Genomic DNA, 57671 nt, shown 5'->3' with positions numbered 1-57671 from the left:
CATGAGTTTGATCAATACCAGCCTCAAGTCCTGCAAACATCACACGAAATTTGTCTGCCATCTTTTAGTTATCCTAATCCTTAATGTAGATAACAAAAGTATAAACCTAAATAGATCAATGGATAAACAAAAGCCCGTACAAAACGGGCTTTTTCTTTATAAATGAACAAAATATTTATTTAGTATTTTGCTGCTTTGCCTTCAGCTGGCAACGAGTTAAGGATAAACTCGCGTAGATCATTATTTGAAGACTCAAGATCTGCATGACGTAAATACATCATGTGTCCGCTGCGATAACCCTTAAAGCTTAGGCGATCTTTCATTTTACCACTTGGGTCTAATTGCCACATTGTGTACTTAGCATCAAAGTAGTTAGTTGCACCATCATAGTAACCTGATTGAATCATTACATTTAAGTAAGGGTTTTGCGCCATTGCTAAACGTAAGTTTTCGCCGGTATTGTTGCCGCTGCGATCCCACGGGTGAACATTACCAAATAGGTTATATTTGATATCTGTTTTGTAGTTAAGCTCTTCACGTAGGTAATAGTTAATTGCTGGCGTGAATGAGTGTAACCATGAGGTAAGCTCAGCCCAGTAATCTGGTGACTCACCAGCATCACGTTTATCAATACCTAGATAACGAGAGTCTAAACGACCAACAGTTTGACCGCGGTCACGTAATAATTCTTTCCAAAAGAAATTAGTTGGAATATCAAGGTTGTTTTGTTCAACAAACTTCTCAGATAAGCCTGCGTATTTTGCTGCTTGTTTGATAATTGCACGCTTTTCATCTGCAGGTAAAAAGCCACCTTTAGCGATTGCTGGTAAGAACTTATTTACGGTGAACTGTTCTACTTCAGGAAGTAACTCGTCTAAGTCTTTTGCTTGTAAATCTGCGCTGAGGGCTTTGTGGTACCAAGCTGTTGCTGCAAAGTAAGGTAGGCGGTTAGCTGCTTCTACCGGGCCTTCACGTTTAATACCAATCTCAGTTGGTGAGACTAAAATAACGCCGTTGATATACATCCATTGGCGGTTTTGTAATTCGTGCGCAAGACCTGATACACGTGTTGTACCATAGCTCTCACCAATTAAAAACTTAGGTGAGCGCCAGCGCTCGTTGCGAGAAACAAAGGTATTTAGCCACTCTGCTAAGTATTTGATGTCAGCGTTAACACCAAAAAACATTTTTTGTTGATCTGATTTACTAGGCAGCTCACCCTTTTCGTTTTCAAGTACACGTGAATAGCCGGTATTAACCGGGTTGATATAAACAATATCTGCTACGTCTAAAATTGAATAAGGGTTATCTTTTACGCCATAAGGTTGAACAGGGTAGCCTTCGTCATCAATTTTTAATACACGTGGTCCAGTATAAGCAAGGTGCATCCACACTGATGCAGAACCTGGGCCACCGTTGAATGAAAATACCAGAGGGCGTTTTGTTCTATCGTCTACTTTGTCACGGGTATAATAAGTATATTGCAACGTTGCAACGGCATTGCCTTGCTCATCCCAAACGGGTTGCGTACCAGTGGCGGCGGTATATGAAAAGCGCTCGCCGTTAATGCGTGCTTTATGCTCTGTGACTACTTTGCTGTCGACATCAATGCGACGTGCGTTATCTGCAAAGCTAGGAGTGCTAAAGGTCAGTGTCAGTGCTGTTACCGATAAGCCAATAAAACTAACTAGTTTCATGTTGATTCCTTATTATTCGATTTATAGCTATTAAAAATTAAAGCTAACTCGATGACAAACTAATGAGACTAGTGACCAATATTCGCTGTTGAAGTGGAAATTAACCGAAAATCATGAGCAAATAACAAAAAAATCCTTTTTTTTACTAAAGATAATTTGCTTAATTATTTAGCTAGATTGAAAAATGGCGTATATTTAGCGTGTTTATAATCTGTGCACGTGCGCTTAGAAAAGAGAAGTTATAATGCAAAGAGTGTTAGTTGTTGAAGACAGTAAGGTGGTGCAGCAAGTGTTACGTCACTTGGCTGCTCACTATCTCGATGTCGCTGTCGACTTTACGTGGTCCCTAAAAGAAGGGATAAATTTAATTGCTGAACACGATTATACTTTAGCATTGGTCGATTTAACCTTGCCAGATGCAATGAATGGTGAAGTGGCTAAGTACACGCTTTCAAAGAATATTCCGACCGTTGTTCTGACTTCTAAAATTGATGAGTACATCCGCCAACAAATGTTAGAGCTTGGTGTGGTTGATTATGTCGTTAAAGATAATCGTGATTCGTACCATTACGCAATAAAGTTAGTTGCACAATTACTCAGAAACGATGGTAGCAAAGCGCTGGTGGCTGATGACTCAGTATTGAGCCGCACTTTAATGAAGCAAATGCTCGAAAAGCAATTATTTGCAGTGAGTGATGCCCAAGACGGTGAGCAAGCGTTGCAAATGCTCAAAGACGACCCAGAAATTAAATTGTTACTTACTGACTATGCAATGCCAACAATGGATGGTTTTGAGTTGGTTAAAGCGGTGCGTAATTTCCGCGGCCGCGATGACTTAGCCATTATTGGTTTGTCGGGGGCTGGTAAGCATGGTTTATCGGCGCGCTTTATTAAATACGGCGCTAATGACTTTTTAACAAAGCCATTTATGAATGAAGAGTTTCATTGCCGTGTTATGCAAACCATGGAACAACTCGCTCTAATAGCCGATATTAAAGAAAGTGCATATCGCGACCATTTAACAGGCTTACACAATAGACGCTATTTTTATCAATACGCCGAAAAAATATTAAAGAATGTTGAACAAGAGAATGTTTTAGCCTTGCTTGATATTGATTACTTCAAGAATGTTAATGATCAATTTGGTCACGAAGCGGGTGATCAGGCGCTTAAGCAAGTCGCATCATTCTTAAAAGCAAAGTTTGATGATTTTACCGTGGCACGTATTGGTGGTGAAGAGTTTGCAGTTGTGCTCAATAATATGAATCTAAAAAAGGCAGAGCAGCGATTAAATACATTTAGAGAGCAGTTAGCCAGCCATGCCTTTTCTATTAATGGTGAGCCTTATTCATTGACCATGAGTATTGGTATGACTCCATTTCAAAAAGTGTCGTTAACAGCTGCTATGCGTATTGCAGATAAAGCGCTATATCAAGCCAAGCAACAACAGCGAAATTGCTTAGTTATTCAATAATTGAGTAAATTGCACCAGCTCAGGTTAATTGTTAATAAAATGCACCATATGGGTGCATTTTTTTTGTTCAAAAACCAATATTAAAATATAAATCATTGAATATTAATAATAAAAAATAGTGGCACAAAGGTTGGATTACATACACCAACAGGATAACAATAAGCGTCCGAAGGGGGCCACTATGAAAATGATTAGTGCAATAATAAAGCCATTCAAACTTGATGATGTGCGTGAAGCACTGGCTGATTTAGGCATTGAGGGGATGACAGTTGTCGACGTTAAAGGCTTTGGCCGTCAACGTGGTCACACTGAACTATATCGTGGAGCTGAATACCAAGTCGATTTTATTCCAAAAATCAAACTTGAAATTGCAACTCGTAGCGAAAATTGTCAACGCGTTGTTGAAACCATCACAAAAATTGCTTCAACAGGCAAAATTGGTGACGGCAAAATTTTTGTTTACGACCTAGACCAAATCGTCCGTATTCGTACAGGCGAACTTGATGAAGAAGCAATTTAAGGGGGAATTATGGAAAACACGATTGTAGAGTTGAAGTTCTCGCTCGACACATTTTACTTTTTGATGTCGGGTGTTTTAGTAATGTGGATGGCGGCTGGTTTCGCTATGCTAGAAGCAGGTTTAGTGCGTGCAAAAAATACAACAGAAATACTAACCAAAAACGTAGCACTATTCTCTATTGCCTGCACTATGTTTTTATTAGTGGGTTACAACATCATGTATGTTGATAACGCAGAAGGTGGTTTTATCCCTTCATTTGGTGCATTAATTGGCACTCAAGCTGCTGATGCAGATCACTCTTTAGAGTCTGATTTCTTCTTCCAAGTTGTGTTCGTAGCAACGGCTATGTCAATCGTATCTGGTGCGGTTGCTGAGCGTATGAAGTTATGGGCATTCTTAATTTTCACTGTTGTTTTAACTGGTTTCATTTACCCAATCGAAGGTTACTGGACTTGGGGCGCAGGCTTCTTATCTGAAATGGGCTTTGTTGACTTTGCTGGTTCTGCAATTGTTCATGGCGCAGGTGCAGCAGCCGCTCTTGCAGGTGTGCTTTTCCTAGGTGCTCGTAAAGGTAAATATGGCAAAAACGGTGAAATCTACCCAATTCCTGGTTCTAACCTACCGTTAGCAACACTAGGTACATTAATTCTTTGGATGGGTTGGTTTGGCTTCAACGGTGGTTCACAGCTGCTTATATCTGACGCTGAAAATGCAACAGCAGTAGGTAAAATCTTCGTTAATACTAACGCTGCCGCTGCGTGTGGTGCAATTGCTGCACTTATGGTGTGTAAAGTACTTTGGGGCAAAGCTGATCTAACTATGGTGCTTAATGGTGCATTAGCTGGTCTGGTAACTATTACAGCTGAGCCTGCATCACCAACACCGTTACTTGCTTGTTTACTGGGTCTTCTTGGTGGTTCTTTGGTTGTATTTAGCATCGTTGCACTTGATAAAGCTAAAATCGATGACCCTGTAGGTGCTATCTCTGTACACGGTGTATGTGGTGCTTTAGGTATTATGTTAGTACCACTTTCAAACTCAGATGCAACCTTCGTTAATCAGTTGATTGGCTTAGTATGTATCTTAGGATTTGTGTTCATCGCGTCATCAATCGTATGGGCAATTCTAAAAAATACTATGGGTATCCGCGTTACCGAAGAAGAAGAACTAAACGGTATGGATCAACATGACTGTGGTATTGATGCGTACCCTGAGTTTGTATCAGTTCGCAGTAACTAATCTTTGTGCGTGTTTTTACACGCACAAAAACAAATCATTGTGTGTTCAAATCAAAGCTCTACTTAGGTAGGGCTTTTTTGCAATTAAATAAGTCTTTTCTGATAGGCGATTTAGTCAATTATTAGCTATGCTTTAGGTTCCAATCTAACAAGGAAAAATTATGGATAACAAACTGTTGCTTATTATTATCTCGCTATTTTTACCGCCTGTTGCGGTATTTTTAAAAGCGGGAGCAGGTAAAGATTTAATCATTAACATTATTTTATGTTTTATCTTTTTTATTCCTGCCGTAATTCACTCGCTATGGTTGTGCACACGCTAACCGAGTTTAAGTGACTGTTAATTTTACAGGTGTTAATATTGCCTAGCTTGTCCTGTAAAATTAACTGATCAATAGCGAACTCAATGGCTGATAAAAAAACACCTGCAAAAAAGTCGTCATCAAAAACTAAAGCGGCATCTTCACGCTCTTCTTCTAAGCGTAAAAATTCACCTAAAAATGCTACTAAAGCGAGGATACTAAGAAAGCTTTGGTCAATATTTTGGAAGCTTTCTTTAGCAGTTGTCATTGCTATGACACTGTACCTTATTTACCTTGATGCCAAAATTACCCGCCAATTTGAGGGGAATAAGTGGCAATTACCAGCCCAAGTCTATGCGCGTGCAATGAGTTTTTATCCTGGACAATATTTATCCCAGCAAGAAGTTATTTGGGAGTTAAACCGCTTAAATTACTCTTCAGTAAATAAACTCAGCCGTACAGGTCAGTATGTTAAATCTGCTAACAGCATTAAAGTGTATCGCCGTGAATTTGAATTTTATGACGGCCTTGAAGATGCACACGTTATTGAGCTGCGTTTTTCGGGACAAAAGTTAGCAACCATTAAAGATAAATTTGGTCGCCGTTTGAATAGCGCACGGTTAGAGCCAGTACAAATTGCACGTATCGGCAATGACTCAAAGCAAGATCGTGAGTTTGTACCGCTTGATAAATTTCCGCCAATGCTAAAAGACACCTTGCTGGTGGTTGAAGACCGTAATTTCTATGACCATCACGGCGTATCGGTGTGGTCAATTATGCGTGCTTTGTATAGCAATATCAAAGCAGGGCGTACCGTACAGGGCGGCAGTACTTTAACTCAGCAGTTAGCAAAAAATATCTACTTAACTCGTGAGCGCTCTTTGGTACGTAAATTTAATGAGGCGCTAATTGCCTTAATTCTAGATTACCGCTACAGCAAAGATGAAATTTTAGAGGCCTACCTCAATGAAGTGTATTTAGGTCAGTCTTACAATCAAGGTGTTCATGGTATGGGCCTAGCCGCTGAGTTTTATTTCTCAAAACCTGTGGATGAACTTGAATACGACCAAATTGCGTTGTTAGTTGCTATGGTAAAAGGGCCATCGTATTACAATCCGCGCCGTTATAGTGAGCGCGCAATGGAGCGCCGTGATTTAGTGCTGCGATTAATGGTTGAAAACAAGCTTATTGATACACGTGAATATCGCGCGGCATTAAAGCGTCCTATTGATATTGCACCAATGAAAGACAGCCTGCAAAAGTCGTATCCGGGTTACTTAGAATTAGTTAACCGAGAATTAAAGCGCCTACTACCAGATCAGCAAGTGTTAGATGCCGGAGTACGTGTCTTTACCTATTTTGACTTACAAAAGCAAACGGCTATGGAAGAGTCGATTGAAGCAAGCTTGCCGTATCTTGAAAGACGCCCTAAAACAGAAGAGCTTGAGGCAGCGATGATCTCTGTTAATGTTGAAAAAGGTGGAGTGTCGGCGCTAGTTGCAGGCCGTGACGTACGTTATTTTGGCTTTAACCGTGTACTAGATACCAAACGTAATATTGGCTCATTAGTTAAGCCAGCAGTTTATTTAACGGCATTTGAAAGTGGTCAGTTTAATGTTGCCACTTTAGTAGATGACTCACCGCTGCAAGTAACTAACGAACAGGGCAAAGTATGGCAACCAGAGAACTTCGATAAGCAGTTCCGCGGACCAATGCCACTATACAAAGCATTTAGTAACAGTATAAATATTCCTGCGGTTAACACGGGTCTTGATGTTGGTGTAGATAAAGTGGCTGATACCTTGAAGCGTTTAGGTGTAGAAGGGCGTATTGATCAATATCCATCATTACTTTTAGGTGCACTTGAGCTTTCTAGCTTTGAAGTCGCGCAGCTTTATACAACGCTTGCTGCAGATGGTCAGTACCGCGAGTTAACGTCTATTTCAGCACTGACAGACTCAGTAGGTAAAGTGCTTTATAAACATGATGTAACCTCACAAAAACGCTTTGACGATGCATCAATTTACATGACCAAATACGCAATGAAACGAGTGACCAAAGACGGTACAGCAAAGCGTTTAAATGCCCACTTTCCATCAATTCAGCTTGCTGGTAAAACAGGCACCAGTAATGACTTGCGCGATAGTTGGTTTGCAGGTTTTGACCAAAACACAGTTACTGTTGCATGGATTGGTCGCGACGATAACAAGAGCACTGGTTTAACAGGCAGTGTTGGTGCACTAGAAGCCTATATTCGCTACCTTAAACCACTCAATCCTGAAGCTATAGCAGATACACGCCCAGCTTCTATTCGTTGGGCCTTTATTAACGAAGAAACCGGCCTGCAAGCGCCTCCTGGATGCGGCAAGGTTGTACAGCTCCCCATTCGTGCCAGCGAGTTTGAGCCAAGGCCGACTTGCGTTAGAGATTAATAACACCTTAAATAAACGAATTGGCAAAGAAAAAAAAGCCCCAGCATTGAAAAATGCTGGGGCTTTTTTTTAACTTGCTTAAAGTTTATTAAAGCTTCGCGAATGCGCGCTCTGCGGCTGCAATAGTATCGTTGATTTCTTTTTCTGAGTGTTCAGCACACACAAAGCCAGCTTCAAACGCTGAAGGAGCTAGGTAAACGCCTTCTTCAAGCATTAAGTGGAAGAACTTTTTAAAACGCTCTAAATCACACTCAGTCGCTTGTTGATAGCTAGTTACTTTTTCTTTATCAGTAAAGAAGAAGCCGTACATTCCACCTGCGTAGTTTGTTGTAAGTGCAATGCCTGCTTTTTTCGCAGCGGCTTCAAAGCCTTCACAAATTGCTTTACTTTTAGCTTCTAGTTCATCGTGTAGACCTTCAGCGCATAATAACTCAAGCGATTTTAAGCCTGCTGCCATGGCAATTGGGTTACCTGATAATGTACCCGCTTGATAAACAGGGCCGACAGGTGCGATGAAATCCATGATTTCTTTCTTACCGCCAAATGCACCCACTGGCATACCGCCACCTATTACTTTACCTAAGCAAGTAAGGTCTGGTTTGATATTGTAGTAAGCTTGTGCGCCACCTAAAGCAACACGGAAACCTGTCATTACTTCATCAAAAATAAGCACAGATTTGTATTCATCACACACCTCACGTAAACCTTCTAAGAAGCCTGGTACAGGTGGAATACAGTTCATGTTGCCAGCAACTGGCTCAACGATGATACAAGCGATTTCGTCAGCGTATTTTGCGAAAATGGCTTTTACTTCATCAAGGTTGTTAAACGACACCGTTAATGTGTGCTTAGCGAAGTCTTCAGGAATACCTGGTGAGTTTGGTACACCCATAGTCAGCGCGCCTGAGCCTGCTTTTACTAGTAGTGAGTCTGCATGACCGTGGTAACAGCCTTCAAACTTTAAGATTTTGTCACGACCAGTGAAACCACGTGCTAAGCGAATCGCACTCATGGTTGCTTCAGTACCTGAGCTTACCATACGTACTTTTTCGATTGATGGTACCAGCTCTTTTACTTTCTCGGCCATTAAGATTTCAGTTTCGGTTGGTGCACCATAGCTTAAGCCATTTTCAACGGCTTCTAATACCGCTTGTTTAATAGCAGGGTGGTTATGACCCATGATCATTGGTCCCCATGAACCAACGTAATCGATATAACGGTTACCATCAGCATCAAAGGTAAAAGGACCTTCTGCTTTAGTGATGAATAAAGGAGTACCGCCAACGCCATTGAAGGCACGAACTGGTGAGTTTACACCGCCTGGGATTGATTCTTGCGCGCGATTAAAAAGATCTTGGCTAATTGTCATGAATAGTCCTATTGGGTTGTCACGTTAAATGAGTTGGTTTGTAAGGGCTCAAAGAGCCCAAAACGAAGCGAGTTAACTATTACGTTTACGGCTAAACCAAGGCACGTCGACTTCATATTGCTCAACTTTGTCGGCAACATCTAAGGTTAGAGCAAACAACGCCATGCGGATTAACACGCCATTTTGAACTTGGCGGAAAATTGCTAGGTTGTCGTTGCTATTTAAATCGTTATCAAGCTCGTTTGCTTCTAAACGGCTATCACGAGGCAGTGGGTGCATCAGTACTGAGTTTGGTTTACAGTGTGCATTGTAAATTGCTTGGCTGATACGAAAACCACCACGGTATTTGTTCGCTTCTTCTTGTGAAGGGAAGCGCTCTTCTTGAATGCGGGTTTGATATACAATATCAGCCGCTAAGTTGCCTTCCATTTTATCTACTAGTTGAATTTTATGACCGGCGTTATCAACAGCATCTAAAATGTAGTCTGGCATTTGTAAGCCATCAGGTGCCACCATAGAGAATTTTACGTCTTTATAATGACACAGTAACTTAGATAAAGAGTGCACAGTACGGCCGTATTTTAAATCACCCACTAGGGCAATGTGCATACCGTCGATACTTTGGTTGAAACGGCCAAGTTCACGTTCAATCGTTAGTAAGTCAAGTAGGGCTTGAGTTGGGTGCTCATTCGGGCCGTCACCGCCATTGATTACTGGTACATCACACCCAGTGGCAAACTCAGCAACGGAGCCTGCATCAGGGTGGCGCATTGCGACTGCATCTGCATACGCAGAGATAACACGAGCGGTGTCATATAACGATTCACCTTTTGCTAGCGCAGAGCTTTGCATGCCTGTTGTTTCGCGGACTAAGCCACCTAGTAAGTTAAATGCGGTACCAAAGCTTACGCGAGTACGCGTGCTTGGTTCAAAGAACAAGTTCGCTAAAATTGCGCCCTCTAAAACATTGGTGCGCTTTTGCTTTTTAGCATAAGGCTCCATTTTCTTAGCAACTGCAAAAATACGTTCAATACAATCTCGATCAAGCTGATTGACCGACAGGATATTTTCACCTTGGAAACTTAGCATGGGGTTTGTTCCTAATCACATTTATAGGGCGCTGGCACTCGGTATGGGAGGCCGCATAAATTTGCGCAGTACTATAGCAAATTTTTAGCGTACACAGCAGCAAATTATAAGTTAGGTTTAATAATTGCCAGTGCCACTATAGCTAAAAGGATGAGTACCGGAACTTCATTAAAAATACGGTAAAAGCGATCGCTACGTTTATTGCGATCATGCTTAAAATCAGCCAGTAATTTAAAGCAGTAGCCATGATAGATATAAAGAATAATCACTAATACCAGTTTGTAGTGCAGCCACATGCTGTATCTAAACCAATCACGACCATATTCAAAAATCGTTAATACGCCAAACACGAGTGTTAATACGGCAAAGGGCGTAACGAAATAAAGTAAACGTCGCTCCATTACTCTTAGCATTGAGTTACAGGCTTTTTCTTCACTCATTGCGTGGTAAACGAATAGCCGAGGCAGGTAAAAAATACCGGCAAACCAAGCGATCATAAAGAACACATGAAACGTTTTATAAACTAATAGCGCAGTCATTTAAGTATCCATTTTAATTGTTATAACAAACTGTTGCGTATGGTAAGGATATGCCTGATTTGATCCCAACGCAAAAGACCCATAATTTGTTGGTTATCAAGTAGGTTGTATATATACACCGCACCGCTGCGTTTATCTTTCAGTAAATCAAAGGCATCGGCCAACGTTGCTTGGCTACTTAGCCCTGTAAGGTTGACGTATTTGATATTACTATTTTGATCAGACATTAGACTTAAATCATATTCAGCAAGACGATAGCCGTTTTCTTCATCATGCACAATAAGCGGCGTTTGGCTATCAAGGGCATCAAGCGATTCTTTGATTTGCTGTTTGTCATCACTGTAAAGTAACTTGAATTGTTCATCCATTTCAGCCATTACTCCGACTTTTTGTAACGCTTCGGTGGCTGGCGATATTTGATACTCAAGCCCTTGGAAATCAAGTTGCTGCATAAAAATAGAGCGGTTACCAAAAAACTGCAGTGCAGTGACATAAGCCGTTGAGATCACCAGCATGGCTGGCACAATAATCTCAGGACTTGAGGTTAACTCCATAACCGTAGTGAGTGCAGCAAGTGGTGCGTGCAATGTAGCTGCCAATAATCCTGCCATGCCAAGCATGCTGTAGGTACCAGTAATATCAACTCCCGGGCTAATAAACTGAGCAAAAAAAGCCATTAATGTGCCCATTAATACCCCAAGCCCAATTACAGGACCGATGATCCCGCCAGGAATACCCAAGCCAATAGCAAATAAGGTGGCGAGTAATTTGGCAATCAAGATGGTAGTTAAAAACTGCACATCATCTGGTGACTCAATGGCAATAGTGATTGCACTCATACCTGAGCCCATTGCATGGGGAACCATATAAGCAATTAAGCCTGCGATTAAACCTGCCAGTAATAGGCGAGGGAACATGCTTAGCGGTTTAAAGGTGCGGATTATAAGCATCAAGTTTTGGTTAAATGCATAAGCAACAGCACCAAGTGCCATACCAAAGATGATTAAAAATGGGTAATGCCAACCACTCAATGGATTCATAGTAATAAGTGCAAGCTCAGAAGCGTCACCAAAAACAAATTGAGTCGCTAATGCGCCAGTTACCGCAGCGAGCATGATGGGCACGAAAATATGCACTTTATATTCTCTAAGCACCACCTCCATTACGAAAATAACGGCTGCAAGCGGGGTGTTAAATGATGCGGCGATACCGGCTGCAACACCACACCCTGTTAGGGTACGCATTGCATTGTGTGGAAGGTGTAATTTATCGGCCAGTAAACTGGCGCCCGTTGCACCCATATGTACCGAAGGGCCTTCTCGACCTACCGAAAAACCACTTATCAGGGCTAATGCTCCACCGACAAATTGGTTCACCGTGTTGTAAAGCGGCATATGACCATAGTGTTTTTTAATGCGGTGTATTACAAATGGAATGCCAAGGCGATAATGCTTAAAGCCAGTTAGAGCTGCGAATAGAGCAATTAATAAGGCGGCACTGACCGGAAGAAGAACTCGTTCAAGAGTGGGTAGTGTTGAGAAGTCATCAGGTTTCTCAAGAAATAAACTCTGGAAAAACATGATAGTGAGGCGAAAAAGAATGATTAAAACTGCCGCAATTAACCCTGCACTTACACCAAGTAAGCACAACTGCACAGATGTTTTAGGCTTTGCTAAACGACGTCTTAGTCTTTCAAGCCACATGCATATTTCCTCACAGCACTTTTGAGCCGCAGTTTAGCAAATCAAATTCACTAAGTCCTTGTGATTTTGAAATTAATAAGTAATTTACTCAATGAAGGTTATCGGCACGGTTACTATTCAGCTGATCCGTTAGAGAAGGTAAATGTGCTTTAATTGCATGAGATAGTTCGGGGACGAGCCCAGCATGTTTTTTATGTACAACAGTATTGACTGTCATTTGTCTTAGTACAACAACTTCAAATTCTTTTCGCAAGTTATGAATATCAATTTCAAGTGCAGGGTAGAACACATTGTCAACTCGGCCTTTCTTTAGCATTCTTAATATATGGTTTAAATCTTCATTTAGAATTACACGCGCTTGAATATTAAACTCCTTGAGCAATTCAAGGTCTCCCATCGAGCTCATAATACTAATGTTTTTATCGTCTAAGTTAGTACGGTTACATGTTTCAGATTTACGACATATTAAGACAATATTTACGGTACCTAAGCTTGGTTCAACGACGATAATATCATCGAACTTACTTAGGTTGCTTTTTGAACGAACTATATCCCCATCGACTATCCCAGCATTAAGTAATAGCACGCCTCTGCGTGAGGGCACGGCTTGAAGTTGAGTTTTGATATTTAATTCATCATAAACAGTTTCCATAAACTGTTTGAATGGCGCTATATGAGGGATATCTATATAGGTAAATAATAACTTTTTGGGTTTTATATAGTGTGTTGTCGATTGTGAATTGTCATCAAATAAGCTCTTTAGTTGAGCTAGTTTGCTTTGATTCTCTGGTGTGATTTTAATACCAATAACGAGTGGGAAATCTGTAAATTGTCTGACTATTTTCGGTTCAGGTAACCCCTTTTTAATAGCAAAATAACCTAAAATCTCAGGAGCAGAAATGACAAACTTAACCTGATTAGTCGTTAATAAGATGAATAACTGCTCATCGGTGGCGACTCGAATGATGCTATCATTATAAGCTTGAATTATGTTCTCAATATATCCAGGATAGACATAAGAGTCGACTACAGCCACTTTATTATCACTAAAGAGCTTTTCTAAATTATCAAATGCTTGTTCATTCTGTTGATTTGTTAACACAGCAAGTTGTGAGTTAAAAATAGTAGGCGAAGCGATAAAGCCTGGTTTTATTTCCGAGAGCCAAGCAGGGTAGTAACCTAGATACCCCGGTTGTTCGGCCTTTTCGATTGCATCTTGCCATGGTAAGTATTCAACATTAAGCTCAATTCCTTGTTTTGCAAGTGTGTTTCTCAATGAAGCAATCGCATTACCGCCATTTGCCATTTTACTGCTGGCATAGGGAGGAACTTCTAAAGATGTAATTTTCCATGTTTCATTATCAGCAGCAGTGACACTACCCGACATACCCAGCATTAATAGGATGAGTGGCAACAAATAGGTTCGCATAAAACAATATCATCATTTATCGTTCAGTAATTATACGCCTAAATTATAACCTTTTTGTATTTTTATTGGTCTTTTTAGCTAAAACGCGGGCAATCCTATTATCTAAGATGATGAGTTTAAAGTGTATAGCCTAGCCGTGCTGTTATTAAGTACGGATATTGCTCCCTTGAGATACTTGATTAAAACACTCGGGTATTAGATAATCGCCACATTATAGGTTTTGAGGGTCTCGGTATGTCTGATGAGTTGCCAATTAAGTTCAGCGATGCAGCAGCTGTTCGTGTTAAACAGTTAATCGAAGAAGAAGAGAATCCGGATTTAAAGCTACGTGTTTATGTAACAGGTGGTGGTTGTTCTGGGTTTCAGTACGGTTTTACTTTTGATGAAAAAGCCAACCCTGGCGATTTAGAGATTGAAAAAAACGGTGTTACCTTAGTGGTCGACCCGATGAGTATTCAATACTTAGTCGATGGTACGGTAGATTATACTGAAGGGTTAGAGGGCGCACGTTTCTTCGTTAACAACCCTAACGCAACAACAACTTGTGGTTGCGGAGCTAGCTTTAGCGTTTAAAAATTTTTTGAAAAAGCCACTTGATGTGGCTTTTTTATTGTTCATACTCTCTTAATCCCTTCATTAATGCACTCACGCATCAGCAGAAGTAAGTTTTAGCTTCTGAGTTTAAGAATAACAAAAGAATAGAAACCTTAGTTGTTAGCAGTTTTATCGTAACGGTAATTTAGTTGCTTTCGGGTAATACCAAGTAATCAGCAGCTAGCTGAAAATACACATCAATCAACCTGTTCAGATCGCATTGCCAAAGTTAAGGGCTGAGTTTGAAAGCTTGGTTGTTGAGTAAGAACTTATAAAAGGAATAGGTTCATTTTGAGGTTCTAGGCATGCATCTATATAAGGGGATTGTGTTGTGGTTCAGTCAGTAAACGTCGTTGCTGCAATAGGTTATTGCAGTAATTGGCAGATTGGTATTCGAGACCATACGACACAGTTCTCCTTGCTTATTAGTGCTAAGAAAACGAAATCGTTAGCTCGTTTAGGTAACTTCGTTGCGCCTTGATTAATAATAAGTGACTCTAGTGTTGAGTCACTTTAATCATCAGTAAAAAGAAGCCCAAAACAAATACAGAGGCGATTAATATATATACAAATCCTTTTTTCCCCTGCTTAATTGGTACACGATTGTGTCTAAGAAACAGGTACCACGCTACACAGAGTACAATTGGCAACAAAAATAATATACGAAACATTTCTTAACCTTTTTCAGTATTTACATACACTTTAAGCATAAATTTACAGTTTATAAAGCGATAATTTAAGTGTGATAAGGTTTCAATTGATTAATTTTTTGGTACAGTTAACAACTGGCAATAGAGCACATGCTTTAATTTTAGCTACAATTAAGTTTGTTTAACTATGCGGTCCATTCCTAAAAGAAGGACATTTGTATAATTATTCATCCAAAGCATAAGTTATTAGTATATAATGTGTTCAGGAGTGAGACGGGCAAAATTTCACTCTAAATTTTTAATTTAAATCATCTAGTAGGAGATGTATTTTATGATGGGTAAAACAGTTTCTTCTGAAGAAAACTCAAAATTAACGAAATGGCTTAAGACGAAGCGCCATGAGAAAGGTCACACAATGCGCAGTCTTGCACAAGTGTTAGGTACGCCTCACTCTTTTATTGGTAAAATTGAAAACCAAGAGCGTCGTTTAGATGTTATTGAGTTTATGCGTTATTGTGATGCGCTAGAAGTTGACCCATACGAAGGTCTTAACTTATTAAAAGACGCATAATTGTTGACTACCCAGAAGTTTTTAACTTCTAGCATATAGTATGAATAGTGCATGGATGCACTATTTAAGCCCCGCTATTGTAATCCCTACACTTTATTTACATACGTTTTTATTTTGTTAATTGTTTTTGTGGTAGTTGTTTTCTAACGCATAAAGTTTATGGCGAATTAAGAACAAAAATACCAATGATGGAATAACCATAAGTGCTGTTAGCACAAAAAACATGGCCCAGTTACCATCTAACCAATCATCAATTACAACGCCGCTGTAACTTGAAAGCAAAGTTCTACCTAAATTACCTAATGAGGCAAGAAGCGCGTAGTGCGTTGCACTAAATGCTCTGTCGCAGAGCATAGATATAAATGCCACCATAGCAACGAGAGACCATGCTTGGGTAAAGCCATCAACGATAATGGCAAATGCATACAGACTCAATTTAGGGCCCGCAATAGCAATCCAAGCAAAAGCTAAGTTTGAAGCAGCCATCGCAATACCACTAATAAACAAGCCCTTTACAATGCCATAGCGTTGATTAAATAGACTCCCTAAGAATGTGAAAGCGATGGTAAGCACTGCAGTGCCCACTTTCGAGAAGGTGGCAATGTCACTATTCGTAAAGCCTACTTCTTTATAGAACACAATAGACATTCGTCCTAAAAAGGCTTCACCAATTTTAAATAAGAAGATAAAGGCTAATAATGCGAGTGCTGTTTTAACACCATTACGCGCAAAGAAGGTTTTGAATGGATCAATAACAGTTACAGCAAGCCATGCGATTATTTTTGTCAGTTTGCTTTGTTTGGCACCAGCTAACTTTTGTTGGTAAGTGCGTTCAAGTTCAGCTTGCACAAGTTCGCGGTTAGAATCAGGCTCTTTTGCCCAAAAAACACTGCTCATCAGTAATAACATGACAACAGATAAGAAAAAATAAACTTCAGGCCAGTCAATTGATGGAATGTCAGCTAAATAAAAAGGCAAGGCACCAAGTAAAGCATAGCCACTCCACCAACCTGATGTTGCCATCGCTGCTGCAGCGGTAGCTTTATGACTTTCATTCTCGGCTAAGGTATCAATACGAAATGCATCAATAGCAATATCTTGGGTCGCAGATGCAATAGCAATGACTAAACAAATTGCCGCTGCAAACCAGAGGTTAGCTTTAATATCTAAACCTGCAAGTGCAAAGGTGCCAATAAAAATGACTGACTGACACAATAAAATCCAACTGCGGCGCTGACCAAGCCAATTGAATAAGAATGGTAACTTGACGCGGTCAACTAATGGAGACCATAAAAAGTTAATACTGTAAGCACCGAAAACTATACCAAATAAGCCGATCATACTTCGGCTTAGGCCCTCATCTTTTAACCATGCAGACAAAACAGAGCCAATCAACACCCATGGAAAGCCACTGCTGATACCAAAGATAAAAATGTTGATTAAACGTTTGTCTTTGAAATACGAAAAGTACTCTGAAATTGAAAGAGGGTTTGTCATAGTATTGCCAATTGATGGGGCTAAGAAGCCCCTAATTATTATTGATTAGCGTCAAGCACTTTAACGTTTAAAATAACGATAGGTGTTTTTGGTACAAAGCTGTAACCAATTTTTTCGTTGTATGCGGTTTCTGTACGCATAATTTTATCAAGAGTTTCATAGCCATCCATAACCATACCAAATACGGCAAAGCCCCAATCGCGGCCCGGGTTTAAATGGTCATTGTCGTCCATGTTAAAAAAGAATTGGCGAGTGCCTGAGTGCGGCTTACGGTCTTGGTACGCCATAGCGATACTGTACATATCATTTTTTAAGCCATTACCACTTTCGTTAAAAATAGGGTCGTATTCGTGCAAGCCATCGTAGTCTTTGTCATAACCCCCGCCTTGGATCACAAAATCGCGTTCGTTATCGTCGTCGCGTTCTACACGGTGAAAAACACTGCCTTGGTAACTGCCATCAGCAACGTAGGTTAAAAAGTTATTCACAGTAATCGGCGCACGAGAGCGGTCCATTTCAACCACGATGCTGCCAAGTGTCGTGACAATTTCAACACGTGGAAACATATTGTCTTTTTGAATAAACTTACCTTCAGTTGCTGCAAATGAACTGTGAGCAAATAATAAAATAAAACTGAGTAAGAGAATGCGCTTCATAGTTACCCCTCTAAATAAGCGATTAATTCTGGGTCAGATACAATGCGGGTAATTAATTGTTCAGTCAACTTATTAAGCTGACTTTCAATTTTCGCACGGTCATGACTTAAAGGCCCTTCTAAATTAGCACCACCTCGATACACCTTACTAAAGTTGCTGTTATTTCTAATCACACGGACACCTAACTCAATACTGGCAACACTTGTGTGTGTCATCAGTTTTTCAGTTACTACGGCTTGTAGTTTATGAATGTCAACTTCAAAGCGAGTTGTAGCAAGGTTAGAAATATTGGCTCCATTTCTACTCAATGCGCTATCGAGGGTACTCTTGAGCGAATCTGCTATTCCTGGGCTGGCTAAAGTCTTCACTTTACCGGATTCAATGATTTTTAGAGTGACATTATCACCTCTTAAATCAATAACACTGGTACTTACGTTGCTATCTATATGGGTGATTTTACCACTTTGATAAACAGGGTTTAAAATTAGTTGATTAGGCTGATTACTACACCCAGCAAGCGCTAATAATGCACATAAAGAAAGTAACTTTCTCATTTAGATTGCTCCATCAATGATTTTTAGTTGCACTAAGTACGACAAACTTTTTGTTAGAACCTAATAGTTTGCAATTGCCGAACATGCGCTTTAGTTTTTCATGGTAGTCGAGGTGGCGATTACCGATAATCCTTAATTCACCACCTTGTTTAAGAGTATGTTTGGCTTGTTTAAACATTTGCCAAGCGATGTGATCAGTCACAGCTTGTGCTTGGTGAAACGGTGGGTTACATAAAACAAGATCAGCACTGTCAGGTTCAAAATCGGTTAAGCAATCGTTTTGTATAAACTCACATTGCTCAAGTTGTTCAGGTAGATTGTGGGTAACATTTAGTTTAGCTGATTCAACGGCCATATACGATTCGTCAACAAAAGTGACATGGGCTTTAGGGCAGCGTTTTAATGTCATCAAGCCAACTACGCCGTTGCCACAGCCTAAATCAATAATACGGCGAGCTTTGCTAGTTTGTGGTAAATAGTTAAAGAAAAAACGTGCGCCAATGTCTAACGAATCTCTAGAAAATACATTCGCATGGTTTTGAATTTCAAATTCACTGCCTTCAAGTGGCCAACTTACAGGGAAGGGGGCTTTTTTATCAAAACCACTGGTTTTACTGATTACTAAGCGAGACTTTTTAACTGCTAAGCTGGTTGAGGTATCACCAATATACTGATTAAAGGCTTTAATTGTTGAATTATGGATATCTTTGGTCTTACCCGCGGCAATAACTGCAATGTCTTTAGGAAGAGCTGCGCTAATAGCTGCAAGCTGATGCTGTAAATAGCCTAAATTGCGGGGCACTTTTAAGATCACTAAATCAACCTGGCTTGGTAAAGCTTGTAATGAATGAAGCTGCTTAACTGAATCAATCGTTAACTCATTGGCTTTTAAATTGTAACGTGTTGCTTGATGACCAATATACGAATCGTTAACTGAATAAACTGTTAATGAACTTAATGCGCAAGCAAGTGCGCCAAAGCTGTCATTCAAAATGAGCACTGAATTTGCGTCAGGGTGATGTTCTTGTACATAATTGACAAGGTATTCATCACCAGAATCCCAGGCTTGAAGACTGCGATTTTTTTGATCTAAAGGAAAACGTTCTAGGGTATAGGTGTTATCACCGAGCTGTGCTTGGGTGGTCATCATGATTTTACGATAAGTATTTAAGTATAGGTAAATTCTAACATGCAACAGCCAAACGCCAACCCTAATCATTTACCTGAGGGGTTTTCTTATCAAGCGAAGGCTTTAAGTGCGCAAAAAAGTCTCGATTTATTTTATTACCTACAGCAGCATCTTAATTGGCAGCAGCCTTCTATTAAAGTTTATGGAAAAAGTCATGTGATCCCCCGTTTGCAGTGCTTTATTGCTGATCCGAATGTTAATTATAGCTATTCAGGGTCCCAGCTAATTGTTGAACCTTGGCCAGCGGTGCTTGATGCTATGCGTAAACGTTTAACAGCGCAATTGCAGATACCTTTTAATGCATTATTGGTAAATTTATACCGAGATGGTCAAGATTGTATGGGCTGGCACAGCGATGATGAAAAAGAGCTCGGCCAGCAGCCGACTATTGCATCAATATCTCTGGGGGCTGAGCGGAAATTCAAAATAAAGCATAAACATACTAATGAGCAACACGATCTTATTTTACAAAGTGGTAGCTGCTTAATTATGAATGGCCATAGTCAGCGTGATTACCAGCATTGCTTGCCCAAACAACAAAGGTTAAAACATCCTCGAATTAATCTTACCTTTCGCTCAATACGATAAAATTATTGGTAAAATGAGCTACGCCCTTGATATAGTAACGGCCAATTATTTTGCAATTAAAGGTCTATGACACATGTCAATGCAACAACAAATTGAGGAAAAGCTCGCTGCGGGTATCGAATGTAAACACCTGAATGTTGTCAATGAAAGCCATATGCATAGCCGTGGAACAGAATCGCATTTTAAAGTGGTGGTTGTGAGTGAAGAGTTTGCAGGTAAACGCTTACTTGCCCGACATCGTCAAATTAATGAGCTATTAAAAGATGAATTAGCAAACCACATTCATGCATTAGCGATCCACACATTTACTCCTGAAGAGTTTAGTGAACAACAAGGACAGGCACCTGAATCACCTAAATGCTTAGGCGGCTCAAAGTTCGACTAAATTAGCAGGACAGTCACCCAAAGTTAAGTGGACAGTCACTCTAAATGGGTGCTTACCCCAGAAAGATTTCAGTGGGTCTGAACAGTTTTATACTGATCAGACCTGTATTTTAACTATTAGCCTTTAAACTAGCGCTAATTTTTATTGTGATAGATATAGGATGATCAATGGTCATTAAGCCTAAAATTCGTGGATTTATTTGCACTAACGCACACCCGGTAGGCTGTGCTGAGCATGTACAAGAACAAATTAACTATGTGAAAGCGCAAGGACCACTGAGCAACGCACCAAAGAATGTACTCGTTATTGGTGCGTCTACTGGGTACGGCCTAGCCTCGCGTATTACTGCTGCGTTTGGTGGCGGTGCGAAAACGTTAGGTATTTTCTTTGAAAAAGAAGGTAGTGAGCGTAAAACAGGCTCTGCAGGTTGGTATAATACTGCAGCATTTCAAGCGGCAGCTGAAGAAGCTGGTTTGTGGTCTAAGAATATCAATGGCGATGCGTTTTCTAACGAAATTAAGCAAAAAGCAATTGATACAATCAAAGCTGAACTAGGTAAAGTTGATTTAGTTATCTACAGCCTTGCGTCTCCTCGTCGTACCGATCCAAATACGGGCGAAACTTACTCGTCAACGCTTAAGCCAATTGGTTCTGATATCACAACGAAGAATCTAAACACTTCAAAGCGTGTGATTGATGAAGTAACGGTTGAAGCAGCAAGCCAAGAAGACATCGACAATACAATTAAAGTTATGGGCGGTGAAGATTGGGAAATGTGGATTGACGCATTAAAAGAAGCGGATGTTCTTGCTGATAACTTCAAAACGACTGCCTACACATATATTGGTAAAGAATTAACCTGGCCAATTTACGGTCATGCGACAATCGGTAAAGCCAAAGAAGATCTTGACCGTGCAACGCAAGCAATCAAAGAGTCTACGAAAGACTTAAATGGTGAAGCGTATGTGTCTTCATTAAATGCGGTTGTAACACAAGCAAGCTCGGCAATTCCAATTATGCCTTTATATATTTCTGCTTTATTCAAAGTAATGAAAGCAGACGGTACATACGAAGGCACAATAGAGCAAATTCACGCGTTATTTACTGAAAACCTTTACGGTGAGACGCCACGTTTTGATGACGGTGGTCACTTATTCCAAAACTACAAAGAGTTAGAAGATGATGTTCAAGCTCGTGTACAACATGTTTGGGATACTGTAGATACAGATACTATTGACGAATTAACGGATTACGTGGGTTACCACAACGAATTTTTACGTTTATTCGGTTTTGGTATCGACAGTGTAGATTACGATCAAGATGTGAATCCTGATGTTGCGATTTCGCAGCTTATCGATTAACCGATAAACAAACTTTATTTTGAAAAGTCGCTTTTTTAAGCGACTTTTTATGTTTGTGGATGAAAATAAATCTGCATCAATAGCACTTTGGTCTATATTGAATTTTATTCAAATGGTTTTTGTAGTCTAAATAATCACATCTGTCGTATAAATTTCATATTTGCTCTCGCATAGTCACCCTGATTGATGTTAAAATTCGGGTAATATATGTGAGGAGTTTACTGCGTTGCTTGTTTGGGGTGTTAAACAGGCTATTCTTTGATATTTAGAATTTAACCTGAGCATATCAAAAGGCGACGTGGTTGGTACGATTTTTCAGTTTCTTTCCGTTAATGTAATGCAAGTGCGTATGATCAACATAAAAAAAGGTCTGGATTTACCGATAGAGGGCGCACCTCAGCAAGTTATTCATGATGGTTCTGCCGTCAAACGTGTAGCTGTGCTAGGTGAAGAATATATTGGTATGCGTCCAACCATGCATGTTCGCGTGGATGACCAAGTCAAAAAAGGCCAGGTACTTTTTGAAGACAAAAAGAACCCAGGCGTCTTATTTACTGCACCAGCTTCTGGGGTAGTAAAAGAAATTAATCGTGGTGCTAAACGTGTGCTGCAATCTGTTGTTATTGAAGTTAATGGCAGTGAGCAAATCACCTTTGACTCTTTCAAGGCCGATGAGCTTTCGAGCTTAGACCGTGAAAAAGTGAAAGAAGTACTGGTTCAGTCAGGTCAATGGACAGCACTACGTGCTCGCCCATTCAGCAAAGTAGCTGCTTTGGATGCAAATCCAAGCTCTATCTTTGTAACGGCTATCGACACTAACCCGCTAGCTGCAGATCCTGCAGTGATCATTGCTGAAAACACTCAAGCATTTGAAGCTGGTTTAGCTGTGGTATCTCGTTTAACTGACGGCAAAGTATTTGTTTGTAAACAAGCTGGTAGCCAAGTGCCTAGTTCATCAATCCCTCAAGTAGAAGTACATGAGTTTGGTGGCAAACATCCGGCTGGCCTTGTTGGTACACACATTCATCACTTAGACCCAGTTTCTGCTAGCAAGCAGGTTTGGCACTTAGGTTACCAAGACGTAATCGCGTTTGGTAATTTGTTCCTGACAGGTGAAATCTTCACAGACCGTGTTGTTTCTCTTGCTGGTCCTCGTGTTAAAAACCCACGCTTAGTTAGAACTCAGCTTGGCGCATCTTTAGATGATTTAGTTGCTGGCGAATTAGAAGACGGTGATAACCGTGTAATTTCTGGTTCAGTGTTGTCAGGTGCTATTTCTCAAGGTCCACATGCGTTCTTAGGTCGTTACCATGTTCAAGTATCTGTATTACTTGAAGGTCGCGAAAAAGAGCTATTCGGTTGGATTGCACCAGGTGCTAATAAGTTCTCAGTAACACGTACCTTCTTATCTCACCTAACACCAAGCCGTCTATTTAACATGACGACTTCAACAGGTGGTTCGAAGCGTGCCATGGTTCCAATTGGTAGCTATGAGCGTGTTATGCCTTTAGACATCCTACCTACACTATTATTACGTGATTTAATCGCACGTGATCTTGATGGTGCAATTTCGTTAGGTGCGCTAGAGCTTGATGAAGAAGATTTAGCATTATGTACCTTCGTTTGTCCAGGTAAATACGAGTATGGTTCAATCCTACGCGATTGCTTGACTACGATCGAGAAGGAAGGCTAGAGAGATGGGTTTAAAGAAATTTCTAGAAGATATTGAGCCGCATTTTGAACCGGGTGGTAAACACGAAAAATGGTATGCGCTTTACGAAGCTGCAGCGACTATTTTTTATACGCCTGGTTACGTAAATAAAGGCAAAACACACGTTCGCGATAACATCGACCTAAAACGTATGATGATTTTAGTGTGGATGGCAACGTTCCCTGCAATGTTCTTTGGTATGTTCAACATCGGTCATCAGGCCGCAGGTGCTTTAGCACAAGGTTTTGAACTAGCAAATACATGGCAAGTTGGTCTGTTCCAATTATTCGGTGGTGAGTTAACTGCTGAATCTGGTTGGGGCGCGAAAATGTTTTACGGTGCCTGCTTCTTCCTACCAATATACGCAGTAACGTTTGCTGTGGGTGGTTTCTGGGAAGTGTTATTTGCTTCAGTGCGTAAGCACGAAGTAAATGAAGGTTTCTTCGTAACATCTGTACTATTCGCACTAATCCTACCTGCAACGATTCCTTTATGGCAAGTTGCACTAGGTATTACGTTTGGTGTTGTAATCGCTAAAGAAATCTTTGGTGGTACAGGTCGTAACTTCCTTAACCCTGCTCTTGCCGGTCGTGCGTTCTTATTCTTCGCATACCCAGCGCAAATTTCAGGTGACACAGTATGGACTGCAGTAGATTCATTCTCTGGTGCAACTATGCTTGGTCAAGCAGTGGTTGGTTCTCTTGATTACAGCAACATGGAACTATGGTGGAATGCGTTCTACGGTTTCATTCAAGGTTCTGTAGGTGAAACGTCAACACTAGCACTATTAATCGGTGGTTTATTCCTAATTTACGTGCGTATCGCTTCATGGCGTATCGTACTAGGTGTATTCCTAGGTATGGTTGCAACGTCATTCTTACTGAATACAATTGGTTCAGAAACTAACGCAGTATTTGCTATGCCTTGGCACTGGCACTTAGTTCTTGGTGGTTTTGCATTTGGTATGTTCTTCATGGCAACAGACCCAGTATCTGCATCATTCACTGACAAAGGTAAGTTCGCTTACGGTGCGTTAATCGGCTTTATGGTTGTAATGATCCGTGTTGTTAACCCGGCATTCCCAGAAGGTATGATGCTAGCAATCTTATTTGCTAACTTATTTGCACCATTATTCGATCACTTTGTAGTGCAAGCTAATATCAAGCGGAGGTTGGCACGTAATGTCTAGTAATAACGAATCAATCGGCAAAACGCTAACCGTTGTTGTTGCACTATGTTTAGTGTGTGCAATCATCGTATCGTTTGCTTCAGTTCAGCTTCGTCCTTTACAGCAAGCTAACAAAACACAAGATATCCAACGTAATATCTTAGCTGCGGCTGATATTGAAGTGTCAGGTACTGTATCTGATACGTTCAATTCTAGAATCGAAGCACGTGTAGTAGATATGAACACTGGTGAATTTGTTGAAGGTGTTGATCCTAACTCATTCGATTTCGAGAAAACTAAGTTTGACCAAGCACGTAGCTTTGCGTTAAAAGCAGAAGGAATTAAAGACATCGCTGGTATTCAGCGTATGACAAAAAATTCACCTGTTTATATCTCGAAAAAACCAGACGATTCAGTTGATGCAATCATTCTACCTATCCAAGGTTACGGTCTTTGGGGTGTTATGTATGGCTTCTTAGCGCTTGAAAGCGATGGTGAAACTGTTAAGAACATCAATTTCTTCAAGCACAACGAAACGCCAGGTCTGGGTGGTGAAATTCAAAATCCACAATGGACTGCTAAATGGCAAGGTAAAGAGTTACCAATCAATATCATGAAGAGCGGTGCAAAGAACGAACATCAAATTGATGGTCTTTCTGGTGCAACATTAACTTCAAACGGTGTTGATCACACAGTTGACTTTTGGACTGGCGAAAACGGTTTTGGTCCTTTCCTTGCGAAAGTACGTGAAGGAGCGTTGAAATAATGGCTGATACTAAAGAAATGAAGTCGGTCCTATTTGGTCCGGTATTCGCAAATAACCCGATCGCACTACAAGTACTTGGTATTTGTTCTGCACTAGCGGTTACTTCAAGCTTAAAAAATGCACTTATCATGTCAATCGCATTGACGCTAGTAACTGCATTCTCTAGCTTGTTTATTTCGTCAATTCGTAACCATATCCCATCATCTGTACGTATCATCGTGCAAATGACGATCATCGCATCACTTGTAATCGTTGTTGACCAAGTACTACAAGCTTTCTCTTATGCAACAGCAAAAGAGCTTTCTGTATTCGTTGGTCTAATCATTACAAACTGTATCGTAATGGGTCGTGCTGAAGCATACGCAATGAAGTCACCACCGCTAATGTCTTTCCTAGACGGTATCGGTAACGGTTTAGGCTACTCAGTAGTGCTATTAACTGTTGGTTTCATCCGTGAGTTATTCGGTAAAGGTTCACTATTCGGTGTTGATATTATCCCACTAGTACAAAACGGTGGCTGGTATCAACCAATGGGTCTATTGATTTTACCACCGAGTGCATTCTTCATTATTGGTTTATTTATTTGGGTACTTCGTACCTTCAAGAAAGACCAAGTAGAAGCAAAAGCGTAAGGGGCGAGCAGTGGAACATTATATTAGTTTATTTGTAAAAGCAGTTTTCATTGAAAACTTAGCTTTAGCCTTCTTCCTAGGTATGTGTACTTTCCTTGCTGTATCAAAGAAAGTAACAACGTCAATCGGCCTAGGTGTGGCAGTTATCGTGGTACTAGGTATCTCAGTACCAGTAAATAACTTGGTTTATCACGCTGTTCTTGCACCAGGTGCATTAGAGTGGCTTGGCTACCCAGAAGCAGACCTTAGCTTCTTACGTTTCTTGACTTTCATCGGTGTTATTGCAGCACTTGTACAAATTCTTGAAATGGCATTAGATAAGTTCTTCCCTGCACTTTACAACGCGTTAGGTATCTTCTTACCACTGATCACAGTTAACTGTGCAATCTTCGGTGCGGTATCTTTCATGGTTGAGCGTAACTATAACTTCGGCGAATCTGTTGTTTATGGTATCGGTTCAGGTGTGGGCTGGGCACTAGCAATTACTTTACTTGCTGGTATCCGTGAAAAAATGAAGTACTCAGACGTTCCTGATGGCTTACGTGGTTTAGGTATTACTTTCATCACTGTTGGTCTTATGGGTCTTGGCTTTATGTCATTCTCTGGTATTTCACTTTAATAGGTAGCGAGGATAAATCATGAATGAGATTTTCTTAGGCGTTGGTGTTTTCATCGCTATCGTTGTTATTTTAGTTTTAGTTATCATTGGTGCTAAATCTAAATTAGTAGCAAGCGGCGATATCACCATCGGTATTAATGGCGACCCAGAAAAAGCTATTACAACATCAGCAGGTAGCAAGCTATTAGGCGCGCTAGCTGATTCAGGTATCTTCGTTTCATCTGCGTGTGGTGGCGGTGGCTCTTGTGGTCAGTGTCGTGTACACATCAAAGAAGGTGGCGGTGATATCTTACCAACAGAACTTGATCACATCTCTAAAGGTGAAGCTCGTGAAGGCTGCCGTTTAGCGTGTCAGGTAAATGTTAAAAACGACATGGAAATTGAACTTGAAGAGTCAATTTTCGGTGTTAAAAAGTGGGATTGTACGGTTATCTCTAACGATAACAAAGCGACATTCATCAAGGAACTTAAACTACAAATTCCTGATGGTGAGTCTGTACCATTCCGTGCAGGTGGTTATATTCAAATTGAAGCACCAGCGCACCACGTTAAATATGCTGACTTCGATATTCCTGAAGAGTATCGTGGCGACTGGAACCACTTCGGTTTCTTCGATTTGGAGTCTAAAGTAGACGAAGAAACAATTCGTGCATACTCAATGGCTAACTACCCAGAAGAAGAAGGCATCATCATGCTTAACGTGCGTATCGCTACGCCGCCGCCAAGAGACCTAAGCCTTCCATGTGGTAAAATGTCTTCGTACATTTGGTCACTTAAAGCAGGTGATAAAGTGACTATTTCTGGTCCATTCGGTGAGTTCTTCGCGAAAGACACTGATGCAGAAATGGTATTCGTAGGTGGTGGTGCAGGTATGGCACCAATGCGTTCACATATCTTTGACCAACTTAAGCGTTTAAAATCTAAGCGTAAGATGAGTTTCTGGTATGGTGCACGTTCTAAGCGTGAAATGTTCTACGTAGAAGATTTTGATGGCTTAGCTGCAGAAAACGATAACTTCGTATGGCACACAGCACTGTCTGATCCACAACCAGAAGATAACTGGGAAGGTTACACAGGCTTCATCCATAACGTACTTTATGAAAACTACTTGAAAGATCATGAAGCGCCTGAAGATTGTGAGTTCTACATGTGTGGTCCTCCAATGATGAACGCGGCTGTTATCAACATGCTAAAAGATCTTGGTGTAGAAGACGAAAACATCTTATTAGATGACTTCGGTGGCTAACACCATACACAAAACAATAAGTTTTGGTTAGAATACAGGCCTCGTAGCACACAGTGTTACGAGGCTTTTTTATTTCTATACCTACATTGCGTGGTATCCAAAAGGTGAATGCTATGAATAGAGTGTTTTATCGCCAAGGTTTGATGGCCTTTTTTCTACTAACTATTACTTTACTCATGGCTGGTTGCAGCCAAGCAGATAAGGTCGAAGAGCTTTATTTTGAAGGTAAGACAATGGGTACCACCTATCACATAAAGGTGTACGCTGAGTCTTCGAAAATTGCAGGTATTGATTTACACCCTGAAATTAAGCAAGTGCTTAAAGATGTAAATCAATCTATGTCGACTTACATTCCAGATTCAGAAATTAATCAGTTTAACCAGTTACCAGCAGGGCAGGTGATGCCAATTAGCGCTGATTTTAGAAACGTGGTAGCTGAATCAATCCGCCTTGGCGAATCAACAAAAACGTTAGATGTCACTATGGGGCCACTTATTGACTTGTGGGGTTTTGGCCCAGATAAAAAGCCAACTAAACGCCCAAGTGATGAAGCATTGGCTGCAATGGTTGCCAAGATTGGTGTTGATAAGCTCGAACTTACTGATGCAGGTTTGATGAAAACAATAGATGGTTTAGAGCTATCGTTTTCCGCTACAGCCAAAGGCTATGGTATTGATAAAGTCGCTGAAGTGATAGAAAGCCATGGTCTGACAAATTATATGGTTGAGATTGGTGGTGAGCTTCGTGTATCGGGTATTAAGCCTGACAACATCACGTGGAAAATTGCAATTGAACAGCCTGATGCTGAGCCAGGCGTGCGTAAAGTACATAAAGTGATTGAGCCAGGTACCAATGGAATTGCGACATCAGGTGATTACCGAATTTTTTACGAAATGGATGGTGTCACATATAGCCATCTAATTGATCCTGTAACAGGTATGCCTAGTCGTCATGACTTAGTATCAGTTACAGTGTTGCACCCATCAGCAATGACTGCAGATGGCCTAGCCACAGCGCTTACAGTAATGGGCATGGATCGCGCGCAAAAATATGCTGAAGAACATGATTTGCCAGTGTATTTAATTGGTAAGTCAGACAATGGCTTAATAACTTATTCAAGCCCTGCATTTAAACCTTATTTGTAGCAGGGCAAGAAGCAGTGCATACCCAAGCCATCTCAAGATGCAGAATTCAGCGTTTCACAGGTGTTTAATATCAAGGCGTTACTTTGCAACAATGGCAGTCCCTTTTAAGAAGTAACAACGATGAGACTAAGCGCCTGTGAAGCGCCCAAAGGGTTGGTTTAAAAGCGATTTATACTGCGTTATTGATTTTAACAATAGAACCACTATTGCTTGCAATCAATGCCTTGCCTAAATCGCTTTTAATTCCAACTGAAACTCGCACCTTGAGGTGGTTTGGGTATATAATACACACAGCCCAACAGGTTGGGCTTGATTTAATTGCTGACGATAGGGGCAAAGCAATGTCACTTTTTCTTCTTACATTTGGTCTACTTATTTTAATTGTGGCAGCGATGGCTGTCGGCATGATTGTGCAAAAGAAATCTATGGCCAGTAGTTGTGGTGGCCTAGGCGCTGTTGGTATCGACAAAGCTTGCGACTGCGACGACCCATGTGACAAGCGTAAAAAGCGCATGGCTAAAGAACAAGCTTGGAAAGAGAATCAAATTCTTTAACCACAAAAAAGCGCCTTGAGGCGCTTTTTTAATGCTTAAATTTTACAAGGACAGTCACTGTTAAATATATTTTACTTAGACAGTCATATTTGATTTTAAGCCTTAGCTTTTAAGAAGTTAATCATTTAACTTTAACTCGATGACTTGAACGTATTCTTCATTATCAAACTGCAAGTTTTCTAAAGTAATTGCGCCCTCAAATTGTTTAAAGTTAACTGGTTTTGAGGTTCTTAAATTAGTTGCATACTTGATGGGAGTTGCAAGCTCAATGCTTAATGTATCAGCTTGCCAGTTAAGAATATGAATAAAAATACTCTCATCATTATGGGTACTAACTCCCCAGTTTTGCGGGGAAATAGGGCCGCCTCGAGTACCGTATATACTCTTACCGAACACCTTGAGCCACTGGCCGATTTCTGCAAAAGTTTTTAGGTTTTCTGGTTGGATCTTGCCGTTAGGCATAGGCCCAGTATTTAGTAAATAATTAGAGTTTCTTCCTGCGGCACTTACTAAGGTTTGTACGAGCTCTTTAGTCGTCTTGTAATTATCATCAGTTAAACTGAACCCCCAGCTACCGTTCATTGTTTGTGCCATTTCTAAAGGTAATTCACCTAATCGTTCTTGATTAGTAGGCAGCTGTTGTTCAAAGCCCTGATAATCCTCTCCCGGAACAGTAAATCTGTGATGGTTATTTACGATTAAGGTTGCTGGTTGTAATTCATGGATCATTTTATAAGTGCGTTGTAGTTGCCAGTTATCCCAATTGTTAGAGTCTTCTTGGTCCCACCAACCATCAAACCAAATACCACCAATGGGCCCATATTGAGTTAAAAGCTCTTTTAGTTGTGCATCTTGAAATTGCAGGTATTTTTCCCAGTCACCACTTTTTTCTCGCTGAGTGTAATGGCCTGTTCGGCCCCATGGGTAGTAATCTGGGTGATGCCAATCAAGCTGAGAGTAGTAAAAGAAAAGTTGTAAACCATGTTTATGAGCTGAATTAGCTAGCTCTTTTATAGGGTCTTTTTTATAAGGTGTACTATCGACTATATCAAAATTAGATACTTTACTATCGTACATAGCAAACCCATCATGATGCTTTGAAGTAATAACAATATACTTTGCTCCAGCATCTTTAAACGCCTTAACCCACTGTTCTGCATCGAAACCAGTTGGGTTAAAAAACTCAGCCAAACGCTGATACTTAGGGCCTGAAATACGTAAATCTTCCATGATCCACTCGGCTCCATAGGGGCTTCCTACACCACCAAGCTGACTGTACAGTCCCCAGTGTAAAAAGATGCCAAACTTATTATCTTGAAAACGTTCTCGAGCTTTTAAATTTTCAGGGGCGGGGGTGTACGCTTGGGCTTTACTAGGATCAATTGCGAGACCAGTTCCAGCATACCCTACACTTGAAAATACAAGCAGTACTAATATCAGCAAGCAATTTAATTTATTCACTGTATACCTCATAAACTAGGTTCTTTACTTAAAGGTAGCAGGAAATCATTTAGCGAAAAGTAAAGCAATTATGCATATTCGAAGGTTTTATATATGCAAAAGCATAGGATTACGACGTTAAAAGTAAAACTCTTTTACACGGACAGTCACTTTTATCTATTAACTTATTCTTGCGGCAAAAAAGATTTTGTCTACACTTTAGTTACAGCTAATGCATTTCAAATTATCAGTTCAAGGAGTGGGCGATGGCTTTAGCAAGGAAGCGGCAAATCTGTTTGTCGAATACTAAGTATTATCACTGTGTATCCCGTTGTGTTAGACGCGCCTTTCTATGCGGAGAAGATGCACTCACAGGTAAATCATATGAACACCGCCGAGGATGGGTCGAAGAGCGCCTGCTTGTTCTCGCAAAGGTATTTTGTATTGATGTGTGTGCTTATGCCGTAATGAGTAATCATACTCATGTAGTGCTTTATGTTGATGATAAGAAAGCAAATAGGTTATCTGATAAGGCTATTCTTTTACGCTGGTATAAGCTCAGTAAAATGACGCCTTTAGGTCAAAAATTTCTTCATGGTGAGCCGTTAAGTGACGGGCAACAAGTCTTCTTGAATAGAGAGGTTGCAGAATACAGAGCGCGCCTTTCGAGCATTAGTTGGTTCATGCGAATGCTTAATGAGTATATTGCCAGACGTGCAAATAAAGAAGATGAGTGTACAGGGCACTTTTGGGAAGGGCGTTTTAAGAGCCAAGCATTACTTGATGAATCAGCGCTTTTAGCGTGCATGGCCTATGTTGATTTAAACCCCGTTCGCGCAAAATCTGCGAGCACCCCAGAGCAATCTGATTATACTAGTTTTAAAAAGCGATGCCAAAGCGTGAAGGAATCAAAGCAGCCTAAGCTACTTGCTCATTTTGTTGGTGGAATGAACAAGTATAAATCAAAGGGAATACCTTTTGAGTTAGAGTCATACCTGTTGCTTGTGGAGCAAACTGGGCGTTGTATTGGTACGGATAAGCCCGGATATATAAAACATCATTTACCTTCTATCCTTAAAAGGCTGAATTTCGAACCGGAAAACTGGTTAACGTTAACAACTCAGTTTGAAAACTTATTTCATGGGGCTGCAGGTCGAGTAGCTGCTATTGAAAATTATTGCAGTAAAACTGCTCGTAAGCGACGAAGTAACCTAGCAAATTGTAAGCTATTACTTGCTAGCTAATTTTTAATTTCAATCATTTGTAACTTTTTGCAAATTCTTGCGGCTAACTTGTGCTTTCCATTTTTATAAACCTAAGTCTTTCATCATGACTTTTATTAGTGAAATAAGCTAATAGGGTAGGTTAGCTACGAAACAAGTACTCTAGGTTAAAAAGCCCAAAGTATTTGAAGATTCAGCAGGCACTTTAAGAGTGCCTGTCTTTTTTAAAGTGTGCTTATTCTAAATTAATTAATTCAGCGCCTAAAACTGCGTACTTATTTATACCGTTAGCTTGTAACAAAAAAGCAGCAGGGGCATGGAGCGATGGTATTGATGTAAATACACTTTTGCAGGCATAAACAGGCCATTTTGATGAGTTTTCTAGTTTACCAATATCGCCAGAGAAACAACTATAGCCTTGTTTTAAAAGCTCTTTGTAATTACTTTTTGTTAGCGTTAACGATTTATTTAAGACAAAGCCTTTTCCTGCTTTAAAGCTTAGGCTGCTTGCATCTAAACTTGTGTAACCTTGGCGGATACTACTTATATCACCCAATTCTTTAATTATGGGTGACTGTCCTTTGTTATTGACTGCAATATCTATCTGGTAATTACCTAGTTCACTCTTTACTGTTACATCGTCTATTAGTAAGTCTACCCAATTGTCTTTAGCATTAAATGGAATAGCGTGGTACTGGGTTATTTTAGCGCTTATCCACTCTCCCGAAGTTATTGAATCAATAGCCTTTTTATATAAAACACGGTTAACCTTACGTGCTATTTGGCGATTTGGATCGTTTGGGTAAGCGCCTGATTCAATTAATATAGTTCGGATACCTTTTTCTGAAAAAGTATCTCCAAAACTGCGATAAGAGTAACTGTCGTTGTACTTGCCTAAGTGCCCCGGGATCATTGTTTCAACTGTTTTGGCTAAGTGGGCAATAAACTGCATAGCCTCACCACGACTTTTATTTACTTCTCTTGCTTCATTATAGGCGGGTGCTAGCACTGAAATGGTGGCTTGTTTTCCCATTTTACCTGCACCGTAATAGGCATTCTGATCATGTAAGTTAAAGCCAAAGTCAGGTTTGAATGCATCTGCCGCAGCCATGAGTATTTGCCCTTCTTTTGTGCGAAGAGCTTTTGCATCACGATTTAAATCAATACCTTGTGCATTATGGCGGGTTTGAACAGCAGCGCCATCTGGATTTACCATGGGAATGATGAGAAGGGTTATTTTCTGCTGCCAGCTAGTAAGCCACTTTGCATTTTCATCGGCAGTTATAAAGCTTAAAAAGTCCATTAGTGCGGCAGTTGCTGTGTTTTCGTCGCCGTGCATTTGGCTCCACATCATCACTTTGATTGGGCCGTTGCCGATTTTAAGAGAATTAAGTGCCTTTCCTTGGAATGAGGTGCCGATTTGTTTTAGTGTAACGCTTGGGTGCTTTGCTGCGTTTTTTAAGTAAGGTTCTATATCGGCGTAGTAAATAGCAGGTTTGTTTAAACCGCTCGCTACGGTGTCTTCAATCGTACTTGCGAATGTCGTGTTACTTAATACTAAAAGGGCTGTGGCGAGTGCATATAGGCGCATAATTATCTCTTTTATTCTTTATTTTAATTTTATTAAGAATATTATATTTTTTATGGTTTGGCTAATCCTTGTTCAGTATTAAAGCTTTGATTGCTACTGACTAAGTATGTTTTAAAACGCTATTTTTATGCTATTTTCTTTTTCTTCATTGCTTTTCGCTATATAAAATACAGTATTACTTTTAAATACTTAGCTGTAATAAGGTTGGTTTTTTACAGTTTGTTATCAAGTGGCTAAACAATACTTAACCATGTGCTGTTAAATTCTACTTGTACCGTCTGTTGACTTTGTTATACTCCACATCGAAATTTCAGTAATTACTGAAACTTTATTGATGAAGATCATGTTACCGCATTAAAAAATAGGGTAAGCCATTTACCTAAAATGCAGTAAAAGCGATAAAAAGGCGTGAGTTTTGCGAGCAATTAATCAGTCACAAGGTGTCAAACAGTCTAGCTTAGCTAGATTGCAATTGGCTGCGCGTGCGTTTTTTGCTGGTAAAGAGCTAATGTCAGTTTTAGCCTTGTTGCTGATTAATTCAGCCATGCTAATTAACGGTACATTAGAAGATGCTCAAGGGCTAAGAAGCTTATTAAGCGAAGGTGCTTTATACGAAGCACCATTGCTTAACGTGTTGAGTTTTTTAGCTTACCCTGTGGTGTCTTGCCAATTACTTATTGGTTTATGCTGGTTGGTCTTCCATTTCTTCCCTGCGCGTCGTGCAGGTGTCATTTTACGTAAAGCGGCCTTCGCTGCGCGTGAAACGATAAAGTCTTTAGTAGTACACAGCGCTCATGGCTGTCGTGCTCCTCCTCGTGTAAGTGGTTGTCTGTAAATAAGCTTTGTTGCTTAAGTTCAGCCATTTTAGTCGTTTTCTAAGTTGTCTTTACTAAGCACCTAGTGGGTTTTTTACGCCCAAATTTCAGTCAGCCAACCTAAACTCCCTCACTTTTTAGCGTGCCGATTTGTCGTGCTCGTTAGTCAGCCGAGGGATATCTGTAGCATCTGTTGCAGAAAAGCGTCGTGTTCTTATTTCGACAAGTGTTAACTTTTAGGTTGTAGGATATTCCTTTGTCAATTCGAAACCTTTGTAATATTGCTCTAGCGTCTTTAGTGCTGGCCTTGTCTGGCTGTAAAGGCGGAGTACTCGATCCAAAAGGTCAAATTGGTGTCGACGAGAAGTATTTAATTATCGTAGCTACGGTGTTAATGCTGATCGTTGTAATTCCAGTTATTGCCATGACAATTTATTTTGCATGGAAATACCGTGATGGACGAGATCAAGAAATTTACGCTCCAAAGTGGGCGCATTCTAATAAGATTGAAGCTGTAGTTTGGACCATACCTATCATTATCGTTGCAATTTTAGGTGTGATCACATGGCAGTCAACGCAACAACTTGACCCATATAAACCACTTGAGGGTAAAGGTAAGCACCTTACTGTTGAGGTTGTATCTTTGAACTGGAAATGGTTATTCATTTATCCAGAGCAAGGCATCGCCACAGTGAATGAGCTTGTTTTTCCTGCCAATGTGCCAGTGCAGTACAAGATCACCTCAGAAAGCACCATGAACTCGTTTTTTATTCCACAGCTTGGTAGCCAAATTTATTCAATGGCAGGCATGGAAGCAAAGCTTCACTTAATCGCTGATGAGCCAGGTACCTTCAAAGGTTTCTCTGCTAACTACAGTGGTGCAGGTTTCACAGGAATGAAGTTCGATGCCATTGCAACAGCAACTGAAGCTGATTTCGATGCTTGGGTAAACAAAGTAAAAAATACCGGCTCTGCACTGACTAAGCAAAGCTATGTTGAACTTGCAAAACCAAGTGAATACGACCCAGTTAAATACTATGCCAGCGTAGATAAAGATATGTTCCATTCAATCGTAATGAAATATATGCAAGCGCATGGCTCTCACGGTGCAATGCAACACGCTATGCCAGAGCACTCAGCTCATAAAAAGCACAGCGAGGACGAGGAATAATCATGTCGTTGTTAGGTAAATTAACATTAGACGCAATCCCGTTTCATGAACCAATTATCATGGTTACCATGACGGTTGTTGCTGTCTTAGGTCTGTTAGTGGCAGGCTTAGTAACAAAATATAAAAAGTGGGGCGTGATTTGGCACGACTGGATCACCTCAATTGACCATAAGCGTTTAGGTGTGATGTACATCATTCTTGCGCTTATCATGCTTTTCCGTGGTTTCGCGGATGCCATTATGATGCGACTCCAATTAGCAATGGCTACCGGCGGTGCAAGTGGTTACTTACCACCAGAACACTATGACCAAATCTTTACGGCGCACGGGGTGATCATGATCATCTTTATGGCGATGCCGTTTATGATTGGTTTAATGAACATCATTTTACCTTTGCAAATTGGTGCCCGTGATGTTGCATTCCCATTCTTAAATAACCTTAGCTTTTGGTTAACTGCTGGCGGTGCAATCCTAATCAATATCTCATTATTCTTCGGTGAGTTTGCTAAAACAGGTTGGGTTGCGTATCCACCGTTGTCAGAGTTGTCATTCAGTCCGGGTGTTGGGGTCGACTATTATATATGGGCCTTGCAGATATCCGGCTTGGGTACCTTATTAACATCGGTAAACTTCTTAGCGACTGTATTTAAAATGCGTGCACCAGGCATGACATTAATGAAAATGCCTATTTTTACTTGGGCATGTACGTGGGCAAATATCTTAATTGCAGCATCGTTCCCAATTTTAACTGCTGTACTGGCAATGCTAACGCTTGATCGTTATCTCGATTTCCACTTCTTTACAAATGAATTAGGTGGTAATGCGATGATGTACATCAACTTATTCTGGGCATGGGGTCACCCTGAAGTTTACATTCTGATCTTACCTGCATTTGGTATTTTCTCAGAAGTTATCTCTACGTTTGCTGGTAAACGCCTGTTTGGTTATAAGTCGATGGTTTACGCAAGTGGTGCAATTTCAATTTTAGGTTTTATCGTTTGGCTTCACCACTTCTTTACTATGGGCTCTAGCGCTAACGTTAATGCCTTCTTTGGTGTTATGACCATGGTTATTGCGGTGCCGACCGGGGTTAAGTTGTTTAACTGGTTATTCACTATGTATCGTGGTCGTTTACGTATTACTGTGCCTGTCCTTTGGACTTTAGGTTTTATGGTAACGTTCACTATCGGTGGTATGACCGGTGTGTTGCTTGCGATTCCAGGTGCTGACTACGTATTACATAACAGCTTATTCTTAATCGCTCACTTCCATAACACCATCATTGGTGGTGCGGTATTTGGTTATTTAGCTGGTTTTGCGTTTTGGTTCCCTAAAGCAATGGGCTTCAAACTTGACGAGAGCTGGGGCAGAAGATCTTTCTGGTGTTGGTTAATTGGTTTCTTCGTGGCATTTATGCCGTTATACGTACTTGGTTTCTTAGGTATGACACGTCGCTTAAACCACACTAACAACCCTGATTGGAACATTTGGTTATACATTGCAGCTGGCGGTGCGGTGATCATTATGTTCGGTATCTTGTTCCAAGTTGTGCAACTTGTAGTGAGCTTCAAGAACCGCGAGCAACTTGATGATACAACGGGCGATCCGTGGAATGGTCATACTCTTGAGTGGGCATCTGCTTCACCTCCGCAATACTACAACTTTGCGAAAATTCCACATGTTGATGACATCGATGCGTGGACAGACATGAAAGAAAAAGGCTTAGCTTACAAGCAAGAAGCTTCTTATAGCCCGATTCATATGCCAAAAAATACATCGGCAGGTGTATTAATGAGCGCAGCTTTAACAACCTTCTGTTTTGCCATGATCTGGCACATTTGGTGGCTTGCGGCCTTTGGTTTACTGGGTGCTATCGTGGTGTTCATTAAACGTTGTTATACCAGCGATGTTGATTATTACGTGCAACCAGATGAAATTGTTGAACTAGAAACGGCTCACAATACAGCCGCTACGAAGGAGGTGAATGCATGAGTACCATTTCTGCAGGACTCGACACCTTAAACGGCGCACACGGTCATGTCGATGCACATGACCATGAGCACCACGATACAGGTGGTAACACCGTATTTGGTTTCTGGCTTTACCTTATGACTGACTGCCTGTTGTTTGCATCATTCTTTGCAACCTACGCAGTATTATTTATGAACACTGCTGGCGGTGTGTCGGGTAAAGACATTTTTGAACTTGATTTTGTGGCGGTTGAAACCGCAGCTCTACTACTCAGTAGTATCACTTTTGGTTTTGCGATGATCTCTGCTCACGGGCAGAAAAAGGCGGCTACGTTAACTTGGTTGCTGGTTACCTTTGCCTTTGGTGCTGTGTTTATTGGTATGGAAGTATATGAATTCCATCACCTAATTGCGCACGGTAATGGCCCTCAGCAAAGTGCCTTTTTAACATCGTTTTTCTCTTTGGTGGGCTTACACGGTCTTCACGTTACAGCAGGTCTTATTTGGATGACTGTCCTGATGATTGAAGTTGTGCGCCGTGGTTTAAACCCACAAACAGTGACACGCCTAAGTTGTTTAAGCCTATTCTGGCACTTCTTAGATGTGGTGTGGATCTGTGTATTTACCGTTGTTTATTTAATGGGAGCAATGTAATGAGCCACAGTGAATCACATGTAATTAATAACTTAGAAGTTCATGCACATAATGAACAATCACATGGCAGCGTTAAAGACTATTTAATTGGTTTTGTATTGTCAGTGGTTTTAACGGCTATTCCATTTTGGGCTGTGATGAGTGGTTCGTTTTCTAAAACGACCACTGCATGGTGCATCGTGAGCATGGCGATTGTGCAAATTTGGGTGCATTTGAAATACTTCTTACACCTAAACTTCAAAACAGAAGACGGCAAAGCAAGTTCATTGTCGTTTATCTTTAGTGCTTTAATCATCGTGATGGTGGTTGGTTTGTCGGTGTGGATCATCTACGAATCGAACGCCATGATGATGTACTAATAACAATTACTTTGTAATTGGTAAAAAGATTTACGAAAGGAGCTGGTTAGTTTGAGGTTGTGTCTCCAGTTCTTACAGTCTGTTACTAGCTAGTTTCTTTCGTAATATTGCGTTTGTGCTGAAAATTAGAGGAGTCGAGGAAGTGTTTCGACGTTATTTAAATGTCACTAAACCTGGCATTATCATGGGCAATTTGATCTCTGTCGCGGGGGGATTCTTGCTAGCCTCTCGCGGTGATATTGACCCATGGTTAATGATCGCAACCTTGCTAGGGTTATCTTTAGTAGTGGCATCAGGATGCGCGATCAATAACGTGATTGATCGTGATATTGATGTTGCTATGGCGCGCACTCGCAAACGCGTCACAGTAACTGGCGAAATGTCAGCAAAGGCGGCTATGGCACATGGCATCGTGCTTGGTGTTATTGGTTTCGGTTTATTAGCTGTGTATACCAACGTAGTGGCACTCTTATTTGCTACTTTTGGTTACGTCATTTACGTCGGTGTGTACAGCTTATATATGAAACGTCGTTCTGTGTACGGCACCTTTGTCGGAAGCTTATCTGGCGCAGTACCACCTGTAGTGGGGTATTGTGCCGTAACTGGGCAGTTTGATGCTGGTGCTGTGATTTTATTGGTCATGTTTAGTTTATGGCAAATGCCTCATTCATATGCAATTGCAATCTTTCGTTATAACGACTACCAAGCGGCCAGAATTCCTGTGTTACCAGTAGCGCAGGGGATCGAGAAGGCAAAGCATCACATTGTTTTATATATCGCTGTGTATGCGTTGGTTGTGATGTTATTAACCATTAGTGGTTATACAGGTTTAGCCTTTATGGCTGTAGCTTGTACAACGAGTTTTTGGTGGTTGCTAATGGCGCTTCGTGGCTATCGTCGCAATATTGATGTTAGCGGCTGGGCGCGCCAAGTGTTTGCTTTTTCAATTGTAAATATCACGGTTTTGAGCATTGCTATGGCTTTAGATTACCATTCGGTAGCTCCACAGCTACTTGTTTTAACTTAGAAAAAAGTTGCTAACATATCCCAATGTTACAGTAGCAAAGGCCCGGTTTTTTCTCCCCGGGCCTTTTTTCATTGCTGATATTAAAAACGAGCAGCTTGCTCAACTACAATGCCATGGCGAGCCGCTAAACGACGATGGTCTTTATCATAGCCACCACCAATTACGGTTGCGACAGGTACATTGTGCTCAAGGCAACGCTTGAGAACTAAATGGTCCCGTTGCGCTATCCCTTGCCAGCTTATATCAAGTTTTCCTAAGCCATCTTGCTGCCACACATCAACACCGGCATCATAAAGCACTAAGTCTGGGTTTAAGGTGTTTAATAAATAACTCAGAGTATCGTCAACAACGCCTAGGTATTCACTATCAGCGACATTCGGTGCTAAACCAATATCTAAATCGCTGGCCGATTTTCGAAACGGAAAGTTCTTTTCACAGTGAATCGAACAGGTATAAGCATAAGGTTGATGTGCGAGCATTGCTGCGGTGCCATCACCTTGATGAACGTCTAAGTCAAAAATAAGTATATTGGTCACTTCACCACTTTTTATTAGGGTTTCACTGGTGAACGCTAGGTCGTTTACCATGCAATAACCTGAGCCAAAATCAGTATGCGCATGATGAGTGCCACCGGCTAAGTGACAAGCGATGCCATGTTTCAGCGCTAAGCGTGCTGTTTGTAAGGTGCCAAGTGGGGCGGTAAAGGTACGTGCCATTAACTCTTTTGACCAAGGTAAGCCTATGCGGCGCATCGCTTTTTCATCTAAACGATTATGCCAAAGGTCGTGGATGTAGTTTTCACAATGTACTAACTCAAGGGGTTCAGGCGTGCCAAGCATCGGCTGAGTTAGGTTGTCATTTATTAATCCAAGGTTTTGCACATGCTCATATAAATAAGCAAACTTACTCATTACAAAGCGGTGGTTTGGATCGAAGCTAAACGAATAATTAGGATGATAAACCAAAGGTAAATGGGGATTTAACTGCATAGCTCATTGGATAGCTGAATTTGCTACAGCATAGCGAATTTCTGAGCAGATGTTTACTCTGGAGCGTGAATTAAATGCGCTAGTTCTCGATGCAATAGAGCTTCATCACCTAGGTTTAGCTCAATGAGTCGCTTAAGGTGGCTAATACTATCTATATCAATATGTTCGCAGCGAAGCCCAGCATGTTGATGTTCAACATGACACAGTTCAACTTGCATTTTTATCTCAATACTTGATTCGGGTAGGGTGAAAATTAAATCGGCTTTAGAATGGATAGGTATTAAAAATGAATCACTTTTAGTGATAAGTGCACCTTGTAATGATAAATCAAGTAACTGACAGTGATAGTCGTTACCTTCTATATGAAGGACAGCCGGGCAAGAAAATAGCACCCTAGAAAACTCTCTGCGTTCATTCATGTCTCTATTCTCCATACTTTTTAGCCTAAACAGTATAGTTCAATATGAAATGAATGAGAGAAAACAGCTGATAATTACTGATGAAAGTTAATAGTTATAGAAAAGCCCCTAAACTGGGGCTTTTATAATATCAGCTAATTAGCCAATTTTTTTGTATTTGATACGCTTAGGTTGTGCCGCTTCGGCGCCTAAGGTTTTCTTCAACCACTCTTCGTATTCTGTGTAGTTACCATCGAAGAAGTTAATTTGGCCTTCGTCACGGTAATCAAGAATATGTGTAGCAATACGGTCAAGGAACCAACGGTCATGCGAGATACACATTACACAGCCAGGGAACTCTAAAATAGCGTTCTCAAGTGCACGTAGTGTTTCAACGTCTAGGTCATTGGTTGGCTCATCCAGAAGTAATACGTTACCACCAGCTTTTAACAGCTTAGCTAGGTGTAAACGGTTGCGCTCACCACCTGATAGGTCTTTAACGAATTTTTGTTGGTCGTTACCTTTGAAGTTAAAGCGGCCAACATAGGCACGGCTTGGGAATTCAAAGTTACCAATTTTCAATACGTCTTGGCCGTTTGAGATTTCTTGGAAAACAGTGTTGCTCTCGTCCATGTTGCCACGGAACTGATCAACAGTTGCAAGCTCTACTGTTTCACCAACAATGATCTCACCGCTATCAGGCTTTTCTTCACCGCTTAGCATTTTGAAAAGCGTTGATTTACCTGCACCATTGGCACCGATAATACCTACGATAGCGCCTTTAGGCATTGCAAAGTTTAAGTCATCAATTAATACGCGGTCGCCAAAGCTCTTCTTCAGGCCTTTCACTTCGATAACTTGGTCACCTAAGCGTGGACCCGGTGGAATGAATAGCTCATTCGTTTCGTTACGCTTTTGGTAATCATTTTGTTGAAGCTCTGAGAACTGTGCCATACGTGCTTTAGACTTAGCTTGACGGCCTTTCGGGTTTGAACGAACCCATTCAAGTTCTTGTGCGATTGATTTTTGACGTGCTTTTTCAGATTTCTGTTCTTGTTGTAAACGTAAATCTTTTTGCTCAAGCCACGATGAATAGTTACCTTCCCAAGGAATACCTTCACCACGGTCAAGCTCTAAAATCCAACCTGCTACGTTATCTAAGAAGTAACGGTCGTGGGTTACAGCAACCACAGTACCTTCGTAGTCGTGTAAGAAGCGTTCTAACCAAGCAACTGACTCAGCGTCTAAGTGGTTAGTCGGTTCGTCAAGAATAAGCATATCTGGTTTTTCAAGTAGTAAACGGCAGATCGCAACTCGGCGACGCTCACCACCCGAAAGGTGTTCAATTTTTGCATCCCAAGGTGGTAGGCGTAATGCATCAGCTGCACGCTCTAACACGTTATCAATATTGTGACCATCGTGTGCTTGGATGATAGCTTCAAGCTCACCTTGCTCTTTAGCAAGCGCATCGAAGTCTGCACCGTCCATTGCATACTCGTTGTATACTTCATCTAGGCGATTTAATGCATTTTTAACTTCGCTTACCGCTTCTTCTACTGTTTCGCGAACTGTTTTGTTCTCGTCTAGCTGCGGTTCTTGCGGTAAGTAACCGATTTTAGTGCCTGGTTGAGGGCGAGCTTCACCTTCAAAGTCTTGGTCAACACCGGCCATAATGCGCAGTAACGTCGATTTACCTGCACCGTTTAGACCTAGCACACCAATTTTTGCGCCTGGGAAAAAGTGTAAAGAAATATCTTTTAAGATAGTGCGCTTAGGTGGCACAACCTTAGATACTCGACTCATCGAGAATATAAACTTGTCTGGTAACACCATGAAAGAAGCCTTCAATTTATAATAAAAATTAACAGCAAGTATTGTATACCCAAACTACCTCAAAATACAGAATTCAGCGTTTATGATAGGCTTAATATCAAGGTGTTATTTACTCAAAGAGTCATACATTTTAATTAATGACCACTCAGAAATATCACTTCATTTGGACATCTAAACATCTAGAGGTTGAAATTTCTAACTATCCGTTCATAATTAGCACTCTAATATGTATGCTCGGAGCCCGCTATGCCCATTACAGTAAAAGATGAATTGCCAGCTATTGCAAAGTTACGTCAGGAAAACGTGTTTGTAATGCCAAAAAGCCGTGCGAAAACGCAAGAGATTCGCCCAATGCGTTTGGCCATCTTAAACTTAATGCCAAACAAAGTAGAAACCGAGGTGCAGTTTATTCGCTTACTAGCTAACTCACCGCTACAAGTTAATGTTGAGCTGTTGCGCTTAGATACCCACCGCAGCAGTAGTAACTCTGAGCAGCACTTAGATACGTTTTATCGTTATTTTTCTGAGGTAAAAGACAATAACTACGATGCCATGATCATCACGGGTGCGCCGCTTGCACATTTAGAGTATGACGATGTTGTCTATTGGGATGAACTTAAAGTGATTTTAGACTGGGCTGAGCAGCATGTTACCTCTACGCTGTTTTCGTGTTGGGCGGCCCATGCGGGGCTTTATCACCACTATGGTCTTAAGCGTGAACTTAAACCAAATAAGTTAAGTGGTGTATTTACCCACAAAAGCTATTTTGACCACGCAGCACTCACCCGTGGCTTTGATGATACCTTTTTAGTGCCACACTCTCGCTATGGTCATATTGATATTGATAAGATCACTGCCTGTGATGATTTGGTGGTGTTAGCTGGTTCTGAGCGAGTTGGTGCCTATTTAATTAAGAATAAGTCTGGCAGCCAAGTGTATATTACAGGTCATCCAGAGTACGATGCGCATACCTTAAAAGAAGAGTACCTGCGTGATAGCGAGAAGTCTGCAGACGCACCTAAACCAGAAAATTATTTCCCAGATGATAACCCAGATAACGAACCATCGAAAACATGGCAAAGTCATGCCTTTTTATTGTTTTCGAATTGGTTAAACTATTATGTGTACCAAACTACACCGTATGATATTAACTTAGTTAGCCAAGACGTAAGGACTAACAACTATGCCGAGTAATGTAGTGAATAAACGCGAACAATTGACCGAGGCGCTGAAACAGCGAATTTTAATCCTCGATGGCGCGATGGGCACCATGATCCAAGAATATAAATTAGAAGAGCAAGACTATCGCGGTGAGCGCTTTAAAGACTGGCATGTACTTATTAAAGGCAATAATGACTTATTAAGCCTGACTCAGCCAAAGATCATTGCTGATATTCACCGTGCTTACTTAGAAGCCGGTGCCGATATCATCGAAACCAATACCTTTAATGCCACGACTATTTCGATGGAAGATTATGATATGGCGAGTCTTAGTCGCGAAATCAACCTCGAGTCAGCGAAACTTGCGCGCGGCGTGTGTGATGAGTTTGAAGCAAAAGATCCAAGTAAACCGCGTTATGTAGCGGGTGTGCTTGGGCCAACGTCAAAAACCTGCTCTATTTCACCAGATGTAAATGACCCTGGTTATCGCAATATCAATTTTGATAAGCTGGTGGCTGCGTATGTTGAGTCGACACTGGCACTGATGGAAGGTGGCGCAGACCTTATTTTGATTGAAACCATCTTTGATACGCTTAATGCAAAAGCCGCTTCGTTTGCCGTAGAAGAAGCTTTCGAGCAAGCTGGTCGTAGTTTGCCTGTGATGATCTCAGGCACCATTACCGATGCCTCTGGTCGTACTTTATCAGGACAAACCACCGAAGCATTTTATAACTCTATTCGCCATATTAAACCGCTCTCAATTGGCCTCAACTGCGCCCTTGGCCCAGACTTACTGCGCCAGTATGTTGAAGAGTTATCGCGTGTTTGTGAAACCTTTACCTCGGTGCATCCAAATGCAGGTTTACCGAACGAATTTGGTGAATATGATTTAGAAGCCCCTGAAATGGCTAAAGAAATTATCGATTGGGGCAAATCTGGCTTTATTAACATTGTAGGTGGTTGTTGTGGCACCACACCGGCTCATATTAAGGCGTTTGCGAAAGGCCTGAGTGGTGTTAAGCCTCGCCAACTGCCAGAGCTTGAAGTGCGTATGCGCTTATCGGGCCTTGAAGCGTGCAACTTAAACTAGGAAACCGACATGACTGACCAAATTGCTGTATTTACTAACGTCGGTGAGCGTACCAATGTAACTGGCTCGGCTAAGTTTAAGCGCTTGATCATGGAAGAAGATTACGAGACCGCTCTCGATGTTGCCCGTGAACAAGTAGAAAATGGCGCGCAAGTGATTGATATCAACATGGATGAAGCCATGTTGGACTCAAAAGCGGCGATGGTAAAATTTTTAAACTTAATTGCCTCAGAGCCTGATATCTCAAAAGTACCTATCATGGTCGACTCATCGAAATGGGATGTGATTGAAGCAGGCTTAAAGTGTATTCAAGGCAAAGCCATTGTTAACTCAATTTCACTAAAAGAAGGTGAAGAGCCATTCATCCGCCAAGCTAAACTAATTAAGCGCTTTGGCGCTGCTGCGGTTGTAATGGCGTTTGATGAAAAAGGGCAAGCTGAAACTGCTGATCGTAAGTTCGAGATTTGTCAGCGAAGCTACAAAATACTCGTTGATGATATTGGCTTTCCACCAGAAGACATTATTTTTGACCCGAACATTTTTGCTGTCGCAACGGGCATTGAAGAGCACGATAACTACGCTGTTGAGTTTATCGAAGGTACACGTCGAATCAAGCAAGGCTTACCGCATTGTAAAGTGTCGGGTGGTGTATCGAATGTGTCGTTCTCGTTCCGCGGCAACAACCCAGTGCGTGAAGCTATTCACTCAGTGTTTTTATACCACGCGATTAAAGCGGGTATGGATATGGGCATTGTAAATGCTGGCCAATTAGCGGTTTACGATGATATCCCCGAAGAGCTGCGAAAAGCTGTAGAAGATGTGATCCTCAATACCGACCCAGGTGCTGGTGAGCGACTTGTTGAACTTGCACCAAAATACTCAGGTATGGCGCAAGCAGAGAAAGTAGAAGATTTAGAGTGGCGTACTTGGCCTGTTGAAAAGCGCCTTGAACATGCGTTAGTAAAAGGCATTACCGAGTATATTGACGAAGATACTGAAGAGTGCCGTAAGAGCAAAGCTAAGCCTATCGAAGTGATTGAAGGCCCGCTGATGGACGGCATGAACGTAGTAGGTGACTTATTCGGTGCAGGTAAAATGTTCTTACCTCAGGTTGTTAAATCTGCTCGTGTAATGAAACGCGCCGTTGCCTATCTTGATCCTTTCATTGAAGCCGAAAAAGAAGAGGGCGCAACCAACGGTAAAGTGGTTATGGCAACCGTTAAGGGCGACGTACACGACATTGGTAAAAATATCGTAGGCGTTGTACTGCAGTGTAATAACTACGAGGTTATCGACCTTGGTGTGATGGTGCCGGCAGAGAAAATCTTGCAAACCGCCATTGACGAAAAAGCCGACATTATTGGTTTATCAGGGCTGATTACCCCATCGCTTGATGAAATGGTGCATGTTGCGAAAGAAATGACCCGTCGTGGTTTTGAATTACCGCTTTTGATTGGTGGTGCAACAACGTCAAAAGCGCATACCGCGGTTAAAATTGAACCTCAGTATGATAAAGGTGTGGTTTACGTAAATAACGCCAGCCGTGCTGTGGGTGTGGTTTCTAATTTACTGTCAAAAGAGTTAAAGCCAGCATTTTTAGAGAAAACCAAGACTGAGTATGAAAAAGTACGTGAACAACAAGCACGTAAAAAGCCGCGCTCAAAACCCGTTACTTTACAGCGTGCTCGCGACAACGCTGTAAAACTTGATTGGGACAACTACACACCACCTGTGCCGAAAAAGCTAGGTGTCACAGAGTTTAAAGATGTTTCGATTGCGACGTTAAGACAGTACATCGACTGGACACCTTATTTCATGACGTGGTCAATTGCAGGTAAGTACCCACGTATTCTTGAAGATGAAATTGTTGGCGAACAAGCTAAAAGCTTATTTGCTGATGCCAATGCAATGCTTGATGAACTTGAGCAATCAGGTGCGCTACAACCTCTTGGTGTAATTGGTTTATTCCCAGCAAACCGAGTAGGGGATGACATTGAGATTTACACCGATGAGTCGCGTACAACGCTTTTAACTACATCGTGTCATTTACGTCAGCAAACTGAAAAAACCGACTTTGCTAACTACTGCTTAGCCGATTATATCGCGCCAAAAGGCACCCCTGATTACTTTGGTGCGTTTGCGGTAACTGGTGGTCTTGAAGAGGATGACCTTGCCGATGCCTTCGATGCCAAGCAAGATGATTACAATAAGATCATGGTTAAAGCCGTTGCTGACCGTTTAGCAGAAGCGTTTGCTGAATATTTGCATGAACAAGTGCGTAAAGAATATTGGGGCTATGCGGTAGATGAAAATCTATCGAATGATGAACTTATTCGTGAAAACTACCAAGGTATTCGCCCAGCGCCAGGTTATCCTGCTTGTCCTGAGCATACCGAGAAGAAGAAAATCTGGCAGTTACTTGATACCGAACAGCGTATTGGCATGAAGCTAACCAGTTCATACGCAATGTGGCCGGGTGCTGCAGTTTCTGGTTGGTATTTCTCTCACCCTGAAGCGAAATACTACGCAGTGGCGCAAATTCAAAAAGATCAGGTTGAAGATTACGCTAAGCGTACCAACATGACACTTGCTGAAGCTGAGCGTTGGTTGTCGCCTAATTTGGGCTATGAACCAGAATAATAACCTTTAGTTATTAGCTTTTGTTTAAATAAAAAACGAGCCCCCAAATGGCTCGTTTTTTTATGCCCATTTTTTCATACTTTTTTCTTTTTAATTGCTTTAGTACTGGCAAATTCCTTCTAATTTAAATATTTGTGTTAAAGTTATTGAGGTTGAGCAAGGAATCTAAGGTGAAATTGTGATTGATACTGTGAATGCAAGCGAGAGAGATAAAGCGCGATTCTTACGCGTATTTGCATTTATTGGTGCAGTGACCTCTTTGTTGATGTCGGTCACAAGTTATCAAGATGGCTACATCGCATTAAGTTATTTATTAATTGTTGGCGTTGTTATTTTTGCTTTGCCTTTTTTAATAAAGGGGCGTGATCAATTTATCTCAGTACTCATGCTGTACGCACTTTATGCAATGATGTGCTTCTTAACTGTCTCGGGTGGCAGTAATGGCACAGGGCCTTTATGGCTATTTATTGTATCCCCAGTAACATTTTTTATTCGTGGCTTAAAGCGCGGAGCGTTCGATCTTATCCTGCTTGCCATTATTATCTCAGTGCTTTTCTATTTTACCGATCAATTTGGTTATTACAGTTATTCGAGTCATTACTTTCCAACGCGGGTCATGCTGTGCTTCTCTATTTTATGTATTTTGGGTGGCTTCTACGAATATTACCGCAACAAATACAGTTTAGAGTTAATGAAGCAACTTAAAATTAATCAAAAGCTTGCTCGCTATGATGCAATGACTGAACTGGTAAATCGTCGCTTTGCAACTGAGTGCTTACAAGATAAACGCTTTGGCGAAGGGGCTGTGTTCTTGCTGATGGATGTTGATAACTTTAAACAAATCAACGACACCTATGGTCATCAAGTGGGCGATGAGGTGCTAATATTTTTCTCTGATGTCTTTAAAGAAGTGTGCACAGAAGAAGATGTTATTTCCCGTTGGGGCGGCGAAGAGTTTTTAATTGTTATTCCTGCGGGGAATGAACAACGGGCCTACCAAGTTGCAGACAACATTCATAAAAAGCTCGCTGAAAAGCCATTCACTAGTGGTCAGCATCGTTTTCATGTCACCTTAAGTATTGGTTTATACCAACGCGTGCCAGATGAGAGTGTTGATCACTGCTTAAACATTGCTGATAAGCGACTTTACCGTGCTAAATCGCAAGGTAAAAATCAAACGGTTGCTGAAGTTGATTTAGCAAAGCATGAGCCTGCTTGATAAATAAAGCCGCAATTAGCGGCTTTATTTATTGCTCAAATTAATGGCTTTTTTCAAAGTCGCTGACTTCACGCTCAGCTTCTTCTTTCGATTTACCGTATTTTTGCTGGATTTTACCAACAAGCTCTTTACGGCTACCCTCAATCACATCTAAATCACCATCAGTAAGTTCGCCCCATTTACGTTGCGCTTTACCTTTAAGTTCTTTCCAATTACCTTCTAAACGATCGCTGTTCATCATAATCTCCTTACTTTGTTAAACATTCGTGTTAGTAGGAGCAATCGTTATGCCACTCCAACCTTGTAAGTAAATAATTGATATTATTGGTTTTTAATTTTTTGTGTTAGGTGATGGAGTTATCTAATTGCAATTTGTACCTGTTTAAAGGTTGAAGCGTGTAATTATTTCATGCAATTTAAGGCTACTCATCCCTGCCTGTAATTTTTTGATACAATGCGCGAAAAGAAAGTAAGAGATACCTAACGTGCTGCCAGTTGAAGATATTTATCAATCCCTATTAACAACATTACAGAGTAACCCTATGGCCTTATTGCAAGCGCCACCGGGAGCGGGTAAATCAACATGGCTACCTCTTACCTTAATGCGCGAAGGGCACTTTAAACGCATTGTTATGTTGGAGCCAAGACGACTCGCCGCACGCAATATTGCTCAGTACTTGGCAAGTCAGCAAAATGAAAAAGTTGGCGACAGTGTTGGCTTACGTATTCGTGGCGAATCAAAAGTAAGCTCCATAACAAAACTCGAAATTGTCACCGAAGGCATGCTGACGCGTATGTTGCAAAATGATCCAGAGCTTAGTGATGTTGATTTACTTATATTTGATGAATTTCATGAGCGCTCAATTGCCGCAGATACGGCTTTGGCATTTGCCCTCGAAACACAGGCTGCACTTCGCGATGATTTAAAAATCTTACTGATGTCGGCAACCTTAGACGGCGAGCGTTACAGTGAGTTTTTTAGCTGTCCTATTATCTCATCACAAGGGCGAAGCTACCCCATTGATGAAGTGTACATTCCACTTAAAGACGAAAGCCGCTGGCTCGATGACATACCTGCAGTTATAAAACAAGCGCTTAGTGAGCAAACGGGCAGTGCTTTAGTATTCTTACCAGGGCAGCGTGAAATCATTCGGGTTCAGCAGTCTCTAAACGATTTAGGTGATAATGTTGAGATATTTAGCTTGTATGGTGAGCAAAATAAAAATGAGCAACAAGCTGCTATTGCGCCTGCTAAAAATGGCAAACGTAAAGTGGTATTAACCACCAATGTGGCTGAAACCAGTTTGACCATTGAAGGAATACGCATTGTGGTTGATAGCGGTAAACGTCGTGCTGCCAGTTTTAATTTAAAAACGGGTGTGACAGAGCTTGTTACGCAAAGTATCTCTCGTTCTTCAGCCATACAGCGCGCTGGTCGTGCTGGGCGCATTGAGCCGGGGGTTGTGTATCGGTTAGGCTCTAAGCAAACCTTTGAGCGCCGCAACAGCCATGATGCGCCAGAAATTCTGACCAGTGATATTAGTCAGTTGTTATTAGAGGCAAAGCAGTGGGGGGCATCACTTGCTGAGCTTAGCTTGCTCGATCCACCAAGTAGCCAGCAGGTTAAACAGGCAACGGCACTTTTGAAAATGCTCGAAGCCATTGATGAAAATGAAAAGCTTACTTCGCTTGGCAGCCAAATGCTGAGCTATGGAGCCGATATTCGCCTCTCGCATATGCTCATTAAGGCAAAGCAACTAGAGCAGCGCATGCCTGGTATTTATGTATTAGCGGGGTATTTAACGGCACTGCTTGAAAGCCGAATTAGTATGCCAGCTGATCTTAATTTGGCATTGCATAGCCAGCACAGCAAACCTCACCCAGTATTTAAGCAGCAATTAAATTATTGGCTATCACGCTTGCAACTCAAGCCGGTTAATGAGCTTAAAACAGAGTACTTGTCGCTGCTGGTGGCGCTTGCTTTTCCTGACCGCCTAGCCAAAAAGCGCGGGAATGGTTATTTACTTGCCAACGGTGCGGGCGCCGACTTAAGCGAGGAGTTTTGGCATAACGATGATTATATTGCCATTGCGCATATGGGCGGCCACAAGGGAAACCGTGTTTTTGCTGCTGTTGCCTTTATGCCAAGTGAGCTTGAAGATGAGCTTTCGCATTTATTTACTGAGCAAACTCGCTGCGAATACGATGAAAAAGCAGGGCGATTTGTCCATCAAGATGAGCTTAAGCTCGGTGCTATCACCATAGCGAGTCAGCCAAGTAAACACCCCCTAGATAAGAGCGAGCGCACTAAAGCGTGGTTAAATTTATTTAGTAAGCAGGGCTTTTCGCTATTTAATGATCAGCCTGACAGTGAGCAGTTACTTATTCGAATGATCTTGGCAAGTAAGCTGTTACCAGAATCATTCCCACTTTTAAATCATGATGAATTAATTGCCGATAACCAATGGCTTGCACCTTATTTGGATGATATTAAAAACCTTGAGCAATTAAAAAAGTTCAATTACAACGAAGCGATCAAAAGCTGTTTTGATTGGCAGCAGCAAAGCCTATTGAATGAACACCTGCCCTTACGATTAACTGTGCCAAGTGGTTCAAATGTAAAAGTGACCTATCAGCTCGATGGCCCAGCAAAGCTCAGTGTGCGCATGCAAGAAGTGTATGGCATGACCAGCACGCCTTTGCTGGCTCAAGGTAAACTGCCATTATTAATGGAGCTATTATCACCAGCGCGGCGACCGCTGCAGCTAACCCAAGACTTAGCTAACTTTTGGCAAACGAGTTACCGCGATGTGCAAAAAGAAATGAAAGGGCGTTATCCAAAACATTTTTGGCCAGACGACCCCGCAACTAGTCAAGCGACTAATAAAGTAAAAAGTAAGATGTGATTTTAATGAAGTAAGTGATTAAGTTTGCAGTACTTTGGGTTGGTCTTAAGCGATTGCTTCCAGCCCTTTTTGCTCTGCCAGAGTGAGCATTTTCAATGCTGCTCCTCTTGGTGAGCTATCACCTTGCTCCCATTTTTTAACTAACTTGTCACTGACATTTAAGTATTGAGCAAAGACCGGTTGAGAGAGGTTGTACTTCAGTCTTAAATTACGAACTTGTTCGGGGGTAAATTCATGAACATTTGTAAGGCACAATGCGTCAAATTTACGCATAGTCGTTTTGTCTATAACTCCAGACTTTTTTAATCCACTCGCTGTTTTGTGAACTGACTTTAATATGTCACTCATGATCATCACCTACAATTAAAAGTTCGCCATCATCGACTAGTTGCTCAAGTTCACTTTGGGAAAAACGAATAAACTCTTTTGCTAACTCTTTTAATGCTAACTTTTCTCTAGCATTTATATTAGCCCTAACGTTTTTAGCAAACGCGTAAAGAAAGAAATATTTATCACCAATTACAGCCCCGACGATAGTTCTATAACCCGCTCTTTTTCCTTTACTGCCCATGGCTACGCGCTTTTTATAAACATTACCACCTAGGTCTGCATCGTAAAGGCCTGCTGACATCTCTTTGCAAGCGTTTATTAAATCAATATCAGACAAACTTTCTTTTTTCGTGCGCGAAACAAAATCCTTTGTTTTATAAATCATAGTATACTCCATTAGGGTACACTTTCAATGTTCCACTCAGTAGCAAATCAATGATAATGGAGTTTTCATTGGTGTCCCTCTAATGTTGATAGCAGAAGTAATGGGTGATTACCAGCTATCTATCTGAGCAAAACCAATACGAATAAAATAAACCGTTACAATTTCTAGCCTTGTTTTGGTTTCTCTTTTGTTGGCTGTTTAGTAGTCTAATTGACTCATTAATAAAAAGAGAAAGCCGGTGTCTGAAGCTATTACCCTTGCTCAATACGTTAAAAAACGTACAGGTGTGCCTCTTGGGCATAAAGATTCGTTGCGCAATATGCTGACACGCTCGCTGGGTGCTAGCTCGTTTTATCTGTTTTGGCGATATTGGAATCCGGTGTGGAGCTATTATCTATCTCGTTATGTGATGAAGCCTTGCAATGACATTATGCCGGTTTGGTGTGCGGTTGTTGTTACTTTTGCTGTCAGTGGTGCGCTGCACGATTTAGCAGTGAGTTTAGTGAAGTTAAAGCCACTATTCTTTTTTACTCCTTGGTTTACTGTGATGGGCGCTTTGGTATTAGTAAGCAAGTACAGCCAAATACAGTTTAGCTCTGCTCCATGGTTGTTAAGAGCGCTCGCCAACATCAGCTTTATTGTATTGAGCTATTGGTTGACGAGCCACCTTTTTTAGCGCGTTTTTACGTTGCTAAAGGGTAGTCAGTGTAGCCTTTAGCACCGCCTCCAAATAGGGTATCTGGATCATGCTGAGCCAGTTTAATGCCTTGTTCAATGCGCGCTGGCAGATCTGGGTTGGCAACAAACGGGCGACCAAAACCAATTAAATCAGCCCAGCCTGCGGCCAATGCTTGCTCTGCTTTCTCGCCAGTGTATTTGCCTGCATAAATCATTAATCCGGCATAGTTTTCACGCAGAGCTTGCTTAAAACTTTGCTCCATTAAAGGCGCATCATCCCAATCAGCTTCTGCAATGTGCAGATAAGCAACGTTAAGGTCATTGAGTACTTTTGCTGCGCCAATATAGGTTTCGAACGGGTTATCATCGACCGTCCCATTAAGGGTTGTGAGTGGAGCAAGGCGAACGCCAACACGCTCAGCGCCAATTTCATCACATACCGCTTGTGCCACTTGTTGTAAAAAGCGTAAGCGGTTTTCTAAACTGCCGCCGTATTCATCAGTGCGTTGGTTCGACTCTGAATCAATAAATTGATTAATTAAGTAACCATTGGCAGCGTGAAGTTCAATACCATCAAACCCTGCATCTACAGCATTACGGGCAGCTTGACGGTATTCGTTTATAACCTGTTTGATGTCGTCATGGCTCATTGCTCGTGGCTGTGCTGTGGCAACAAAATCGGGTTTGTCATCTTCATCAATAAAAACTTTAACGTCTTTAGCTGCAATCGCTGATGGCGCAATTGGTTGCTCGCCACCTGTGTTACTTGGGTGAGATACTCGGCCAACATGCCAAAGCTGGGCAAACATAATGCCACCAGCTTGATGAACTTTGTCGGTTACTTTTTTCCAGCCAGCAATTTGCTCGGCAGTATAAATACCCGGTGTCCAAGCATAACCCTTTCCTAGGGCTGATATTTGTGTACCTTCGCTAATAATTAAGCCGGCGCTGGCACGCTGTGCATAGTAGTCGGCCATTAACTCATTGGCGATATCACCCGGTTGTGATGAGCGAGAGCGGGTCATCGGTGGCATAACAATGCGGTTTTTTAGTGTGTGACCGGCAAGTTGTACAGTATCGAATAATTTGTTCATTACGGCTCCTTGAAAGCGAATATGCTTTCAGCATAACGAAAATTATTTATGAAATTAATGCCAGTAATCACAAAACACTTTTGTTAAAAATGCAAAAAACTACAGCGTTAACCTGGGTGCTATAAAGTCTAAAAACGCTAATACTCGTGATGACACACCGCTGTTTTGATAATACACCGCATGCACTTTTTCGCGGCGATTAGGGCTTAGTACTTCGCCTTCGAGCACTTTTACTAAACGGCCTGCTTTTAAATCTTCGTTGATCATAAATTCCGACAACAAGGTAATGCCGTGACCTTGAATACAAAGCTGGCGCACAGTTTCACCACTTGATGCACTGATTGAAAATTTTAGGTCTAAAGGCGTGGTTAGCGGCCAGTGATTTAAATGCGGCGCATCGGTAAAACCAATAAGCTGGTGCGAGGCTAAGTCGGTTAGCTCGTTTAATGGCGGTGCCGCTTTTAAATAATCAGGGCTGGCAACGAGCTGTAGTTTGCTAACTCCCAAAGTGCGCGCATGCAAGTTTGAGTCAGCAAGCTCGCCAATACGAATAGCAATATCGGTTTTATGCTCAAGTAAATCGATAATGTTGTCGTGGCTGGTGATCTCAAGTTTTATGTCAGGATAAGCTTGGTTAAAGGCTTTTAAGTGTGGTGCTAATTGGTGAAACACAAAAGGACTTGCAGCATCGACTCTTAATTTTCCTGATGGGGCGCAGTGTAGAAGCTTTAAGGCTTCTTCGCCTTGTGCAAGCTGACTCAGTGCTTCTCTAGCATAGCCTAAAAATAACTGACCTTCTTCGGTCAGCTCAATGCGCCTTGTGGTGCGGTTGAATAAGGTAACGTTTAAGGATTTTTCGAGCCGAGTTACCGCCCGTGATATTTTTGCAACTTGCTCATCTAAGGCATTGGCTGCACTTGAGAACCCGCCGGTGTCAACCACGCTAATAAATGCTTCTAAATCTTGGGTGTTGGAGATCACGCTCATGGTTTTACCTTTTCATTTTTGACAAAAGTATTTTGTAACTACTGCTATTTTTTGCAAATTTAATTTTAGCCACAATAGCCGCACTTTCAAAATTAAACAGAGGATATGTGATGCCAATAGCATTACTTGCGTTAACTCTCAGTGCGTTTGCCATAGGCACCACTGAGTTTGTGATTGTCGGCTTAGTGCCAACTATCGCTGATGATTTAGCGGTTTCGTTACCGAGTGCCGGGCTACTTGTAAGCTTGTACGCATTAGGTGTTGCGGTGGGGGCGCCAGTATTAACTGCGCTTACCGGACGCTGGAATCGAAAACATGTACTACTTAGCTTAATGAGCCTATTTGTAATCGGTAATTTACTGGCTTGGCAAGCACCTAGTTATGGCAGTTTGATCACAGCAAGGATTCTAACTGGCCTTGCCCATGGGGTATTTTTCTCAATTGGTTCAACCATCGCAACAGGGCTTGTCAGTAAAGATAAAGAAGCCAGTGCTATTGCGATTATGTTTACAGGTTTAACGGTTGCATTGGTAACCGGTGTGCCATTAGGGACTTGGATTGGTCAGCACTTTGGTTGGCGAGCGACCTTTTTAGTGGTGTCTTTACTGGGCTTAATTGCACTCATTGGTAGCGCATTTTTAATTCCGAGCAACTTAAAGCAAAGTAAACCGGCTACTTTGAGTGAGCAATTAAAAGTAATGGTGCAACCTAGGCTTTTACTGGTGTATTTGATGACCATACTTGGTTATGGCGGCACATTTACTGCTTTTACCTATTTAGCGCCCATTTTAGAGCAGCAAACTGGATTTGCATCAGCCACTATTAGCTTAATCATGCTGGTATATGGGGTATCGGTTGCTGTTGGTAACATCTACGGCGGTAAGTTAGCCGATAAAAAAGGCCCCATTAGTGCGCTGACAATTATCTTTAGTGCTTTGAGTATTGTGCTGTTGGTGCTGACCTTTACCATGCAATCTAAAGTGGCTGCGGTACTGACCATACTCGTTTGGGGGGCATTTGCGTTTGGTAATGTGCCTGGGCTACAAGTTTATGTGGTTAAACTTGCCGAAAAGTTTACACCCAATGCCGTCGATGTGGCCTCTGGGTTAAACATTGCTGCGTTTAATATCGGTATTGCGCTGGGCTCAGTGTTAGGTGGCATTGTCGTGGAAAACTACTCATTGCAAGACACTGCTTGGATTGGCGCTATCATCAGTTTAGCGGCGCTAATTGCAACACGATACAGCGGTTATTTAGATAAACGCGAGACCCCAAAGCCACAAACAGCTTAAAACTAAATTGTTGATAGTTCGGTGCTTTGTCGTTATTTTAGGTTTGTAGTTTGATTATTAGTCATTAACTAAAACCACAAGGAATAACGATGAAGCCCCTTTATTTTCTAGCTATTTGCTTGCTAAGCACATTTAGCAGCCAAGCAAAGCAAGCTAACCCAGAGCTCACAGCATTAGCACAGCAGTACTTTAATACCATGGTTGCAACACAAGCACCTAATGCGACTAAAAAAGAGTTAGAAGCTTTTTTAGCTTTATTAACTGACGATGTAGCAAATCAACACTTACCTTATCAAACCGATGATTCAAGAGAACCAGATGGTAAAGCCATGATGCGTAAAGGCATGACTTTTTACCTTGGTGCGCACACTGAATACCAAGCAAATTTACTCGATACCTTTATTTTTAATGATTCTGCCATTGCCTTACGTTATACCCATCATGCTAAAGGCATACACCCACAAAACCAGCAAGAAATTGAATACACGCAAACCATTATGGATGTGCTCGAAATAGAAGATGGCAAAATAGCGGTTATTCGTAAATACCACGAATGAACTTTGCTTTAACACGAGCGCTTTTATAAGCGCTTTTTTATTAAAAATACCCCCGCAATAAATTTTCTATTGTTTCCGCATTTCAGCCTAAATTAATACTTTTAGGCTTTATTTTGAATAAATTTAAAACTTTTTTATATATCGAATAATAAACGTAAGAACAGTGGGTTAGCTTAATTTACGAG

The 57671-nt window shown here is 41.3% G+C and carries 56 protein-coding genes (1 of these 56 only partly in view); 34 read left to right on the top strand and 22 right to left on the bottom strand.

Translation table 11 applies throughout. The features are described 5' to 3' along the window. Nucleotides 1–61: the 5' portion of a hypothetical protein gene (locus ACSFVZ_RS11595; protein ID WP_135923719.1), read on the bottom strand. The gene continues 491 nt to the left of window position 1, outside the view; 61 of the gene's 552 nt are visible here — the first part of the coding sequence; the start codon lies at nucleotides 59–61; its stop codon lies beyond the left edge, outside the window. Nucleotides 62–179: 118 nt separating this feature from the next. Further along, on the bottom strand, nucleotides 180–1697 hold the full coding sequence (locus ACSFVZ_RS11590) for a S10 family peptidase (protein WP_135923720.1): 1518 nt from the start codon (nucleotides 1695–1697) through the stop codon (nucleotides 180–182). 244 nt (nucleotides 1698–1941) lie between these two features. On the opposite strand from ACSFVZ_RS11590, the gene ACSFVZ_RS11585 reads away from it, so the two are divergent. The 4 genes from ACSFVZ_RS11585 to ACSFVZ_RS11570 all read left to right on the top strand — a co-directional run bounded on the left by ACSFVZ_RS11585 (nucleotide 1942) and on the right by ACSFVZ_RS11570 (nucleotide 5252). Then, entirely contained in the window at nucleotides 1942–3171 is a 1230-nt protein-coding gene (locus tag ACSFVZ_RS11585) for a diguanylate cyclase (protein ID WP_435558901.1), read from the top strand. 181 nt (nucleotides 3172–3352) lie between these two features. Beyond that, nucleotides 3353–3691, top strand: a complete 339-nt coding sequence (locus ACSFVZ_RS11580; RefSeq protein ID WP_054554260.1) for a P-II family nitrogen regulator — start codon at nucleotides 3353–3355, stop codon at nucleotides 3689–3691. 9 nt (nucleotides 3692–3700) lie between these two features. Then, nucleotides 3701–4930, top strand: coding sequence for an ammonium transporter AmtB (locus ACSFVZ_RS11575; protein WP_135923722.1), 1230 nt, complete (start codon nucleotides 3701–3703; stop codon nucleotides 4928–4930). 160 nt (nucleotides 4931–5090) lie between these two features. Next, complete coding sequence (locus ACSFVZ_RS11570; protein ID WP_135923723.1) at nucleotides 5091–5252, top strand: YqaE/Pmp3 family membrane protein; 162 nt, start codon at nucleotides 5091–5093, stop codon at nucleotides 5250–5252. Here ACSFVZ_RS11570 and ACSFVZ_RS11565 read toward each other — a convergent pair. Further along, nucleotides 5209–5499, bottom strand: a complete 291-nt coding sequence (locus tag ACSFVZ_RS11565; protein ID WP_435558913.1) for a hypothetical protein — start codon at nucleotides 5497–5499, stop codon at nucleotides 5209–5211. The genes ACSFVZ_RS11570 and ACSFVZ_RS11565 overlap by 44 nt on opposite strands. Here ACSFVZ_RS11565 and mrcB point away from each other — a divergent pair. After that, nucleotides 5447–7663 (top strand): penicillin-binding protein 1B, encoded by a 2217-nt coding sequence (gene mrcB, locus ACSFVZ_RS11560; RefSeq protein ID WP_435558910.1) that lies wholly within the window; start codon nucleotides 5447–5449, stop codon nucleotides 7661–7663. The two genes, ACSFVZ_RS11565 and mrcB, sit on opposite strands and share 53 nt — an antisense overlap. Before the next feature lie 88 nt (nucleotides 7664–7751). Here mrcB and hemL read toward each other — a convergent pair whose 3' ends face one another. The 5 genes from hemL to ACSFVZ_RS11535 all read right to left on the bottom strand — a co-directional run bounded on the left by hemL (nucleotide 7752) and on the right by ACSFVZ_RS11535 (nucleotide 13792). Further along, nucleotides 7752–9032, bottom strand: a complete 1281-nt coding sequence (gene hemL, locus ACSFVZ_RS11555) for a glutamate-1-semialdehyde 2,1-aminomutase (protein ID WP_063706269.1) — start codon at nucleotides 9030–9032, stop codon at nucleotides 7752–7754. Nucleotides 9033–9104: 72 nt separating this feature from the next. Further along, entirely contained in the window at nucleotides 9105–10121 is a 1017-nt protein-coding gene (locus ACSFVZ_RS11550; RefSeq protein ID WP_138557276.1) for an aspartate carbamoyltransferase, read from the bottom strand. Nucleotides 10122–10225: 104 nt separating this feature from the next. Further along, on the bottom strand, nucleotides 10226–10660 hold the full coding sequence (locus ACSFVZ_RS11545; RefSeq protein ID WP_435558900.1) for a CopD family protein: 435 nt from the start codon (nucleotides 10658–10660) through the stop codon (nucleotides 10226–10228). Between the two features lie 20 nt (nucleotides 10661–10680). Continuing rightward, a complete protein-coding gene (locus ACSFVZ_RS11540) occupies nucleotides 10681–12363 on the bottom strand; it encodes a chloride channel protein (protein ID WP_235383911.1) in 1683 nt (560 codons plus the stop codon). An 88-nt stretch (nucleotides 12364–12451) separates the two neighbouring features. After that, nucleotides 12452–13792: a transporter substrate-binding domain-containing protein gene (locus ACSFVZ_RS11535; RefSeq protein WP_435558899.1), complete on the bottom strand. Its 1341-nt coding sequence runs from the start codon at nucleotides 13790–13792 to the stop codon at nucleotides 12452–12454. 234 nt (nucleotides 13793–14026) lie between these two features. Here ACSFVZ_RS11535 and erpA point away from each other — a divergent pair, with 234 nt between their 5' ends. From erpA to ACSFVZ_RS11520, 3 genes are all read left to right on the top strand, one after another. Continuing rightward, nucleotides 14027–14365 carry an iron-sulfur cluster insertion protein ErpA gene (gene erpA, locus ACSFVZ_RS11530; protein ID WP_135923730.1) on the top strand — a complete coding sequence of 113 codons (339 nt, stop codon included), beginning with the start codon at nucleotides 14027–14029 and terminating at the stop codon, nucleotides 14363–14365. A gap of 352 nt (nucleotides 14366–14717) precedes the next feature. Then, nucleotides 14718–14867, top strand: coding sequence for a hypothetical protein (locus tag ACSFVZ_RS11525; RefSeq protein ID WP_281546607.1), 150 nt, complete (start codon nucleotides 14718–14720; stop codon nucleotides 14865–14867). A gap of 500 nt (nucleotides 14868–15367) precedes the next feature. Further along, the gene (locus ACSFVZ_RS11520; protein ID WP_054562310.1) at nucleotides 15368–15607 is read left to right on the top strand and encodes a helix-turn-helix domain-containing protein; all 240 of its coding nucleotides are present in this window, start codon (nucleotides 15368–15370) and stop codon (nucleotides 15605–15607) included. Between the two features lie 117 nt (nucleotides 15608–15724). Here the strand turns inward: ACSFVZ_RS11520 and ACSFVZ_RS11515 are convergent, their stop codons facing one another. Genes ACSFVZ_RS11515 through ACSFVZ_RS11500 form a run of 4 tightly spaced genes read right to left on the bottom strand, consistent with a single transcriptional unit; the run spans nucleotide 15725 to nucleotide 19461 of the window. Next, on the bottom strand, nucleotides 15725–17104 hold the full coding sequence (locus tag ACSFVZ_RS11515; RefSeq protein WP_135923731.1) for an AmpG family muropeptide MFS transporter: 1380 nt from the start codon (nucleotides 17102–17104) through the stop codon (nucleotides 15725–15727). 38 nt (nucleotides 17105–17142) lie between these two features. Beyond that, complete coding sequence (locus ACSFVZ_RS11510) at nucleotides 17143–17760, bottom strand: peptidylprolyl isomerase (protein WP_135923732.1); 618 nt, start codon at nucleotides 17758–17760, stop codon at nucleotides 17143–17145. Between the two features lie 2 nt (nucleotides 17761–17762). Then, entirely contained in the window at nucleotides 17763–18314 is a 552-nt protein-coding gene (locus ACSFVZ_RS11505) for a YajG family lipoprotein (RefSeq protein WP_138557280.1), read from the bottom strand. A 13-nt stretch (nucleotides 18315–18327) separates the two neighbouring features. Beyond that, on the bottom strand, nucleotides 18328–19461 hold the full coding sequence (locus ACSFVZ_RS11500; protein WP_435558909.1) for a methyltransferase: 1134 nt from the start codon (nucleotides 19459–19461) through the stop codon (nucleotides 18328–18330). Nucleotides 19462–19503: 42 nt separating this feature from the next. Here ACSFVZ_RS11500 and ACSFVZ_RS11495 point away from each other — a divergent pair, with 42 nt between their 5' ends. From ACSFVZ_RS11495 to nqrM, 11 genes are all read left to right on the top strand, one after another. Next, entirely contained in the window at nucleotides 19504–20091 is a 588-nt protein-coding gene (locus ACSFVZ_RS11495; RefSeq protein WP_135923734.1) for an alpha-ketoglutarate-dependent dioxygenase AlkB family protein, read from the top strand. 73 nt (nucleotides 20092–20164) lie between these two features. Continuing rightward, nucleotides 20165–20476: a BolA family protein gene (locus ACSFVZ_RS11490; protein ID WP_135923735.1), complete on the top strand. Its 312-nt coding sequence runs from the start codon at nucleotides 20165–20167 to the stop codon at nucleotides 20474–20476. Nucleotides 20477–20643: 167 nt separating this feature from the next. After that, nucleotides 20644–21837, top strand: a complete 1194-nt coding sequence (gene fabV, locus ACSFVZ_RS11485) for an enoyl-ACP reductase FabV (RefSeq protein WP_435558898.1) — start codon at nucleotides 20644–20646, stop codon at nucleotides 21835–21837. A 349-nt stretch (nucleotides 21838–22186) separates the two neighbouring features. Next, the gene (locus ACSFVZ_RS11480) at nucleotides 22187–23530 is read left to right on the top strand and encodes a Na(+)-translocating NADH-quinone reductase subunit A (RefSeq protein ID WP_135923737.1); all 1344 of its coding nucleotides are present in this window, start codon (nucleotides 22187–22189) and stop codon (nucleotides 23528–23530) included. Nucleotides 23531–23534: 4 nt separating this feature from the next. Continuing rightward, nucleotides 23535–24737 (top strand): NADH:ubiquinone reductase (Na(+)-transporting) subunit B, encoded by a 1203-nt coding sequence (locus tag ACSFVZ_RS11475; RefSeq protein ID WP_135923738.1) that lies wholly within the window; start codon nucleotides 23535–23537, stop codon nucleotides 24735–24737. Continuing rightward, complete coding sequence (locus ACSFVZ_RS11470) at nucleotides 24730–25482, top strand: Na(+)-translocating NADH-quinone reductase subunit C (RefSeq protein ID WP_138557283.1); 753 nt, start codon at nucleotides 24730–24732, stop codon at nucleotides 25480–25482. The genes ACSFVZ_RS11475 and ACSFVZ_RS11470 overlap by 8 nt, the downstream gene beginning before the upstream one ends. Beyond that, a complete protein-coding gene (locus ACSFVZ_RS11465; RefSeq protein ID WP_054554281.1) occupies nucleotides 25482–26114 on the top strand; it encodes an NADH:ubiquinone reductase (Na(+)-transporting) subunit D in 633 nt (210 codons plus the stop codon). Before ACSFVZ_RS11470 ends, ACSFVZ_RS11465 begins: the two co-directional genes overlap by 1 nt. A gap of 10 nt (nucleotides 26115–26124) precedes the next feature. Further along, a complete protein-coding gene (nqrE, locus tag ACSFVZ_RS11460; RefSeq protein WP_016708692.1) occupies nucleotides 26125–26733 on the top strand; it encodes an NADH:ubiquinone reductase (Na(+)-transporting) subunit E in 609 nt (202 codons plus the stop codon). A gap of 19 nt (nucleotides 26734–26752) precedes the next feature. Continuing rightward, nucleotides 26753–27979 carry an NADH:ubiquinone reductase (Na(+)-transporting) subunit F gene (gene nqrF, locus ACSFVZ_RS11455; protein WP_135923740.1) on the top strand — a complete coding sequence of 409 codons (1227 nt, stop codon included), beginning with the start codon at nucleotides 26753–26755 and terminating at the stop codon, nucleotides 27977–27979. Nucleotides 27980–28092: 113 nt separating this feature from the next. Next, a complete protein-coding gene (locus ACSFVZ_RS11450; protein ID WP_435558897.1) occupies nucleotides 28093–29124 on the top strand; it encodes an FAD:protein FMN transferase in 1032 nt (343 codons plus the stop codon). Nucleotides 29125–29465: 341 nt separating this feature from the next. Next, the gene (nqrM, locus tag ACSFVZ_RS11445; protein ID WP_036966498.1) at nucleotides 29466–29678 is read left to right on the top strand and encodes a (Na+)-NQR maturation NqrM; all 213 of its coding nucleotides are present in this window, start codon (nucleotides 29466–29468) and stop codon (nucleotides 29676–29678) included. Nucleotides 29679–29795: 117 nt separating this feature from the next. Here the strand turns inward: nqrM and ACSFVZ_RS11440 are convergent, their stop codons facing one another. Beyond that, nucleotides 29796–31139 (bottom strand): alpha-L-fucosidase, encoded by a 1344-nt coding sequence (locus tag ACSFVZ_RS11440; RefSeq protein WP_435558896.1) that lies wholly within the window; start codon nucleotides 31137–31139, stop codon nucleotides 29796–29798. A gap of 245 nt (nucleotides 31140–31384) precedes the next feature. On the opposite strand from ACSFVZ_RS11440, the gene ACSFVZ_RS11435 reads away from it, so the two are divergent. Further along, nucleotides 31385–32362, top strand: coding sequence for a transposase (locus tag ACSFVZ_RS11435; protein ID WP_435558895.1), 978 nt, complete (start codon nucleotides 31385–31387; stop codon nucleotides 32360–32362). A gap of 214 nt (nucleotides 32363–32576) precedes the next feature. On the opposite strand, the gene ACSFVZ_RS11430 is transcribed toward ACSFVZ_RS11435, so the two are convergent. Next, entirely contained in the window at nucleotides 32577–33932 is a 1356-nt protein-coding gene (locus ACSFVZ_RS11430; protein ID WP_435558893.1) for a M14 family zinc carboxypeptidase, read from the bottom strand. Between the two features lie 415 nt (nucleotides 33933–34347). Here ACSFVZ_RS11430 and ACSFVZ_RS11425 point away from each other — a divergent pair, with 415 nt between their 5' ends. The 6 genes from ACSFVZ_RS11425 (at nucleotide 34348) to cyoE (ending at nucleotide 39927) form a co-directional block, all read left to right on the top strand. Further along, on the top strand, nucleotides 34348–34767 hold the full coding sequence (locus ACSFVZ_RS11425) for a hypothetical protein (protein WP_062566715.1): 420 nt from the start codon (nucleotides 34348–34350) through the stop codon (nucleotides 34765–34767). Nucleotides 34768–35003: 236 nt separating this feature from the next. Beyond that, nucleotides 35004–35918: a ubiquinol oxidase subunit II gene (cyoA, locus tag ACSFVZ_RS11420; protein ID WP_435558892.1), complete on the top strand. Its 915-nt coding sequence runs from the start codon at nucleotides 35004–35006 to the stop codon at nucleotides 35916–35918. A gap of 2 nt (nucleotides 35919–35920) precedes the next feature. Continuing rightward, on the top strand, nucleotides 35921–37909 hold the full coding sequence (cyoB, locus tag ACSFVZ_RS11415; protein ID WP_054554289.1) for a cytochrome o ubiquinol oxidase subunit I: 1989 nt from the start codon (nucleotides 35921–35923) through the stop codon (nucleotides 37907–37909). Continuing rightward, nucleotides 37906–38541 carry a cytochrome o ubiquinol oxidase subunit III gene (gene cyoC / locus ACSFVZ_RS11410; protein ID WP_054562296.1) on the top strand — a complete coding sequence of 212 codons (636 nt, stop codon included), beginning with the start codon at nucleotides 37906–37908 and terminating at the stop codon, nucleotides 38539–38541. Before cyoB ends, cyoC begins: the two co-directional genes overlap by 4 nt. Then, the gene (gene cyoD, locus ACSFVZ_RS11405) at nucleotides 38541–38900 is read left to right on the top strand and encodes a cytochrome o ubiquinol oxidase subunit IV (protein WP_135923748.1); all 360 of its coding nucleotides are present in this window, start codon (nucleotides 38541–38543) and stop codon (nucleotides 38898–38900) included. Before cyoC ends, cyoD begins: the two co-directional genes overlap by 1 nt. 142 nt (nucleotides 38901–39042) lie before the next feature. Then, nucleotides 39043–39927: a heme o synthase gene (gene cyoE, locus ACSFVZ_RS11400; RefSeq protein ID WP_054554292.1), complete on the top strand. Its 885-nt coding sequence runs from the start codon at nucleotides 39043–39045 to the stop codon at nucleotides 39925–39927. 80 nt (nucleotides 39928–40007) lie between these two features. Here the strand turns inward: cyoE and ACSFVZ_RS11395 are convergent, their stop codons facing one another. The 3 genes from ACSFVZ_RS11395 to ettA all read right to left on the bottom strand — a co-directional run bounded on the left by ACSFVZ_RS11395 (nucleotide 40008) and on the right by ettA (nucleotide 43147). Beyond that, nucleotides 40008–40916, bottom strand: coding sequence for a histone deacetylase family protein (locus ACSFVZ_RS11395; RefSeq protein WP_235403574.1), 909 nt, complete (start codon nucleotides 40914–40916; stop codon nucleotides 40008–40010). A 53-nt stretch (nucleotides 40917–40969) separates the two neighbouring features. Then, on the bottom strand, nucleotides 40970–41335 hold the full coding sequence (locus tag ACSFVZ_RS11390; protein WP_135923750.1) for a PilZ domain-containing protein: 366 nt from the start codon (nucleotides 41333–41335) through the stop codon (nucleotides 40970–40972). Between the two features lie 138 nt (nucleotides 41336–41473). Further along, nucleotides 41474–43147: an energy-dependent translational throttle protein EttA gene (gene ettA / locus ACSFVZ_RS11385; RefSeq protein WP_135923751.1), complete on the bottom strand. Its 1674-nt coding sequence runs from the start codon at nucleotides 43145–43147 to the stop codon at nucleotides 41474–41476. Between the two features lie 246 nt (nucleotides 43148–43393). Here ettA and metA point away from each other — a divergent pair, with 246 nt between their 5' ends. The 4 genes from metA (at nucleotide 43394) to ACSFVZ_RS11365 (ending at nucleotide 49257) form a co-directional block, all read left to right on the top strand. Continuing rightward, nucleotides 43394–44341, top strand: coding sequence for a homoserine O-acetyltransferase MetA (gene metA, locus ACSFVZ_RS11380; RefSeq protein WP_135923752.1), 948 nt, complete (start codon nucleotides 43394–43396; stop codon nucleotides 44339–44341). Then, nucleotides 44331–45398 carry a homocysteine S-methyltransferase family protein gene (locus tag ACSFVZ_RS11375; protein WP_435558889.1) on the top strand — a complete coding sequence of 356 codons (1068 nt, stop codon included), beginning with the start codon at nucleotides 44331–44333 and terminating at the stop codon, nucleotides 45396–45398. Before metA ends, ACSFVZ_RS11375 begins: the two co-directional genes overlap by 11 nt. Nucleotides 45399–45407: 9 nt before the next feature. Beyond that, nucleotides 45408–48038: a methionine synthase gene (gene metH, locus ACSFVZ_RS11370; protein ID WP_435558888.1), complete on the top strand. Its 2631-nt coding sequence runs from the start codon at nucleotides 45408–45410 to the stop codon at nucleotides 48036–48038. A gap of 178 nt (nucleotides 48039–48216) precedes the next feature. Continuing rightward, a complete protein-coding gene (locus ACSFVZ_RS11365) occupies nucleotides 48217–49257 on the top strand; it encodes a GGDEF domain-containing protein (protein ID WP_435558887.1) in 1041 nt (346 codons plus the stop codon). Nucleotides 49258–49297: 40 nt separating this feature from the next. Here ACSFVZ_RS11365 and ACSFVZ_RS11360 read toward each other — a convergent pair whose 3' ends face one another. Then, entirely contained in the window at nucleotides 49298–49495 is a 198-nt protein-coding gene (locus ACSFVZ_RS11360; RefSeq protein ID WP_135926245.1) for a CsbD family protein, read from the bottom strand. 247 nt (nucleotides 49496–49742) lie between these two features. On the opposite strand from ACSFVZ_RS11360, the gene hrpB reads away from it, so the two are divergent. After that, nucleotides 49743–52163: an ATP-dependent helicase HrpB gene (hrpB, locus tag ACSFVZ_RS11355; protein ID WP_435558886.1), complete on the top strand. Its 2421-nt coding sequence runs from the start codon at nucleotides 49743–49745 to the stop codon at nucleotides 52161–52163. A gap of 45 nt (nucleotides 52164–52208) precedes the next feature. On the opposite strand, the gene ACSFVZ_RS11350 is transcribed toward hrpB, so the two are convergent. Continuing rightward, complete coding sequence (locus ACSFVZ_RS11350) at nucleotides 52209–52511, bottom strand: helix-turn-helix domain-containing protein (protein WP_135923757.1); 303 nt, start codon at nucleotides 52509–52511, stop codon at nucleotides 52209–52211. Beyond that, complete coding sequence (locus tag ACSFVZ_RS11345) at nucleotides 52504–52878, bottom strand: type II toxin-antitoxin system RelE/ParE family toxin (RefSeq protein ID WP_135923758.1); 375 nt, start codon at nucleotides 52876–52878, stop codon at nucleotides 52504–52506. Before ACSFVZ_RS11345 ends, ACSFVZ_RS11350 begins: the two co-directional genes overlap by 8 nt. Nucleotides 52879–53116: 238 nt before the next feature. Between ACSFVZ_RS11345 and ACSFVZ_RS11340 the strand changes: the two genes are divergently transcribed. Further along, on the top strand, nucleotides 53117–53554 hold the full coding sequence (locus ACSFVZ_RS11340) for a membrane-bound O-acyltransferase family protein (RefSeq protein WP_435558884.1): 438 nt from the start codon (nucleotides 53117–53119) through the stop codon (nucleotides 53552–53554). 7 nt (nucleotides 53555–53561) lie between these two features. On the opposite strand, the gene ACSFVZ_RS11335 is transcribed toward ACSFVZ_RS11340, so the two are convergent. Beyond that, nucleotides 53562–54650 carry an alkene reductase gene (locus ACSFVZ_RS11335; RefSeq protein WP_138557296.1) on the bottom strand — a complete coding sequence of 363 codons (1089 nt, stop codon included), beginning with the start codon at nucleotides 54648–54650 and terminating at the stop codon, nucleotides 53562–53564. Nucleotides 54651–54749: 99 nt separating this feature from the next. Next, nucleotides 54750–55637 (bottom strand): LysR substrate-binding domain-containing protein, encoded by an 888-nt coding sequence (locus tag ACSFVZ_RS11330; protein WP_105175293.1) that lies wholly within the window; start codon nucleotides 55635–55637, stop codon nucleotides 54750–54752. 110 nt (nucleotides 55638–55747) lie between these two features. Between ACSFVZ_RS11330 and ACSFVZ_RS11325 the strand changes: the two genes are divergently transcribed. After that, nucleotides 55748–56929 carry an MFS transporter gene (locus ACSFVZ_RS11325; RefSeq protein WP_435558883.1) on the top strand — a complete coding sequence of 394 codons (1182 nt, stop codon included), beginning with the start codon at nucleotides 55748–55750 and terminating at the stop codon, nucleotides 56927–56929. Nucleotides 56930–57018: 89 nt separating this feature from the next. Next, entirely contained in the window at nucleotides 57019–57486 is a 468-nt protein-coding gene (locus ACSFVZ_RS11320) for a nuclear transport factor 2 family protein (protein ID WP_105181405.1), read from the top strand. Nucleotides 57487–57671 lie beyond the last annotated feature (185 nt).

Origin of the sequence: Pseudoalteromonas nanhaiensis, assembly GCF_051235485.1 — a bacterium.
GTDB lineage: Bacteria > Pseudomonadota > Gammaproteobacteria > Enterobacterales > Alteromonadaceae > Pseudoalteromonas > Pseudoalteromonas lipolytica_C.
This window is presented reverse-complemented; position numbering and strand designations above follow the sequence as displayed.

Excerpts from the sequence above, each read along its gene's own strand:
- ACSFVZ_RS11360 (WP_135926245.1), bottom strand. The coding sequence starts at position 49,495 with ATGAACAGCGATCGTTTAGAAGGTAATTGGAAAGAACTTAAAGGTAAA.
- ACSFVZ_RS11450 (WP_435558897.1), top strand. The coding sequence starts at position 28,093 with ATGAATAGAGTGTTTTATCGCCAAGGTTTGATGGCCTTTTTTCTACTA.
- cyoD (WP_135923748.1), top strand. The coding sequence starts at position 38,541 with ATGAGCCACAGTGAATCACATGTAATTAATAACTTAGAAGTTCATGCA.
- cyoB (WP_054554289.1), top strand. The coding sequence starts at position 35,921 with ATGTCGTTGTTAGGTAAATTAACATTAGACGCAATCCCGTTTCATGAA.
- metH (WP_435558888.1), top strand. The coding sequence starts at position 45,408 with ATGACTGACCAAATTGCTGTATTTACTAACGTCGGTGAGCGTACCAAT.
- nqrF (WP_135923740.1), top strand. The coding sequence starts at position 26,753 with ATGAATGAGATTTTCTTAGGCGTTGGTGTTTTCATCGCTATCGTTGTT.
- ACSFVZ_RS11325 (WP_435558883.1), top strand. The coding sequence starts at position 55,748 with ATGCCAATAGCATTACTTGCGTTAACTCTCAGTGCGTTTGCCATAGGC.
- ACSFVZ_RS11495 (WP_135923734.1), top strand. The coding sequence starts at position 19,504 with ATGCAACAGCCAAACGCCAACCCTAATCATTTACCTGAGGGGTTTTCT.
- nqrM (WP_036966498.1), top strand. The coding sequence starts at position 29,466 with ATGTCACTTTTTCTTCTTACATTTGGTCTACTTATTTTAATTGTGGCA.
- ACSFVZ_RS11540 (WP_235383911.1), bottom strand. The coding sequence starts at position 12,363 with ATGTGGCTTGAAAGACTAAGACGTCGTTTAGCAAAGCCTAAAACATCT.
- erpA (WP_135923730.1), top strand. The coding sequence starts at position 14,027 with ATGTCTGATGAGTTGCCAATTAAGTTCAGCGATGCAGCAGCTGTTCGT.
- fabV (WP_435558898.1), top strand. The coding sequence starts at position 20,644 with ATGGTCATTAAGCCTAAAATTCGTGGATTTATTTGCACTAACGCACAC.
- metA (WP_135923752.1), top strand. The coding sequence starts at position 43,394 with ATGCCCATTACAGTAAAAGATGAATTGCCAGCTATTGCAAAGTTACGT.
- ACSFVZ_RS11475 (WP_135923738.1), top strand. The coding sequence starts at position 23,535 with ATGGGTTTAAAGAAATTTCTAGAAGATATTGAGCCGCATTTTGAACCG.
- hemL (WP_063706269.1), bottom strand. The coding sequence starts at position 9,032 with ATGACAATTAGCCAAGATCTTTTTAATCGCGCGCAAGAATCAATCCCA.
- ACSFVZ_RS11470 (WP_138557283.1), top strand. The coding sequence starts at position 24,730 with ATGTCTAGTAATAACGAATCAATCGGCAAAACGCTAACCGTTGTTGTT.
- ACSFVZ_RS11430 (WP_435558893.1), bottom strand. The coding sequence starts at position 33,932 with ATGCGCCTATATGCACTCGCCACAGCCCTTTTAGTATTAAGTAACACG.
- ACSFVZ_RS11545 (WP_435558900.1), bottom strand. The coding sequence starts at position 10,660 with ATGACTGCGCTATTAGTTTATAAAACGTTTCATGTGTTCTTTATGATC.
- ACSFVZ_RS11395 (WP_235403574.1), bottom strand. The coding sequence starts at position 40,916 with ATGCAGTTAAATCCCCATTTACCTTTGGTTTATCATCCTAATTATTCG.
- ACSFVZ_RS11520 (WP_054562310.1), top strand. The coding sequence starts at position 15,368 with ATGATGGGTAAAACAGTTTCTTCTGAAGAAAACTCAAAATTAACGAAA.
- ACSFVZ_RS11480 (WP_135923737.1), top strand. The coding sequence starts at position 22,187 with ATGATCAACATAAAAAAAGGTCTGGATTTACCGATAGAGGGCGCACCT.
- ACSFVZ_RS11535 (WP_435558899.1), bottom strand. The coding sequence starts at position 13,792 with ATGCGAACCTATTTGTTGCCACTCATCCTATTAATGCTGGGTATGTCG.
- ACSFVZ_RS11575 (WP_135923722.1), top strand. The coding sequence starts at position 3,701 with ATGGAAAACACGATTGTAGAGTTGAAGTTCTCGCTCGACACATTTTAC.
- ACSFVZ_RS11570 (WP_135923723.1), top strand. The coding sequence starts at position 5,091 with ATGGATAACAAACTGTTGCTTATTATTATCTCGCTATTTTTACCGCCT.
- ACSFVZ_RS11375 (WP_435558889.1), top strand. The coding sequence starts at position 44,331 with ATGCCGAGTAATGTAGTGAATAAACGCGAACAATTGACCGAGGCGCTG.
- ettA (WP_135923751.1), bottom strand. The coding sequence starts at position 43,147 with ATGGTGTTACCAGACAAGTTTATATTCTCGATGAGTCGAGTATCTAAG.
- ACSFVZ_RS11390 (WP_135923750.1), bottom strand. The coding sequence starts at position 41,335 with ATGAATGAACGCAGAGAGTTTTCTAGGGTGCTATTTTCTTGCCCGGCT.
- ACSFVZ_RS11550 (WP_138557276.1), bottom strand. The coding sequence starts at position 10,121 with ATGCTAAGTTTCCAAGGTGAAAATATCCTGTCGGTCAATCAGCTTGAT.
- ACSFVZ_RS11465 (WP_054554281.1), top strand. The coding sequence starts at position 25,482 with ATGGCTGATACTAAAGAAATGAAGTCGGTCCTATTTGGTCCGGTATTC.
- ACSFVZ_RS11330 (WP_105175293.1), bottom strand. The coding sequence starts at position 55,637 with ATGAGCGTGATCTCCAACACCCAAGATTTAGAAGCATTTATTAGCGTG.
- ACSFVZ_RS11565 (WP_435558913.1), bottom strand. The coding sequence starts at position 5,499 with ATGACAACTGCTAAAGAAAGCTTCCAAAATATTGACCAAAGCTTTCTT.
- ACSFVZ_RS11350 (WP_135923757.1), bottom strand. The coding sequence starts at position 52,511 with ATGAGTGACATATTAAAGTCAGTTCACAAAACAGCGAGTGGATTAAAA.
- ACSFVZ_RS11320 (WP_105181405.1), top strand. The coding sequence starts at position 57,019 with ATGAAGCCCCTTTATTTTCTAGCTATTTGCTTGCTAAGCACATTTAGC.
- ACSFVZ_RS11510 (WP_135923732.1), bottom strand. The coding sequence starts at position 17,760 with ATGAAGCGCATTCTCTTACTCAGTTTTATTTTATTATTTGCTCACAGT.
- ACSFVZ_RS11500 (WP_435558909.1), bottom strand. The coding sequence starts at position 19,461 with ATGACCACCCAAGCACAGCTCGGTGATAACACCTATACCCTAGAACGT.
- ACSFVZ_RS11515 (WP_135923731.1), bottom strand. The coding sequence starts at position 17,104 with ATGACAAACCCTCTTTCAATTTCAGAGTACTTTTCGTATTTCAAAGAC.
- ACSFVZ_RS11580 (WP_054554260.1), top strand. The coding sequence starts at position 3,353 with ATGAAAATGATTAGTGCAATAATAAAGCCATTCAAACTTGATGATGTG.
- ACSFVZ_RS11335 (WP_138557296.1), bottom strand. The coding sequence starts at position 54,650 with ATGAACAAATTATTCGATACTGTACAACTTGCCGGTCACACACTAAAA.
- ACSFVZ_RS11490 (WP_135923735.1), top strand. The coding sequence starts at position 20,165 with ATGTCAATGCAACAACAAATTGAGGAAAAGCTCGCTGCGGGTATCGAA.
- ACSFVZ_RS11435 (WP_435558895.1), top strand. The coding sequence starts at position 31,385 with ATGGCTTTAGCAAGGAAGCGGCAAATCTGTTTGTCGAATACTAAGTAT.
- ACSFVZ_RS11585 (WP_435558901.1), top strand. The coding sequence starts at position 1,942 with ATGCAAAGAGTGTTAGTTGTTGAAGACAGTAAGGTGGTGCAGCAAGTG.
- ACSFVZ_RS11505 (WP_138557280.1), bottom strand. The coding sequence starts at position 18,314 with ATGAGAAAGTTACTTTCTTTATGTGCATTATTAGCGCTTGCTGGGTGT.
- ACSFVZ_RS11345 (WP_135923758.1), bottom strand. The coding sequence starts at position 52,878 with ATGATTTATAAAACAAAGGATTTTGTTTCGCGCACGAAAAAAGAAAGT.
- ACSFVZ_RS11590 (WP_135923720.1), bottom strand. The coding sequence starts at position 1,697 with ATGAAACTAGTTAGTTTTATTGGCTTATCGGTAACAGCACTGACACTG.
- cyoC (WP_054562296.1), top strand. The coding sequence starts at position 37,906 with ATGAGTACCATTTCTGCAGGACTCGACACCTTAAACGGCGCACACGGT.